This window comes from Cryobacterium sp. TMT2-15-1 (assembly GCF_004402345.1).
In the GTDB taxonomy this organism is placed as follows: Bacteria; Actinomycetota; Actinomycetes; order Actinomycetales; family Microbacteriaceae; genus Cryobacterium; species Cryobacterium sandaracinum.
Map to the genome: position 1 here is coordinate 112,035 of NZ_SOGD01000029.1, position 55,805 is coordinate 167,839.

Sequence of the window (55,805 nt, forward strand, 5' to 3'; positions counted from 1 at the left end):
CCGTTCCGCACGCGAAATGCCGTGCCCGATGCCAAACCAATTCGACGGAGATTTTGGGTCAAACACCCGTTTTCGTGCCCGAAAGCGGTGTTTTGGGCAGAATCTCCGTCGAATTCGTTCGGGGTGAGTCGACCCCGGGCTCCGGACTCGTACGAGACGGCGGTTGCAGCGCGCATCCGCCCCGCGCTGCGGTCAACTTCTCGCCTGTCCGAGAAATGGACCAATCGCCACTCACCCGCCACCCGCGATCGCCCCTCACCCGCGGCAATCGGAACCCGCTCCCGTAGCCGCACCCGGCCCGAACCAGCCGCACTCGGGGGAGGGGATCTGGTCTCTTCGGGACTCCGGAGGCGGGAGGATGGTGGAGAGGACAAACCGTCCGTCTCGGCTCAGGGAAAGAGCGATTCCATGAAGATTCTCATCGTCTGCGGTGCTGGCGCCTCCAGTGCCTTTGTCGCACATCGGGTTCGGCACACGGCCGCGGCCCGCGGTCTGGATGTCCACGTCTTCGCGGGGAGCGAATCCGATCTGCCGGCCTCCCTCGGCCCGATCGACGTGCTTCTGGTGGGTCCCCACCTGGCACCTCGGTTTGAGAAAATCCGACTTCAGGCCGTGCACGCCGGGGTCGGCATCGCCCTGCTGGAGGAGACCGTCTTCGCCTCGCAGAACGGCGACGAAGCGCTCGATGCCGCGATCTATGCCTACAAGACGCGTGACTGGGCCGAAACGAAAAAGTAGCTGACCGGTGGCCTACTGGTCCATCAGGTGCACGAGCTCGTCGATGAAGGATGCGAAGTCCACCGACCGCTTGACCAGCCGTTGCACGTCGGCCCGGTCCGAGAAGACCTCCACGAACTGGTCGAAGACGGTCTGGAAGCTCTTGCGCCCGGCGGCGCTGAAGGCGACCATCGCCACCACGTTGACCCGGTTCTCGCCCCACGCCATGGGCGTGTCGTTGATCACGACGGCGATCGAGGTACGGATTGCCGTCATCGACATCGAGTGCGGCACCGCCACGTTGTCCGTGAACGCCGTCGACGACATGAGCTCGCGCTCGATCGCGCCGTCGATGTAGCTCTGGTCGATATCGCCGTGTGCGATCATCCGTTCGCCGAGAGCGCGGATCATCGCGGTCTCGTCAGCGGCGTGGAAGTTGTGCGCGAACAGAGACTCGTCGAAGAACTGCAGCAGCTCGTCCTTGAGGTCGGCGCGACGGCGAAGTCGACGGATGCGGCTCGCGGCCTTCCGCACGCGGTCGATGTCGGCCTCGGTCAGGAACGGCTGGATCACGATGACGGACTCGGCCGGCGACTGCGGTTCGATGGTGGTGAGCACGAGTTTCGCATCCAGGGCCTTCCAGTCGACGTCGCTGCGGGTGACCACCGACACAACTTCGAGCTCGTCACCGAGGACCCGCTCGATCCGTTCGCGCAGCAGCACGTGCATGTCGTAATAGTTCGGGCAGATCAGGGCGCACGTGACCAGGTCCTCGCGCCGGGACTGTTGCTGAAGGTGGGCACCGACGTGCATCGCGATGTACGCGATCTCATCGTCGTTGATCACGATCTGCTCTTGCCGCTGCAACTGGCTGGCGATGTAGACGGCGACCTCATAGATCATCGGGTACGACGTCTTGATCGACCGGGTGAGCGGGTTGTGCGAGTACGAGCGGTCGGTCGCCCGGTTGATCAGGTTGCGCACGTGCAGCGTGAGCCGCACGATGAAGTTCTCCTCCGCGAGGTCCAGCAGGAACTCGTCCCCGGCCTGGCCGACGATCCGGCGCACGGCGTCGAGATCTTCGGGGCGGACGAAGCTCTCGATCAGAACCTGCGCCGGCTGGTCCTGCCCGGGGGTGATCACCCGGGTCTTGAGCAGGAGTGCGATGTAGTCGAGGTCACCGGCACCCAGTTCGACGTGGAAGTGGCGCACGATCAGCCCGGAGAGGGCGAGGGTCATCGCATCGGGGGAGCCGACGGATGCCGCGGTCTCGGCCACCACGGGGGAGGTGCGCCTCGTGACCCGGTCGATGGCGATGGCGACATGGAGTAGAACGTCGTTGGTGCCGTACTCGTTGACGAAATACCCCTGCGAGTCGAGCATCGCGATCAGATCCGTCTTGAACTCTCCGAGGCTCTCGGAGGCGAACTCGCGCTGAATCGCCTCGAGTTCGAGCAGACCGCGCGAACTCTCCTCGCGGAACAGCCGGCTGAGCAGCCGCCGCCGGTCGGTCTCGGAGCCGGCGAGCGTGACCACGCTGCCGTGGCGGGTGAGCGTGAGCCCGGTGTCGGGCAGTAGCTGCCGCACCTTGGTCAGGTCGGAGTCGATCGTGGAGTCACTGACGAACAGCTCGGCGGACAGAGCGTAGACGTCGAGCCCCTCGTGGGACTCCGTGAGGCGGCGCACCAAAGCGTAAAGGCGATCCGTCGGGGTCTCGGCTTCGTCCGAGTGTATGCGCCCCCTGGCGCGGTACACGGCGAACGCCTCGAGGTCCAGCCGGTACCCGGCCGGACCCGACTCGATGATCTCGAGCGGCCCGGCAGCCAGTTTCAGGTTCGTGACGTAGCTGCGCACGGTCCGGGGCGTGACGCCCAGGAGGTCGGCAAGCTCGCCGGCGGTGACCCAGGCCGGTGTCTGCGACAGAAAATCCAGCATCCGTGTCTGTTTGTCGCTCATCGCATGAAACTCCCAAGTAAAAAGTAAGTCTCCCACGCCGCTCCCGGCCGGATAACTGCCACGAGATTTCCGGGGGTGCGGAAAAGTCTCTGGTGGCCCCGCAAGACCATCTTGATCAGACTTGAATCAGTCGCAACGTGACGGGGCAACTCCTCATCGCATCCCTACGAAAGGCAGAGAAATGACGACGACGTCAGCTACCAAGACCAAGAGCGGAGGAACCCGTGTGCACGTTCAGCGCTTTGGCACCTTCCTCAGCGGAATGGTCATGCCCAACATCCCTGCATTCATTGCGTGGGGATTGATCACCGCATTCTTCATTCCGACCGGTTGGACCCCGAACGCGACCTTGGAAACGCTCGTCGGACCGATGATCGTGTACTTACTGCCGCTTCTGATCGCCAACACCGGTGGCCGGATGGTCTACGGAACGCGTGGTGCGGTCATCGCCTCGATCGCGACCATGGGTGTCATCGTGGGCAGCGAGATCCCGATGTTCATCGGCGCCATGATCGTCGGCCCGGGATCCGCGTACCTGCTGAAGAAGCTTGACAGCCTCTGGGCCGGCAAGATCAAGCCCGGGTTCGAGATGCTGGTCGACAACTTCGCGTCCGGCATCCTCGGCATGATCCTCGCGCTGGGTGCGTTCTTCGGAATCGCCCCGCTCGTGACCGGGATCAGCAATTTCCTCGAGATGATCGTCGACTGGCTCGTCTCCAACAGCCTGCTGCCCATCGCCAGCATCTTCATCGAGCCCGGCAAGATCCTGTTCCTCAACAACGCCATCAACCATGGCGTGCTCACGCCGATCGGTGTGCAGCAGGTTGCGGAAAACGGCCAGTCGGTGCTGTTCCTGCTCGAGGCGAACCCCGGCCCCGGCTTGGGCATCCTGCTCGCGTTCTCCTTCTTCGGAGTCGGCATCGCACGGGCCAGCGCACCGGGCGCCATCATCATCCACTTCTTCGGCGGCATCCACGAGATCTACTTCCCGTACGTGCTGATGAAGCCGGCACTGCTCCTCGCCGCAGTCGGCGGCGGCATGACCGGTGTCGCCATCAACGTGGCCTTCGCAACCGGCCTGCGCGCCCCTGCCTCACCCGGCAGCATCATCGCCATCCTGATCCAGACCGCCCCGGGCAGCTACGTCGGCGTCATCCTCTCCGTCATCGGCGCCGCCACGGTGTCATTCCTGATCGCAGCCGTCATCCTCCGTGCCAGCCGCAAGCGCGACCTGACCGCCGGCGACACCGGTGACATGGCCGAGGCCATCGCCAAGACCGAAGCAAACAAGGGCAAGGCCAGTACCATCCTCGGCGGCCTCGGAGCCTCCGGCACTTCGGCCACCACCGCTCGCCGTGTGAAGACCATCATCTTCGCGTGCGACGCCGGAATGGGCTCCAGCGCCATGGGCGCTTCGGTGCTGCGCAACAAGATCAAGAAGGCCGGTCTCGACGGAATCACCGTGACCAACCAGGCGATCGCGAACCTCGACGGCACGGCCGATCTGGTCATCACGCATCAGGACCTGACCGCCCGGGCCCAGTCGAAGTCTCCTGACTCGACGCATGTCTCGGTCGAGAATTTCATGAACAGCCCGAAATACGATGATGTCGTCGCCCTGATTCAGGGCCAGGCGGCCGAGGAGGTAGCGCGATGACCGACCGCATTCTGGAACTGGGCAACGTCGTGGCCGCGGGGGCGGCCACCACGAAGCAGGGCGCCATCCGTGAGGCCGGCGCCCTGCTCGTCACCGCAGGCGCCGTGCGCGAAGACTACGTCGACTCGATGTTCGACCGCGAAGCCAGCGTGTCGACCTACATGGGAAATTTCCTGGCGATCCCGCACGGGACCAACGACGCCAAGGAGTCGATCGTCCGGTCGGCTCTGTCGCTCGTGCGTTACGCCGAACCGATCGATTGGAACGGCCAGCAGGTGCGTTTCGCCGTCGGGATCGCGGGGCTCAACAATGAGCACCTCGAAATCCTGCAGAAGATCGCGATCGTCTTCTCGGACGAGGACGAAGTGCAGAAATTGATTGACGCCGTCACAGCAGAGGACATCTTCATGCTCCTCGAGGAGGTAAACGCAGAATGAAGGCCATTCACTTCGGTGCAGGGAACATCGGCCGCGGATTTGTCGGCCTCCTGCTTCACGATGCCGGATACGAGGTTGTCTTCGCCGATGTGAATGTCTCCCTGATAGACGCTTTGCAGGCTGCCGGCAGCTACGCCGTGCACGAGGCAGGGGACGTGTCGACCACCCGCGTGGTCGACACTTTCCGGGCCATCAACAGCGTCACGGATGAGGCCGAACTGATCGACGAGATCGCGACGGCCGATATCGTCACCACCGCGGTCGGCCCCACCGTCCTCCGCTTCGTGGCTCCGGTCATCGCGGCCGGACTGGGGCGGCGGTCGGCCGATTTGCCACCCCTGGCCGTGATGGCGTGCGAGAACGCCATCAACGCTACGGATGTCCTCGCCGAACAGGTCTGGGCCAACGTGCCGGAGCCGGAACGAGCGGCTGTGGCCGAGCGCGTCGTCTTCGCCAACACGGCAGTCGACCGCATCGTGCCCGGCCAGGCCGAGGGTGCCGGCATCGACGTAACCGTCGAGGCCTTCTACGAGTGGGTTATCGAGCAGGGCGCCTTCAACGGCGCCGTGCCGGTCATCCCGGGTGCCACTTTCGTCGACAATCTCGCGCCCTACATCGAGCGCAAGCTGTTCACGGTGAATACCGGACACGCGACCGTCGCCTATCTCGGCGGTGTTGCCGGGGCTTCCAAGATCTCCGACGCGCTCCTGGTGCCGGCGGTGCTGGACGGCGTCCGAGCGGTGCTCGAGGAAACCTCGGCCCTGCTCGTGGCCAAGCACGGCCTCGACGTGGACGCCCAGCGCGCCTACCGGGAGAAGATCCTGGTGCGCTTCGCCAACCCGTCCCTGCCCGACACGGTAGAGCGCGTCGGCCGCCAGCCGCTGCGTAAGCTCAGCCGCCACGAACGGTTCATCGGCCCTGCCGCCGAGATCGCCGAACACGGCACCCGCCCGGTCGCGCTGCTCGCAGCCGTCGAAGCCGCACTCCGGTTCGACGTCGCCGACGATGAGCAGAGCGCCCTGCTGCAACGGATGCTGCGCGCCGAGACGGCCGAATCGTTCACCGCGTCGGTGTGTGGCCTGGACGCCGCGCATCCGCTGTTCGCCGACGTGGTCCTGGTCGTGGCCGCGGTGCAGAAGGCCCTCTGAGCGGAGAATCCCGCGAGGGATTATAGGGAAGAATTGCCAAAAGGCAACTCCGTACCATAGAGTAAATCCTTGGTGTCTTGCGCGCACGTATGCGGCGTACCAGTGCACCACAATCCACGCACGACCAGCAATCAATACCCTAGCGATAGTGAGTTATGGCCAAAAAAGACGGTGTCATCGAAATCGAGGGCGCGGTAGTCGAAGCTCTTCCCAACGCGATGTTTCGCGTCGAGTTGAGCAACGGCCACAAAGTTCTTGCCCACATTTCAGGCAAGATGCGTCAGCACTACATCCGTATCCTCCCGGAGGATCGCGTGATCGTGGAGCTGAGCCCGTACGACCTGACTCGCGGCCGGATCGTTTACCGCTACAAGTAGAGAGTGCTGTAAGTAACGGCCCGAGGCGTTCCTGGGGTACGAAGACAGCGAATACAAGGACACACCATGAAGGTCAAGCCCAGCGTCAAGAAGATCTGCGACAAGTGCAAGGTCATCCGCCGTAATGGCAACGTGATGGTCATCTGCGAGAACCCTCGTCACAAGCAGCGTCAGGGCTGATCTCGACAGGCTCGATCACGGTCGAGTCGGACGAGATGCAACTGAATACAGAAAATAGCAGTGCCGGGAACCCTTCGAGGGGACACCATCGGTTGGAGGCCGATGAACAGGCACTGTCACAGACCTCCACTCATATACAGGAGAAGCCACAATGGCACGTCTAGCCGGCGTTGATATTCCCCGCGATAAGCGCGTGGAAGTTGCACTGACTTACATCTTTGGTGTTGGCCGCACGAGGGCACTCAAGACCCTCGCCGACACTGAAATCGATGGAAACATCCGAGTCAAGGACCTGAGTGACGAGCAGCTCGTCGCCCTCCGTGACTACATCGAAGGAACCTTCAAGGTTGAGGGTGACCTCCGCCGTGAGGTTGCCGCTGACATCCGTCGCAAGGTCGAGATCGGCAGCTACGAGGGCATCCGCCACCGCAAGGGCCTGCCCGTTCGCGGCCAGCGCACCAAGACCAACGCTCGCACCCGCAAGGGCCCGAAGCGCACCGTAGCCGGCAAGAAGAAGGCGCGCTAGGCCTCGGCCTGGCCCGTCTCGCCTTTAGGACTCAGGAGAAATTCATGGCAGCACCAAAGTCGGCCGTTCGGAAGCCGCGCAAGAAAGAAAAGAAGAACGTCGCTGTGGGCCAGGCCCACATCAAGAGCACCTTCAACAACACCATCGTCTCGATCACTGACACCACCGGTGCGGTCATCAGCTGGGCGTCCTCGGGTGGAGTCGGCTTCAAGGGTTCGCGCAAGTCGACCCCGTTCGCCGCACAGCTGGCTGCCGAGTCGGCTGCCCGCCAGGCGCAGGAGCACGGCATGAAGAAGGTTGACGTCTTCGTCAAGGGACCGGGATCGGGCCGCGAGACCGCGATCCGTTCGCTCCAGGCCGCCGGCCTCGAGGTCGGTTCGATCAACGACGTCACCCCCCAGGCGCACAACGGATGCCGTCCGCCCAAGCGTCGTCGCGTCTAACCAACCGGCATCTCGCCATCGGCCGGGCCCGTCACAAGACGGGCCCGGCTGTGGCGGGTCGTGGGGCATCACCCCTCCCTCGTTCGACGATGTGCTCGATTGTCGGGCTTGTCGAGAGACACACAACTCAAAACCTCGCCACGCAAGTGTCATATAGCGGACACTTAGCCGAAAGGAATCAACAGTGCTTATTGCACAGCGCCCCACGCTCACCGAAGAGAACATCTCGGAGTTCCGATCCAGGTTCGTCATCGAACCTCTTGAGCCTGGTTTCGGTTACACCCTCGGCAACTCGATGCGCCGCACCCTCCTGTCATCGATCCCCGGAGCCGCTGTCACCAGCATCCGGATCGACGGTGTGCTGCACGAGTTCAGCACCGTTCCCGGTGTCAAGGAAGACGTCACCGAGATCATCCTCAACATCAAGGGCCTCGTCATCTCTAGCGAGCACGACGAGCCCATCACCGCGTACCTACGCAAGCAGGGTGCCGGCCAGGTCACGGCCGCCGACATCTCGGCTCCGGCCGGTGTCGAGGTGCACAACCCCGAGCTGGTCATCGCCACGCTGAACGACAAGGCCAAGTTCGAACTCGAACTGACCATCGAACGCGGCCGCGGCTACGTGTCGGCCACCCAGAACCGCAACGAGTACTCCGAGGCCGGCCAGATTCCGGTCGACTCGATCTACTCGCCCGTGCTCAAGGTGACCTACCGCGTCGAGGCAACTCGTGCCGGTGAGCGCACCGACTTCGACCGCCTCGTCGTCGACGTGGAGACCAAGTCGGCGATTTCGCCTCGCGACGCCATCGCATCCGCCGGTCGCACGCTGACCGAGCTGTTCGGTCTGGCCCGTGAGCTGAACACCGCCGCCGAGGGCATCGAAATCGGCCCGGCGCCGGTCGATGCCGTGCTGTCGACCGAGCTGTCGATTCCGATCGAAGACCTCGATCTGTCGGTGCGCTCGTACAACTGCCTCAAGCGCGAGGGCATCAACAACGTCAGCGAACTGGTCGCCCTCTCGGAGACCCAGCTGATGAACATCCGCAACTTCGGACAGAAGTCGGTGGATGAGGTCAAGGACAAGCTCGTTGAGCTCGGCCTGTCCCTGAAGGACTCGGTGCCCGGATTCGACGGCGCCCACTTCTACAGCGGCTACGACGAAGAAACCATCTAAAGCAGTCGTTCAGACTGACTTTCGACTTTGATACTGGAGATAACCAATGCCTACGCCCACTAAGGGAGCCCGCCTCGGAGGCGGACCGGCCCACGAGCGCCTCATGCTCGCCAACCTGGCCGCATCCCTATTCACCCACAAGTCCATCAAGACGACCGAGACGCGCGCCAAGCGCCTGCGTCCGGTCGCCGAGCGACTGATCACCTTCGCAAAGAAGGGTGACCTGCACGCCCGTCGTCGCGTGCTTGCCACCATCGGCGACAAGACCGTCGTGCATGAGCTCTTCACCGAGATCGCACCTCAGGTTGCCCTTCGTGAGGGTGGTTACACCCGCATAACGAAGCTCGGCTTCCGCAAGGGCGACAACGCTTCGATGGTGCAGATGGAGCTCGTTCTCGAGCCCGTCACCCCGAAGGTCAAGCGCTCCTCCGCCAAGGCTGCTTCCAAGCCCGCCGCGGCAGCGCCCGTTGCCGACGCTCCGGCCGAGGTCGTCGTCGAGGATGCTGCTGACGAAGCTGACGTCGTCGAGGATGATGTCGCTGCCGCTGAGGAATCCAAGTAGGCACTCTGCGCTGTATCGGCTCAGCTGAATCGCTGTGTTGAATTGAGAGGGGCCCGACTTCGGTCGGGCCCCTCTTTTTGTGCCCCGGCGACGGGCTAGCGCCCTCGCGGGGCCCCGGCTACGATACTCGCCATGGAACGCCTGACCGGAACCCAAAATCAGGGTCCGCGGCGCCGTGCGGCCCTGCCGCCCGACGCGCCGGGGCCCGCCCACCCTGAGATCGCCCGGTGGCGTCCGGCAACGGTGTCGGACGCCGACGACCTGTGGCAACTCACCCGAGCGGTCGGCAAGGCGGACCATCCGTACCACCTGACGACGCGGGAGGGCATCGAGCGAGACTTCGGCCTGTCGTACTTCCATCCGGAGCAGGATTCCCTGATCGGGTTCACCGCCGACGGCACCCTCGTGGCGATGGGGATGGTGATGGCGCCGCCGCGGCGCGAGACGCTGGCCCGCGCGATCCTGGTCGGCGGGGTTCACCCCGACTACCGCGGACGCGGAATCGGCCGCGAGCTGCTCGCGTGGCAGCTGGACCGGGCCGAGCAGCAGCTCGCCACCGACGATCCCTCGATTCCACGCTGGATCCTCGCGTACACCGAGGAGACCGCGTACCGCAGCATCCGTCTGTTCCGGCGCCTCGGCATGGAGTGCGCCCGGTACTTCCAGTCCCTCGAGCGGCGCCTCGACGAGCCGGTCCCCGAGATCGACCTTCCGGTTGACATTCGCGTCATCCGATTCACCACGGAGTTCTCTGCGGCCGTTCACGAAGCGCGCGACTCGTCGTTCCGGGATCACTGGGCCAGCCAACCGATGAGCGACGATGCCTGGGACTCCTTCGTGACGAGTCGCAAATTCCGCCCCGACCTCTCATACCTGGCCCTCGCGACCGGCCCCGACGGCACCCCGAAGGTCGTGGGCTTCACCCTGGCCACGGTCAACGAGGACGACTGGCTGAACCAGGGCTACACCGGCAGCCACGTCGACCTCGTCGGCGTCATCGACGGTTGGCGGGGCAAACACATCGCGCGGACCCTGCTGGGCCTGCATCTGCGTGCCGCACGCGCCGAGGGTCTGGCCCGGGCGACCCTGGTCGTCGACTCCGAAAGTCCCACCGGCGCGCTGAACCTGTACCTCGGCATGGGTTTCACGCCCACCACCCGCAGTCTCGCCTTCACCATTGAGCTTTAGTCCCACCCGGGTCCCGCACCCGCCGACCCGGCCGACCCGGCCGACCCGGACTTTGTCACGGCAGCAGCGGCGGCCGGAGAGAGGGTGACCCGGCAGGGTCGGGCAGGCGATACGCCTCGAGGCCCGGCTGCGGCGGCGGCTGGGCCAGCCGTTCCAGAGCGGCCCGAATGACGTCGGCATAGATCCGACCGCCGGCCGGACCGGGATGGATATTGTCGTTTGCGAGCACATCCGTGTGCGAGGCGATCGCCGTGCTCCAATCGGCCAGCTCGACCGCGCGGTGCCGGGCCGCGTACTCGGCCAGGCTGGCGTTCACCCCGGCCGTCCAGTCACGTTCGGCGAAGGCAGTGACCAGGATCAGCTCCCGGTCCGGACCGATCACCGCGCGGATGGCCGCCAGCTGACTCGAACGGATCGGCCCGTTGGTGCCGAGGCCCACGACGACCACCGGCCGGAGCGCGCCGGCCTCGGCTTGGGTGGCCAGGATGTCGGGGGCAGCCCCCATGCCCCGAGAGACGGTGGCATCGATCGCGATCCCCGGGAAGCCGGCCTGCAGCTCGGGGGCCGAGGCGAGCATCACCGAATCGCCCACGGCCGTGATCAGGTCCCCGGGTGCCGCGCGTTCGATGGCGCTGGCGGCCGGCCGGGACGCGCGCCGTGCGTTCTGCACGGCCTGCCGCTGCGCAGCATCCAGTGCCTTCTGGCCGCGTTCGATCTCGCTCTGCGCGCTCGTCTGGGCGGGAGCGGTGAGCAGGGCCGCGATCGTGCCGGTCGCCAGGAACAGCGCGGCGGCGCCGAACAGGCCGAACCAGACGAGCCTGCCGGGCGTGCGGATCGTGCGCGCGCCGCTCGTGCTCTGCCGCAGGCGACGGATGCTGCCGCGCACGCCCTTCGTGCGCACGGGAAGTTCCAGCCAGCGGTACGACGCACCGGCCGCCAGCAGCGTTAGCGCGCCCGCCAGCACCCCGACTCCGATGCTCGTCAGCACGGTCGGTGATGCGGCGGCCACCGGCCACGCCCCCTGAGCGAGCACGAGCACCGGCCAGTGCCACAGATAGATGCCGTAGGAGCGTTCACCCAGGTAGCGCAGCGGCGCGGTGTCCAGCGCCGGGCCGAAGCCGGGCCCGCGCACGGCCGCCCAGATTACGACCGCGGTCAGCAGGCTCACCAGCATCAGTCCGCCTCGATAGGTCGCCAGGCCGGTGTCGGGCAGGGCGAACGCCGCCGCCAGCACCCCGGCCAGGGCGAGCCGACCCAGCCACGGCCGCCAGCGGTCGCGCAGGGCGGCGAGGCGGGGTGCCGTGTCGCCCGGGAGGCCCGAACGGCGCAGCAGCAGCGCGAGCGCGGCACCCGTGAAGAGCCCGAAGCTGTGCGTGTCCGAGCCGTAGTACACCCGGGTGGGGTCGGCGGGGTCGTACAGTAGCCCCATCCAGACGGCAGAGGCCAGGGCCAGACCGGCGACGAGTGCCAGGCGGAGCCGGCCGCTCCTCACCAGCAGCAGGCCGAGGAGAGCGAACGGCCAGATCAGGTAGAATTGCTCCTCCACCGCCAGCGACCACAGATTGCGGAACAGTTCCGGCGCCGTGGCGCTGAAATAGCTCGCCGACCCGGCGATCGACACCCAGTTGTAGCCGAAGGTGATCGCGCCGAGCAGCTGCCAGCCGAGGCCCACCAGCACGTCGCCGCCGATCAGCCAGGCGGCAGTGCACAGGATCAGCACCAGCGGGACCAGTGGCGGCACCAGGCGCAGCGCCCGCCGTTTCCAGAAACGACCGAGCGCGATCCGCGCGGTTTCGTCTCGTTCGGTGATGAGGAGGCCCGTGATCAGGAACCCGCTGATCACGAAGAAGACGTCGACCCCGATGAATCCGCCGGGAAGGACCGCGGGGAAGAAGTGGAACACCACGACCAGAACCACGGCGATACCACGCAGGCCGTCGAGACCGGCCAGGCGTTTGGTGGGCACGTTCACGGAGTACGGATGAGCGTCAGAGGGCGGGGGCGGCAAATTTTCATGACAGGTGGGGACCGAAGCCCGGGTTCTACGATAACCCGGACCGGACCGTACACTTACCTCCGTGATTCTTCCCCCGGCGCCCGACGAGACCCAAGCAGCGGGCACCACCCGGATCAGGCTCGACATCGCCTATGACGGCACCGGCATGAGCGGCTGGGCGACGCAGCCGGGCCTCCGCACCGTGCAGGGTCAGATCGAGGCCGGACTGGCCGGCATCCTGCACAGCCACCCGCCGACCCCGATCCTGACCGTGGCCGGGAGAACGGATGCCGGTGTGCACGCGACCGGGCAGGTCGCCCACTTCGATCTGAACCCCGACCAGGCCGACGGCCTCGTGCGCATCTCCCGCGGCAAGGGGCGGCCCCCGACACCCCTGGCGGTCATGGTGCAGCGGCGGCTCAGCGGCATCCTCGTCACCCAGCCCGAGATCGTGATCACATCCTCCGTGCTCGCCCCGCCCGGGTTCGACGCCCGGTTCTCCGCGCTGTACCGGCGCTACGAGTACCGGATCGCCGACTCCGTCGTCGGGCACGACCCGCTGCAGCGGTTCCGTACCACCTGGCACGGCTTCGCCCTCGACGTGGACGCCATGGACGCGGCTGCCGCGACGCTGATCGGCCTGCACGATTTCGCCACCTACTGCAAGCCGCGGCCCGGGGCCACCACGATCCGCACCCTGCAGGAGTTCCGCTGGTACCGCGATCCGGATGGTGTGCTCGTCGCATCCGTTCAGGCTGACGCCTTCTGCCACAGTATGGTGCGCGCGCTGGTCGGGGCTTGCGTCGCGGTGGGGGAGGGGCGGCTGTCCGGGGACCGTCTGGTCGACCTCCGAATCGAGCGGGCCCGCACCAGCGAGTTCAAGGTGATGCCCGCCCAGGGTCTCACGCTGCTTCAGGTCGGCTATCCGGCCGACGAACTGCTCGCCCTGCGGGCCCGCGAAACCCGCGCTCGCCGGGAGCTCATCGACGACACCGAGTGATGGTTGAATTGCGCTGCCGGGCCGACGGCGTTAGAGTTATTCATTGGTGTCTGTGCGTTGCAGCCAGACACACGAACGTGAGCCCTCCATCGATCGTGTTCCCTCTCTGGGAACACACCCGGAGCGGGATTCACGAACACCTCCGTTCGAACAAGAAAGCAGCTCAATAGTGACGCGCACTTACACTCCCAAGGCAAGCGAAGTCCAGCACGACTGGGTCGTCATCGACGCCACAGACATCGTGCTCGGTCGTCTTGCCAGCCACGCCGCAATTCTCCTCCGCGGGAAGCACAAGGCAACGTTCTCTCCCCACATGGATATGGGCGACTTCGTCATCATCGTCAACGCCGAGAAGATTGCCCTCACCGGCAAGAAGCTCGATTTGAAGATGGCGTACCGCCACTCCGGTTACCCGGGCGGCCTCACGGCCACCAACTACTCGGAGATGCTCGAAAAGCACCCGACCCGTGCGGTTGAGAAAGCCATCCGTGGCATGCTGCCGAAGAACACGCTCGGCCGCGCCCAGCTGGCCAAGCTCAAGGTCTACGCTGGCCCGGAGCACCCGCACGCTGCGCAGCAGCCGAAGCCGTACACCCTCGCCCAAGTCGCTCAGTAGCGCCGGCCTCCAGACTTTTCGACTCTAAGAAAAAAGGATTCACACCATCGTGGCGAAAATCGCAGATCAGATTGACCAGGCTCCGGAGAGCTACTCGACCGAGACTCCGACCGAGACTGTAACCAAGGCGCCCCGCGCCATCCTCAACGTACCCGGCGCAGCCGTCGGACGCCGCAAGCAGGCCATCGCCCGCGTGCGCATCGTCCCCGGCTCCGGCACGATCACCGTCAACGGCCGCGAATTCGGGGACTACTTCCCGAACAAGCTGCACCAGCAGCTCATCAACGACCCGTTCAAGGTGCTCGACCTCATCGGCAGCTACGACGTCATCGCCCGCATCACCGGTGGTGGCCCCTCCGGCCAGGCCGGTGCCCTGCGCCTCGGTATCGCTCGTTCACTGAACCAGATCGACGAAGAGAACAACCGCGCCATCCTCAAGAAGGCCGGCTTCCTCAACCGTGACGCTCGCGTCAAGGAGCGCAAGAAAGCCGGACTCAAGAAGGCCCGTAAGGCTCCTCAGTTCTCCAAGCGTTAAGTCGATTGGCACCGTAGAAAAATGCCTCGACTGTTTGGCACGGACGGCGTCCGGGGTCTGGCCAACCGTGATGTCACGGCTGGCCTGGCTCTGGCCCTCGCCCAGGCCAGTGCGGCGGTCCTCACGCAGGGCCGCCGCGCGGAGTTGCGTCGCGCAGAGGGCCGTCGGCCCGTCGCGGTGCTCGCCCGGGATCCTCGGATCTCCGGTGAATTCATTTCGGCCGCGGTCGCGGCCGGCCTGGCGAGCTCCGGTGTGGACGTGCTCGACGCGGGCGTCATTCCGACTCCAGCCGCGGCTTTCTTGATCGCCGATATCGGCGCAGATTTCGGCGTGATGATTTCCGCCTCGCACAACCCCGCTCCCGACAACGGCATCAAGTTCTTTGCCTTCGGGGGAACCAAGCTTCCCGACGACGTCGAGGACCGCATCGAAGAGCATCTGTCGCTCGACATGCTCACGCCGATCGGCGGAGACGTCGGTCGCATCAGCCGCTTCGCGGACGCCGAGGACCGCTATGTCGTGCACCTGCTCGGAACGCTGCCGCACCGCCTGGACGGCATCCACGTCGTGCTCGACTGCGCGCACGGTGCCGCCGCCGGCGTATCGCCGCAGGTCTTCACGGATGCCGGTGCCACGCTCACGGTCATCGGCGCCGACCCCGACGGCAACAACATCAACGACGGGGTGGGCTCCACCCACCTCGACAACCTCTCCCGTGCCGTCCTCGAGGCCGGTGCGGACGTCGGAATCGCCCACGACGGCGACGCGGACCGGTGCCTGGCCGTCGACCGCGACGGCAACGTCGTCGACGGTGACCAGATCATGGCGATCCTCGCTGTCTCCATGGCCGAGCGCGGGGTTCTGAAAGACCGCACGCTCGTGGCCACGGTGATGAGCAACCTCGGTTTGCGTAAGGCCATGGCGGCCAACGACATCCGCATGATCGAGGCCAAGGTCGGCGACCGATACGTGCTCGAAGAACTCAACGTCGACGGGCTGTCCCTCGGCGGCGAACAATCCGGTCATGTGATCATGACCAAGTTCGCCACGACCGGTGACGGCATCCTGACCGGGTTGCACCTGGTCGCCGAAATGGCACGCACCGGCAAGACCCTCGCAGAGCTCGCCTCGGTGATGACGGTCTACCCGCAGATCCTGGTCAACGTGCGCGGCATCGACCATCACGGGCTGAAATCGAACGAGGTCATCGCGGAGGCTATCCGCGCCGCTGAGGCCGAGCTCGGGGACACCGGACGGGTGCTGCTGCGCCCGTCGGGCACCGAGCCCATGGTGCGCGTCATGGTCGAAGCGGCCGATCAGGGCACCGCCGACCGGCTCGCAAACGAGCTGGCCGACATCGTGCGCCTGCAGCTCGCCCTCTAGAGAGTTCTCGCCGCGGCCGCACCCGGGGCCGCGGCCGCACCCGGGGCCGCACCCTCGTTCTCGGCCGCGGGCCCCGCGCTCTCGTTTTCGGCCGCGCCCCGCGCGCCCGCTCTGCCCCGCACCCCTGACGAATTCGACGGAGATTTTGCCCGAATCGTTCCGAAACAGCCAGAGAAACCGGCTTTTCGCCAAAATCTCCGTCGAATTGGTTCACAGCCGGAGTGCCCGGACGTCGAGGATGCCCGTGCGGTGACACACGGCGGAGCACACTGTGCGGTGGCACACGGCGGGTCACACCTTACGCAGCAGCACCTTGGAGACGGAGTGGTTCGGATCCTTGCGCAGCACGAGGGTCGCCCGAGAGCGGGTCGGACGGATGTTTCGCAGCAGGTTCGGTTCGTTGATCTCGGTCCAGATTTCCCGGGCCCGGCTCCGCGCCTCGGCCTCGGTCATACTCGCGTACCGGTGGAAGTACGACTTCGGATTGCTGAATGCGCCGCGCTGCAGCTTGAGAAAACGCTCCTCGTACCAGCGGGCGATGTCCTGCGTGCGGGCGTCCACGTATACGGTGAAGTCGAAGAGGTCGCTGACGGCGAGGCCATGGCCGGGTCCGGGCGGCTGCAGCACGTTGAGGCCCTCGACGATCAGAATGTCCGGCTGCCGCACCACGATCTGGGCGTCGGGCACGATGTCATAGCTGAGGTGTGAGTAGAACGGCGACCGCACCTCGGCGGCACCGCTCTTGACCGCGGCCACGAAGCGCAGCAGGGCCCGCCGGTCGTAGGACTCCGGGAACCCTTTTCGGTCCATCAGGCCCCGGCGGGTGAGTTCGGCGTTAGGCAGCAGGAAACCGTCGGTGGTCACCAGTTCGACCCGCGGGGTGTCCTCCCAGCGGGCCAGCAGCTCCCTCAGCAAGCGGGCGATGGTCGACTTGCCCACCGCGACCGATCCGGCGACCCCGATCACGAACGGCGTGCGCTGGGCGCGCTCCCCGAGGAAGTCGCTCGTGGCGCGGTGCAGCTGCCGTGCACCGGCGGCGTAGAGGTTGAGCAGGCGGCTGAGCGGCAGGTAGACATCCGTCACCTCATTGAGGTCGAGCGGCTCACCCAGCCCCCGCAACTGCACGATCTCCGTCTCCCGCAGCGGAAGCCGGGTGGTTGGCGCGAGGGCGGCCCAGTCAGCCCGGTCCAGTTCGACGAAAGGAGTGCTGTGGCCGTTGTTCCAGGGACTCGCAACCGGATCGGACATTTCACCGAGCTTACTCGGACTAATATCGCAGTCATGTGTGGAATCGTTGGATACGTCGGAGATAACAAGAGCGTTCAGGTCCTGATGGGAGGTCTGCGGCGACTCGAGTACCGGGGGTACGACTCCGCGGGGATCGCTGTCATCGACAGCGAAGGTACTCTCAATACCGCTAAGCGGGCGGGCAAACTGGCCGTTCTTGCCGCCGAGCTCGAGGCAAACCCGATTAATAATGGGAACACCGGTATCGGACACACTCGGTGGGCCACCCACGGGGCGCCGAATGACGTGAATGCGCACCCGCACCTGGGTGACAACGGCAAGCTGGCCCTTATCCACAACGGAATTATTGAAAACTTCTCCGTGCTCAAGGACGAACTCCTCGCGGAGGGATTCACCTTCGAGAGTGAGACCGACACCGAGGTCGCCGCGATCCTGCTCGGCCGGGAATACCAGCGCGTCGGCGACCTGGGCGAAGCGTTCCGGGCTGTCGTCTCCCGCCTCGACGGGGCCTTCACCCTGCTCGCCGTCCACCAAGACCAGCCCGGCATCGTCGTCGGCGCCCGCCGCAACTCACCGCTCGTGATCGGCCTGGGCGACGGAGAGAACTTCCTCGGCTCCGACGTCGCCGCTTTCGTCGAGTACACCCGCCGCGCGGTCGCCATCGGCCAGGACCAGATCGTCACAATCACGCCGGACCTCGTCACCGTCACCGACTTCGACGGCAACGCCGTCGAAGTCGAAGAGTTCGACATCGCCTGGGATGCCTCCGCGTCCGAGAAGGGCGGCTGGTCCAGCTTCATGGCCAAGGAGGTCTCCGAGCAGCCGGATGCCGTGCGCAACACCCTGCGCGGGCGCATCCACGAGGGCCAGGCCGTCGTTCCCGAGCTGACCGAATTCGGAGACGACGTGCTCGCCGGCATCCGTCGCATCGTGGTCGTCGCCTGCGGCACCGCAGCGAACGCCGGCTACGTCGCCAAGTACGCCATCGAGAAGTGGACCCGGGTTCCGGTCGACATCGAACTCAGCCACGAGTTCCGTTACCGCGACCCGGTGCTGAACCCTGAGACCCTGGTCATCTCGATCAGCCAGTCCGGCGAAACCATGGACACGCTGATGGCGGTCAAGTTCGCCCGGGAAGCGGGCGCGAAGGCCATCTCGATCTGCAACACGCAGGGTGCCACCATCCCCCGCGAGTCGGACGCCGTCATCTACACCCACGCCGGCCCGGAGGTCGCCGTGGCCTCGACGAAGGGCTTCACCGCCCAGATCGCCGCCCTCTACCTCTTCGGCCTGCACCTGGCCCGGGTGCGCGGCAGCCTCAGCGAAGCAGAGTGCGCCGTGCAGATCGCCGAGCTCCAGGCCATCCCGGACAAGCTGGCGACCACGCTGCTGCAGGAGTCGACCGTGCACGAGCTGGCCACCTGGATGGCCGACACGCGCGCCGTGCTGTTCCTGGGCCGCCACGTGGGTTTCCCGATCGCGCTCGAGGGTGCGCTCAAGCTCAAGGAGCTCGCGTACATCCACGCGGAGGGCTTCGCCGCCGGTGAGCTCAAGCACGGCCCCATCGCGCTGATCGAGCCCGGCCAGCCTGTCTTCGTCATCGTGCCGAGCCCACGCGGCTCCGCCCACCTGCACCCCAAGGTGGTCTCGAACATCCAGGAGATCCGGGCCCGCGGCGCGCGCATCATCGCGATCGCCGAAGAAGGGGATGTCGCGGTGCTGCCGTTCGCGGACACCGTCATCCGCATCCCGCTGGCCTCGCCGCTGTTCGAACCGCTCCTCGCGGTCGTACCGCTGCAGATTTTCGCCATGGAGCTCGCCACGGTGAAGGGCCTCGACGTCGACCAGCCGCGCAACCTGGCGAAGTCCGTCACGGTCGAGTAGCGCCAGTCCTCGAGTCGGAGTAGCCGGAGGGTGCAGCACAGGGTGCAAGGGTTTGCCGGATGATCCGGGGCATTGGGGTCGACATCGTCGACCTCGCTCGCTTCGAACGGCAGGTCTTGCGCACGCCTGGGCTCATTCCCCGGCTCTTCACGGAAGCCGAGCGCGGGTTGCCGATGCACTCCTTGGCCGCGCGCTTCGCGGCCAAGGAGGCGCTGATCAAAGCGCTCGGCGACAGTGCCGGCGCCAGCTGGCAGGAGATGGACGTCGTGACCGACGCGCACGGCAACCCGGGATTCGTGCTTCACGGGGCTGCCGCGGCGGCACTGACGGCCCGCGGCATCGACACGGTGCACTTGACCATGACCCACGACGCCGGGGTGGCCTGTGCGTTCGTGGTCGCGGAGGGCGGGGCATGACCGGATACCGCGAGGCCGTCGTCGACCTGGGCGCGGTCTACGCCAACGTCGCGCACCTCAGGCAGGTGGCCGGCACCCCGCACCTGATGGCCGTCGTCAAGGCGAACGCCTACGGCCATGGGGCAGTGCCGGTCGCCCGTACCGCGCTCGCCGCGGGCGCAGACTGGCTCGGGGTGGCCGACGTCGACGAGGCGCTCGAGCTGCGGGCCGCCGGCATCGACGCGCCCGTCCTGGCCTGGCTGCACGATCCGGATGCCGACTTCACCGTCGCCATCACCCGGAACATCACCCTCGGGTTGTCCTCGGCGCGGCAGCTGCACCAGGTCGCCGAGGCCGCTGCCGCTCTCGGTCGCGTGGCCGAGGTCCACCTCAAGCTCGAGACCGGGCTCAACCGCAACGGCGTGAACGAACCGGACTGGGCCGAGACGTTCGCTCTGGCGGCCCAGCTCGAGCGGGCCGGCCGCCTGACCGTGACCGGTATTTTCAGCCACCTGTCGAATGCGTCCCCGGTCGACGACGCCGAGGCGATCGAGCGCTTCGAACGCGGTGTCGCTCTCGCCGCCGGCACCGGGCTGGCCCCGGCTCTGATCCACCTGGCGTCCACCGCGGCGGCGCTGCGCGTGCCGGCCGCCCGCTTCTCGATGGTGCGGGTGGGTATCGGCATCTACGGTCTGTCGCCGTTCGCGGACCAGACGTCGCAGGATTTGGGCCTCATCCCGGCGATGACGCTGCGGGGGCGCGTCGCCGCCGTGCGCCGCGTGGCTGCGGGGGCCGGGGTGTCCTACGACTACCTGTGGCGGGCACCGGTCGACGGCTACCTCGCCCTCGTGCCACTCGGCTACGCGGACGGCGTGCCCCGCCAGGCCTCCGGAACCGCGTGGGTCGACATCTCTGGACGCTCGCATCCGCTGGTCGGGCGCATCGCGATGGATCAGTTCGTCGTCAGCGTCGGCCAGGAACGCGTGACGGTCGGCGACGAGATCGTACTGTTCGGCAACCCGGAGACCGGTGTGCCGAGCGCGACCGACTGGGCCGACGCCGCCGGGACCATCAACTACGAGATCGTTACCCGGATCGGTCGCCGGGTTACCCGCAGCTACCGGAACGCGGTCGACGGCGCGGCGGGCGGCACGCGGCCCGGTGGCTGCGTTCGTCCCGGCGGCGGTTCGCGCTGATGCGCGCCGTCATCCCCGACGCCGACAGCATGCACGAGTTCGGCCGCACGGTCGCGGGGCTGCTGCAGGCCGGCGACCTGATCGTGCTGACCGGGCCCCTCGGCGCCGGAAAGACGACCTTCACCCGCGGCCTGGGGGAGGGTCTGCAGGTGCGCGGCTCGGTCACCAGCCCCACCTTCGTACTGGCCCGCACCCACCCCAGCACGATCGGAGGACCCCCGCTCGTGCACGTCGACGCCTACCGGCTCGGAAGCGCCCTCGAGCTGGATGACCTCGACATCGATTTCGCCCGGTCGATCGTCGTGGTCGAGTGGGGTCGCGGGATGCTCAACGGTATCGCCGAATCCTGGCTCGATATCGAGATCGAACGGCCCGTCGGGGCCTCGCAGGCGGCCACATCCGTCGTCGCCGACGAGGCCGAGGTGCTCGACCTCGACGAGCCGCGCACGGTCACGGTCACCCCGCACGGCCCCCGCTGGCCGAACGAATTCGACGGAGATTGCTTTCCGACAGGCCCATGACGGGCACGATTCGGCTCCAGAGCCCAAAATCTCCGTCGAATTCGTTCACGGCGGCCGACGAGCAGGCATCGGCGGCACAGCACATCGGCGGCGCAGCGCATTGGACACAGCGAATAGGCTGGTGAGGTGCTTCTCGCCATCGATACTTCCGCCGGAACGAGCGTCGCGGTCGTGGATCTCGCCCGAGGCGTCATCGCCGAACACGCCACCGACGACACTATGCGCCACGCCGAGGTGGTCGGCCGCCTGATCGCCGACTGCCTCAGCGACGCGGCCGTGCCGATCAGCGGCCTCTCCGCGGTGGTCGGCGGCATGGGTCCCGGCCCCTTCACCGGCCTCCGGGTGGGCATCGCCGCCGCGCGGGTCTTCGCGTTGGGCGCCGGGGTTCCCTTCGTGCCCGTCGTCAGCCACGATGCGCTCGCCTTCGGCCGCTATCAGGCCGGCCACACCGGTCCGCTCGTCGTCGTCACCGATGCCCGTCGCCGCGAGGTGAACTGGTCTGTGTACAGTGGGGCGGATGCCGTGGGTCTTCCGATCCGGGTCGACGGTCCTGGCGTGGCCCGGCCGGCCGTGCTGCGGGAGCCCGACTGGGCGCATGCTGGGGTGCCCCGCTTCGACGCGGTCGCCGTGTCCGCCGGGGAGCTGGGGCAGGTCGCCGAGCTGATGTGGGCCCACCAGCGCCCGTTCGCCGCCGACACGGCGCTCTACCTGCGCTCGCCGGATGTCACCGTGTCCAACGGCCCGAAACGGGTGAGTTGATCATGTGGCAGCTGCGGCGCGCCCGGGCCGCCGATGTGGACGCCATCATGGCGCTCGAGACCCGTATCTTCGTCAACGACGCGTGGTCCGCCGAGGCGATGGCCCAGGACGTGGTCAATCCGAACTGTTACTACCTGGTGGCCTTCCCCCCCGATGAGCCCGACCGAATCGAGGGCTACGCCGGGCTGCAGGCCCTGCAGGGAGCGCGCGAGGGCGACATTCAGACCATCGCGGTCACCGAAGAGGCCCGCGGTCACGGCCTCGGCCGAACCCTGATGCTCAGCCTGATCGCCGAGGCCCGGAAGCGGGGCATGCGCGAGGTGTTCCTCGAGGTGCGGGCCGACAACCCGCCGGCCCAGGAGCTCTACCGCCGGCTCGGCTTCGAGGAGTTGGGCATCCGCCCTGGCTACTACCAGCCCGACAACGTCGACGCGATCGTGATGCGACTGCACGTGCCTGACGCCGAGATGCAGATGACACCGGCAGAGGCCGCACCGGAGGCCACCGAATGACCACCCTGAACGCGATGACCGCGCAGAACCCCGCCAACCCGCTCGTGCTCGGCATCGAGACCTCCTGCGACGAGACCGGAATCGGAATCGTCCGCGGAACCACCCTGCTTTCCAACACGATCGCGTCGTCGATGGACGAACACGCCCGCTACGGCGGAGTCGTGCCGGAGGTGGCCGCGCGCGCGCACCTGGAGGAGCTCGTTCCGGCGATCCGGGCGGCCGCGCTGGAGGCCGGCATCCGTTTGCAGGACATCGATGCGGTGGCCGTGACCTGCGGCCCCGGTCTGGCCGGCGCGCTCATGGTCGGGGTCGGCGCGGCCAAGGCACTCGCCATCTCTCTCGGCAAACCGATTTACGCGGTCAACCACCTGGTCGGTCACGTCGGGGCCGATGTGCTTCGACTCGGCGCAGACGACTCCACGGAGCCGTTGGAATACCCCACCGTTGCACTCCTCGTCAGCGGCGGTCACACCTCACTGCTGCTGGTGCGCGATCTGGTCTCCGATGTCGAACTGCTCGGCGAGACCATCGACGACGCGGCTGGCGAGGCCTTCGACAAGGTGGCCCGCCTGCTCGGCCTGCCCTACCCGGGCGGACCCCAGATCGACCGGGCCGCGCGGGAAGGCAATCCCGCCGCCATCCGTTTCCCCCGCGGTCTCAGCCAGACCAAGGACATGGCGAAACACCGGTACGACTTCTCGTTCTCCGGGCTCAAGACCTCGGTCGCGCGCTGGGTCGAGCAGAGACGCGACGCGGATGAGCCGGTGCCGCTGGCCGACGTGGCCGCCAGTTTCCGAGAGGCGGTCGTCGACATCCTCCTGACCAAAGCCGTCGCTGCCTGCGTCGACCTCGGTGTGCCGAGGCTCCTGCTCGGGGGCGGCGTGATCGCCAACGCCCGGCTGCGTCAGGTGGCCCAGGAGCGCACGAACGCCGCCGGCATCGCCCTGCGCATCCCGCCTCTGTCGCTCTGCACCGACAACGGCGCCATGATCGCGGCCCTCGGGGCGCAGCTGATCATGGCCGGGCATGCGCCGTCGTCACTGGAGTTCGGGGCGGACTCCACTCTTCCGGTCTCCGAGATCCAAGTCTGAAACCCCCTCCCACCGGTATTTCGCCACCGGACGGGTATTCTGGCTTCGGCAGGCGACATTTGTTCGTGCGATCAACACCTTGTCCGACTGGGAGCCAGATCGGCAGCCCAGATGCACCATTCCCGAAGGAGCAATCGACATGACCGACCCCAACGAGCCGCCGGTTAGCCCGCCCATGTTCCAGCCGCCGGCGGCGCAGGCCGCTCCGGCCTACGCCCAGCCGGGCTACCCCCAGCCCTACGCGCCGCAGGGCCCGTCCGAGAAGTACAACGTGCTGTCCATCGTGTCGCTCGTGACCTCGGTGCTCGGGATCTCCCTGGTCGGCATCATCACCGGCCACATCGGTCTGAGTCAGATCGGGAAGACCGGAGAAAAGGGACGGGGACTCGCGATCGCCGGCCTCATTGTCGGCTACGCCGGCCTGGCGGCTCAGCTCCTGGCCGTCGTCCTGCTGATCCCGTTGATGATCGCGATCGCGAACGACCCGACCCTGCTCAATACCTACTGACCCGGTGGCCACGGGCAGAAACCCTGCGCGTCGATGGCCCGTGACCCGATATGCAACCAGCGACGCCACCCCGTCGTCCGGAAAGGAATGAATTCGCATGAGCGATTCCAATAACCCCAGCAACCCTGACGTGCCCCGCGTGCCTGACGTGCCGCAGGTGCCCGGCGTACCGCATGTGCCCGACGTGCCACAGGTCCCCGATATCCCGCGCGACGAGCGGGGGGCGTCTGCCGCCCCGCCGGCGTACAACGGCCCGACCCCGCCGGCCTCCGTCCCGCCCTCCTACGGCGGCCCGACCCAGCCGCCCGGCTACGGCGCCCCGACGATGACCCAGGCACCTGCCTATGGCGACGCGTATTCGTCGCCCTACGGTGCGGTCGCCGCGAAGCAGCCGATTCTCAGCATCCTGGCGCTGGTCGCCGGCGTTATCGGCGTGCTCGGCTCGCCGATCGTGTTCCTCCCGATTGTGGGTGGCATCCTCGGACTATTCATCCCCGCCGCCGCGGTCGTCCTGGGCTTCCTCGGCAAGTCGAAGGAGCCGCAGGCGAGGGGCTTCTGGCTGACCGGGCTGATCACGGGGTTCATCGGCGTCGGGCTGGCACTGGTCAGTATCGTGATCTGGTCTGTCTTCTTCGCCACCATCCCCACCTCGTCGTACTGAGCGGAAGATAGCAGCGGGGATGGTTGGGGAGGAACGGGACTGGTCCCGCAACGATGACTTCCGGGTCGACCTCACCCGGCCTCCGGCGCCCGCTCCGGGGGAGCTGGACTACGCGTCGACCATCACAGCCCCCACCGAATGGGTGCCGTACGTCTACACCGACAGCGAGCTGAGCGCGCAGGCAGACCGGAGCGGGCTGTCCATCGCATCGCTCGTCTTCGGGCTGCTCGGGCTGCTGATCGCGGTCTTCGGCGTCTGGGGCGCGGCGCTCTCCCTGGCCGCGGTCGTGCTGGCCGTGATGGCCCGCCTGACCGAGCGCCGTGCCGGCACCGTGTGGGCCTACGGGCTGTGGACCGGGCTGGCGGGGCTGGTCCTCGCGGTCGGGTGGGTGTTGATCGTCACGCAGGTGCTGACGGTCGTGCCCGGCTGAGCCGCGCTGTCCTTCGCCGCTGGCCCTAGTCGAGTGGCGGAATCCGCTCCACCAGCAGAGCCACCCGGTGGCCGGCGGCCCGGGTGAGCACGAGCGTCGCCGACTCGGGGCCCTTGAGCTTCAGTCGGGTGCGCAGGGTGGCCGGGTCGACGTCCACGCCGCGTTTCTTGATCTCGAGAGTGCCGATGCGGCGTTCCTGTAGGGCCAGCCGCAGCTTCTTCTCGTCGACGGGCAGCACCTCGAGCACCCGGAATGCGGTGGCGAAGGGCGTGCGGTGCAGGGTCTCGGAGGTGAGGTACGCGATCCCCTCGCTCAGCATCGACGCGTCGAGCGACCGGGCCAGGTCCCCGATCAGACGTGCACGGATGATCGCGCCGTCCGGCTCGTACAGGTAGTCGCCCAGCACTCCCACCGGGGCATCCGTACTGTCGTGCGGCGCGGTCAGTTCGTGAATCCCGGTCCGGCCGAGCAACAGGGCGGAGCGACGGATGCCGGCGCGTGCCAGTGCTCCGAACCACAGCCCCATCTCCACGAGCTTGCCGTCCACGGAGACCCACTGCGCCTCGGCCTCCGCGGGGATCAGCTCGCGGTCGTGGCCCGGCCCGAGCTTGACGCCGACGGGCATCCGCTCACTGAGACCGAAGACGAAATCGAGGTGGGGGGAGTAGTCCTCCGGCCGGGTCAGGCGCGAGGTGTTGGAGTGCCCGGCGGTGCGCCGGGCCGGGTCGAGCCAGGCGGCGTCGAAGCCGGCCAGGTCGATGTCTTCCGCGGACGAGTGCAGCACGCTCGCGTTCTCGAACGGAGCCAGGTTGTAGCTGGCGACGGTCGCGGTCACCTCGTCGGCGTCCACCCCCGTGACCGTGAGGTCCATGGCGGCCAGGGCCATGGCGTCGCCTCCGATGCCGCAGCCGAGGTCGACGACCCGGTCCAGGGACGCGCCCGCGAAGCGGCCGGCGTGCAGCGCCGCCACCCTCAACCGGGTGGCCTGCTCGAGGCCGGCCTCCGTAAACAGCATGCGGCCGGCGAACTCGCCGAACTTGGGCACGGCCCTGGCGCGGAGCCGGGACTGGCTGAGCACCGCGGTGACCAGGTCGGGGCTGTGTCCGGCCTTGCGGAGTTCGCTCACCACCCGCACGACGTCGGCGGCCGGGTCGTACGGCGGCAACGAGTCCAGCAGGCGCAAACCGCCCGGCGATAACAGCTCGACGAGCTCTGAGCGTTCCATCGTGCAAACCTATCAACACGGCGCATCTGGCACTCACGTTGCGTGAGTGCCAGATGCGCCCTAAACTCTTCTTAGCACCCTCGCTGTGAGTCTGCTAACTATGTCTTAGCTAAGAAAGAGGTCAACCGTGTCGGTCTCCATCAAGCCGCTCGAGGATCGCATCGTCATCAAGCAGGTCGACGCAGAGCAGACCACCGCATCAGGTCTGGTCATTCCTGACACCGCCAAGGAAAAGCCCCAGGAGGGCGAAGTTGTCGCAGTCGGCCCCGGCCGCATCGACGACAACGGCAACCGCATTCCACTCGACGTCGCCGTCGGCGACAAGGTGATCTACTCCAAGTACGGTGGAACCGAAGTCAAGTTCGGTGGCGAGGACCTCCTCGTCCTGTCGGCCCGCGACGTGCTCGCAGTCGTCGTTCGCTAGCCACACCCACGCAACGGTAGAATCCCGGATGGCCCTGGCCATCCGGGATTCGTCGTTAAGAAAGGTCCGCTGTGGCGCAAGACCCTCTTTCACCCGGGAAAATCCGCGCGGCCCGCCCGGCGCGGTCGGAGCAAAGCAAGGGACTGATCTACGCGGTCCTCGCCTACGCCCTCTGGGGCGCGCTGCCGCTCTACTTTCTGCTCCTCGCGCCCAGTGGTGCCTTCGAGATCGTGGCCTGGCGGGTTCTCTTCTCTCTGGTGTTCTGCGCACTGCTGATCACGGTCACGCGCAAGTGGAAGTCCTTCCTCGCGCTGCTGCGGAGGCCCCGCATCGTGTTCACGATGGGTCTGGCCGGCCTCCTGATCTTCGTCAACTGGCAGACCTACGTCTTCGCCGCCCTCAGCGGCCACGTGGTCGAGGCAGCCCTCGGCTACTTCATCAACCCGATCGTGACCGTGTTCCTCGGCGTCATTCTGCTGCGCGAGCGTCTGCGCCTGCTGCAGTGGGTAGCCGTGGGAATCAGCCTCGGGGCCGTCGTCGTGCTCACCGTCGGCTACGGCTCGCTGCCGTGGGTGTCACTCATCCTCGCGTTCTCGTTCGGCTTCTACGGTTTGATCAAGAAAAGGGTCGGCCGTGACGTCGATGCCGTCGCCGGACTCACCCTCGAAACGGTCTGGCTCGCACCCATCGCCGTGGTGCAGCTGATCGTGGTGGCCTCCGTCTCCGGTCTCACCTTCGGAAGCGTGTCCACCTGGCATACCGTGGGGCTGCTGGCAGCAGGTGTTGTGACCGCCGTGCCGCTGTTGTTCTTCGCCGCCGCGGCCCGGCGCCTGCCTCTGACCTACATGGGTCTGATCCAGTACTTCGCTCCGATCCTGCAGTTCCTGGTCGGCGTCTTCGTGCTGCTCGAGCCCATGCCTCCCGAGCGCTGGGTCGGTTTCGCACTGGTCTGGGTGGCGCTGGTCCTTCTCACGACCGACATGGTCCTCACCGGACGCGCGCCCCGGCGTGCGTCCCTTGAACCGGTCTGAGCCCCGCTACGCTCGGGGACGCACCTCGTACGTGAAAGGACACCGGATGCGCACTGCGTCGACTTCCCTGCCCGTCCACCTCGTCGGGGCGCTCGCCTGCGTGCTCCTGCTGTCCGGATGCAGGGCCGAGGTCGCGCCGCCCGTAGTCGAGCCCGCTGCCGCCGCGTCCGTCGTGGTGGCTCCGTCCGGTGACGGTACCGTGCGCCTCGGAACCCTGTTCCCCATGACGGGCCCGTCGGCGGCCAGTGGTGCGGCACAGGTGGCCGGCTCCGAACTGGCCGCCCGCGAGATCACCGAGCAGGGCCGCATTCTCGGCACTCCGATCGAGATCATCCACCGCGACTCCGCCGTCGACCCGGCGACGTCGCTGACCGACTTGTTGGCCCGTGGCGTCGACGTCGTGCTGTGGGACGCCACCGTTCCGATGCCGGGCGATCTGGCCGCCGCCGTCGCGGCGGCGCCGGTGGTACTGCTGTGGCTCGGCGACTTCGCAAACGGGGGCACGCCGCTGGCCGCCAGTGACGGCTTCGCTGCGCGCCTGCGCACCCTCGATCCAGGGCTGGTCGACACTGCCGGCGGCGGTGAAGCCTATGACGGAGTTGTCCTGAGCGCCCTGGCAGCAGCACGGGCCGGAGACGACGGTGCGGCGTCGATCAGGCCCGCTCTCGACCAGGTGAGTACCGGGGCGTTCGCCTGCGCATCCTGGGGAGAATGTGCGGCCGCGCTGGCCGATGCGCAACAGATCGCCTATCAGGGCGTCACCGGCCGCCGATCGTAACGATTTGGTCTGCGTTACACGGATGTAACCCGGTTGCCTTGTTTCGCGCGATTCCTGTCAATAATGTGACAGAACGGCAGTCAATCGACCGCTGTCATTTCTCATTCCTAGTCCCAAGGAGCAACATGAGCGTATTTGCGAAGGCCTCGGCCTCCCGCTCAGTTCGGGCAGTCGTCACTGGAGTCGCCCTCGTCGGCGTCAGTGCACTTCTGCTCACCGGCTGCAGCAGCAACACCGCTGAGCCGGCTGCATCGGAAGCCCCCGCCGCGAGCGGAGACGCCCAGGCCATCACGGCCGGCGACCGCGACCTGACCCTGAAGATCGGCACCATCCTTCCCCAGAGTGGTGCCCTGGCTTTCCTCGGCCCGCCCGAAGAAGCCGGCGTCGCCCTGGCCGTCAAGGACATCAACGACGCGAACCTCGGCTTGACCGTTGAGGCCATCTTCCGTGACTCCGGCGACACCACGACGGACACCGCGACCGGTTCGGTGACCGACCTTCTCTCGCAGAAGGTTTCCGCCATCATCGGCGCGGCATCCTCCGGCGTCTCCAAGACCGTGATCGACCAGATCACCGGCGCGGGCGTCGTGCAGTTCTCCCCGGCCAACACCTCGGCGGACTTCACGAAGTATGCCGACAAGGACCTCTACTGGCGCACCGCCCCGTCCGACCTGCTGCAGGGTGAAGTCCTGGGCACCCAGATCGCCGACGACGGCAACAGCACCCTCGGCCTGATCGTGCTCAACGACTCGTACGGCACCGGCCTGGCCGAGTCCACCACGACCGCCTTCGAGGCTGCGGGCGGCGAGGTCGTCGCCACGTCCCTGTTCAACGAGGGTGACTCCAACTTCGCCGCTCAGATCTCCGAAGTGACCGCCGCCAACCCCGACGCGATCGCCCTGATCACGTTCGACCAGGCCAAGGTCATCACCCCCGCACTGGTCGGCTCCGGCTTCCCCGGTGGCAACCTGTACTTCGTGGACGGCAACCTGTCCGACTACAGCAAGGACTTCGACGCCGGCATCATCACCGGTGCCAAGGGCACGCTGCCCGGCCTCGACGTGGGAACGCTCGGCGACTTCACCGATCGTCTCAAGGAGATCGACCCCACCCTGACCGACTTCAGCTACGCGGCAGAATCTTACGACGCCGTCATGCTCGTCGCGCTGGCGGCCTACGCGGCCAACGACGTCTCGGGTGAGGCCATCTCCAAGCACCTCCGCCAGGTCTCTGGGGGAACCGGCGACGGCACCACGGTCTCCGACTTCACCGCGGCGGCTAAGGCCCTCGCGGACGGCGACCAGGTCGACTACGACGGCTTCTCCGGCCCGGTCACGTTCGATGAGAACGGCGACCCGACCGAGGCGACCATCGGCGTCTACGAGTACCTCGAAGACAACACGTACAAGCGCATCAACTAGTCACGATTCGTCGCTGACCAGCATTCGATCTGGAAGGGCCCCGACTTCGGTCGGGGCCCTTCTTCGTTCGCCCGGTGACGGCCGTCACCCGGTGACGCCCCTCCCGGACACCAGCGGCGTCACCGGATCCGGAGCACCGGACACACGGAAGCGGCGCCCGAAGATCTCGGGCGCCGCTTCGTCGTGCGGGGCAGTCGGTGCGGGCGGCTCCGGCTAGTCGTCCTGGCCGAGGGTGCCGAGGTAGAGGCCGATCACCTTGGGATCGTTCAGCAGCTCGCGGCCGGTGCCCGTGTAGGCGTCACGGCCCTGATCGAGCACGTAACCGCGGTCGCAGATCTGCAGGCATCGGCGCGCATTCTGCTCCACCATGATCGTGGTCACGCCGGCCTTGTTGATCTCCTTGACACGCAGGAAAGCCTCGTCCTGGCGCACGGGGGAGAGGCCTGCGCTCGGCTCGTCGAGCAGCAGCACGTGCGGGCCCATCATCAGCGCCCTCGACATGGCCACCATCTGGCGTTCCCCGCCGGACAGCGATCCGGCGCGCTGCTGCAGACGCTTCCCGAGCTCCGGGAAGATCTCCGTGACGAACTCGAGGCGTTCGGTCAGGCCTTTCGGCTTCAGGAACATGCCCATCTCCAGGTTCTCCTGGATCGTGAGCGTGGGGAAGACGTTGTTCGTCTGGGGCACGAAACCGACGCCCTTGGCCACGAGCTTGTTCGCCTTGAGGTTGGTGATGTTCTCGCCGCGAAGCAGGATCTCACCCTCCCGAACCTTGACCTGGCCGAAGATCGACTTGAGCAGCGTGGACTTGCCGGCGCCGTTCGGGCCGATGATCCCGATCAGCTCGCCGTCGTAGGCGGTCAGGGAGCAGGCGTTGAGGATGTTGACGCCCGGCAGGTAGCCGGCCGTCACCGTCTTGACCTCGACGACGGGCTGCCCGGTGGGGGTGTAGGCCGGCGCGGCGGCAGGGCTGGTGTTCGTCAATCGAGCAACTCCTTAATGGCTTCCACACGTTCTGTTTCGGCGGCCGGATCCTCGCCGAGGTCCTCGTCGTGGTGCTGACCCAGGTAGGCGTCGATCACGGCGGGGTTACGCATCACCTCGTGCGGGTCGCCCTCGGCGACCACGCGGCCCTCGGCCATCACGATGACCCAGTCGGCGATGTGGCGCACCATGTGCATGTCGTGTTCGACGAAGAGAACCGTCATGCCCTCCGCCTTCAGGTTGAGGATGTGGTCCAGTAGCGACTGCGTCAGTGCCGGGTTCACACCGGCCATCGGCTCGTCGAGCATCACCAGGCTCGGCTCGCTCATCAACGCCCGTGCCATCTCGAGCAGTTTGCGCTGCCCGCCGGAGAGGCTGGCGGCGTAGTCGTCCTTCTTGGTGTCGAGCTTGAACCGTTCGAGGATATCGAGGGCCCGCACCCTATTCGCCTCCTCCTGCTTGGCCCAGAAGAAGGGGAAGATCGCCCGGAACAGGTTCTCGCCGGCCTGGCCCTTGGCGCCGAGCAGCATGTTGTCCATGACGGTCAGCAGGCCGAGCGCCTTGGTGAGCTGGAAAGTGCGCACCTGGCCCATCCGGGCCACCTTGAACGCGGGCATCCCCGACAGTGGGCGACCCTCGAAGGTCCACGACCCGGTGTCGGGCTTGTCGAAGCCCGTCAGCAGGTTGAACAGGGTGGTCTTGCCGGCTCCGTTGGGCCCGATCAGCGCCGTGATGGCGCCGCGCGGGATCTCGACGTGGCCGACGTCGACGGCCTTGAGACCGCCGAAGGTTCGACTCACGCCGTCGGCAACCAGGATCGGGTCGCGCTTCTTGCAGCCCGGTTCGGCCTCGCCGATGTGCAGGTCGGTCGACTTGACCGGCTTGTTGCTGGGAACGGTGTTATTTGACAAAGGCCAACTCCTTCTTGTTTCCGAAGATGCCTTGCGGTCTGAAGATGACTATAAGCATGATCGCCACTCCAACCAGGATGAAGCGCAGCTGGCCGGCCTGGATGCTGGTGATGAACGGGATCCAGCCTGCCTCCACCGCTCGGGCGATGAACCCGGAGAAGAAGGAGAGCAGAACCCAGAAGACCATCGAGCCGATGACCGGCCCGAGAATCGTCGACGCGCCGCCGAGCAGGAGGATCGCGTAGATGAAGAACGTCAGGGACGTCTGATAATTCGAGGGCACCACGGCACGGGGAAGCACGAAGATCATTCCGGCGATCGTGCCGAACACGCCACCGAGAATCAGAGACTGCATCTTGTAGGAGTAGACGTTCTTGCCGAGCGCGCGCACAGCATCCTCGTCTTCACGGATTCCCTTGATCACGCGACCCCACGGGCTGCGCATGATCTGCCAGGTGAACAGGCAGGCGAGGGCCACGATCGACCAGGCCACGATGCGCAGCCACCAGTCGTACTCGTTGTACTCGAAGGGGCCGAAGCCGTAGCGCCCCTCCGGGATCGGGTTGAGGCCGGCGAAACCGCCCTTGTAGCCGCTCAGGCCGTTCGCGGAACCCGTGATGGACTGGAACGTGTTCGTCGTGAACAGGAGGCGCACGATCTCGGCCGCCGCGATCGTCACGATCGCGAGGTAGTCCGCGCGCAGGCGGAGCGTCGGGATGCCCAGGACCAGGGCGAAAACGATGGATGCGCCGACCCCCACCAGCACGGCACCCCAGACGGGGAAACCGAAGCTGAGGGTGGAGATGGCGAACCCGTAGGCTCCGAGGGCCATGAAGCCGGCCTGGCCGAAGTTCAGGAGGCCGGTGTATCCGAAGTGGATCGCCAGCCCGAGTGCCGCGAGGGCGTAGGCGGCGGTGGTCGGGCTGATCAGCTCGACGGCTGCGTTGCTAAAGATTGCTCCCCAGTCGATCATCGGATGCCCTTCTAGCCAATTCTCTCTTTGCGACCCAGGATGCCTTGCGGCCGAAGCAGCAACACCAGGATCAACACGACAAGTGCACCGACGTATTTAAGGTCGGAGGGAAGCCACAGCGTCGACAGTTCGACGAACAGGCCGACGATGATCGAACCGATCAGGGCGCCGAAAGCGGTGCCGAGACCGCCGAGGGTCACGGCCGCGAAGACGAGCAGCAGGATCTGGAAACCCATGTCCCAGCTGACGCCCGGGCGGAAGTAGGCCCACAGAATTCCGCTGAGGCCGGCGAGGGCCCCACCGAGCACCCAGACGATCCGGATGACGCCGTCGACGTCGATCCCGCTGGCCGAGGCCAGGCTGGGATTGTCGGAGACCGCGCGGGTGGCCTTGCCGATGCGGGTGCGCAGCAGGAAGTAGGAAACGGCCAACAGCACCACGATGCTGATGCCCATGCTGGCCACGTCGATCATCGAGAGCCGGATCGGACCCAGCTGCATGTCGGCGAGGCCGGATCCCGGAAGCTGGCTCGTTCCGCCGCCGACGAAGATCTGGAACAGGTAGCGCAGGGCGAGCGAGAGACCGATGCTCACGATCATCAGTGGGATCAGACCGACGCCCTTGCGGCGCAGCGGCTTCCAGATCACCGCGTCCAGGCTCCAGCCGAAGCCCGCGCTCAGCACGACGGCGATGATGATCGCCAGCCAGATCGGCAGGCCGAGCGTGACCGAGAAGAGGAGGGACATCAGCGCGCCGAAGGTGATCATCTCCGCATGCGCGAAGTTGCTCAGCCCGGTGGTGCCGAAGATCAGGGACAGCCCGATCGCGGCCAGGGCCAGGAGCAGACCGAAGTTCAGCCCGTTGACGAACCGATTGATGAATTGGTCGAAGAAGCTCACCGTCGTGCGCGTGCCCTCACCGAGGAAGAAGTTGACCGACTTCACCTTCGTGAGCGCGAACTCCGCCTCGATCACGCTGCCGCCCTTGGCGACGACGACGCCCTCGGGGAGGGTCTCCTCATCGAGGGTGACGGTGTAGGTGGCCTTCTCGGGCACGCCGACCTTCCACTTGCCGTCGGCACCCGTTTCCACGGATGCTTCATAGCCGGCCCCCTCGACGGTGATCAGCACATTGTCGAGTGGTTTCTGGTCGAACTGCACATTGCCGGTGAGGACGAACTCGTACTCGTCGGTTCCGACCTCGTCGGCATGAGCCGGACTGGCCGAGACGGTGGCGAATGTGGACATCGTCAGGGCTGCAAAGAGCAGGCCGAGAAAGATCACCAGCATTCTGGGTGAGAATCTGCGAACAGCTTCAGGGGAATTCACTGCACCTCCATGGCGGCACCGTTGGGTCTGTGACCGAGCGTGCCCCGGGTCTCACCTACCAACATCTTTGTTGACAGTAAGTGAAGATTATGTCGCATATGTAACGACGACGGCCGACACTCCCTAGATTCTCTGCTGAGGAATGCGCGGAGCGCAACGTCGCTTAACATTGAGAAGCCGGTAATCGAGTTGGATGGCCGCGTTTTCTCCACTTTCCTGCATTGTTAAAAGGGGTTTTATGGATCAGCCAGATCCGTTCGGTTTCACCGGGCTCACGTACGACGACGTCCTTCTTCTTCCGGGGCACACCGACGTCATTCCCAGTGAAGCCGAGACAACGTCTCGGTTGACGCGCCGGATCAACGTGGCCACGCCGCTGCTGTCCAGCGCGATGGACACCGTCACCGAGACCCGGATGGCCATCGCGATGGCCCGTGAGGGTGGCCTCGGCGTGCTGCACCGCAACCTCTCGATCGCGGACCAGGCCGAGCAGGTCGACCTCGTCAAACGCAGCGAATCCGGCATGATTACCAATCCGGTAACAACTTCGCCCGACGCCACCGTTGCGGAGGTCGACGCCCTCTGCGGGCAGTATCGGATCAGCGGTCTCCCCGTCGTCGACGGCGACGGCGTGCTCGTGGGCATTATCACAAACCGGGACATGCGGTTCGTCTCCACCACCAAAAAGCACACGACCCGGGTGCGCGAGGTGATGACGACGGCACCGCTGATCACGGGCAAGGTCGGCATGGCCCCGATGGACGCCGTCGCCATCTTCGCCACCCACAAGATCGAGAAGCTTCCCCTCGTCGACGACCACGGCCGCCTGACGGGCCTGATCACGGTCAAGGACTTCGACAAGAGCGAGGAATACCCCTTCGCCACCAAGGACGACGCCGGACGACTGCGCGTCGGCGCGGCCATCGGCTTCTTCGGCGACGCCTGGCAGCGCGCCACCTCACTTCTCGAGGCGGGCGTCGACGTGCTCGTGGTCGACACCGCCAACGGCGACAGCGCCGGGGTGCTCGAGATCATCCGTCGCCTGAAGTCCGACCCTGCCTTCGGGGGGGTCGACGTGATCGGCGGCAACGTGGCCACCCGCTCCGGCGCCCAGGCCCTCATCGACGCCGGCGCCGACGCGATCAAGGTCGGGGTCGGCCCCGGCTCGATCTGCACCACCCGCATCGTCGCCGGCGTCGGCGTGCCGCAGATCACCGCCGTCTACCAGGCGTCGCTCGCGGCTCGGGAGACCGGTATCCCGGTCATCGCCGACGGCGGGCTGCAGTACTCCGGCGACATCGCCAAGGCACTGGTCGCCGGCGCGGACACCGTCATGCTGGGCTCTCTGCTCGCCGGCTGTGACGAGAGCCCCGGCGAACTCGTCTTCGTCAACGGCAAGCAGTTCAAGACCTACCGCGGCATGGGGTCGCTCGGCGCGTTGCAGAGCCGCGGCACGAAGACCTCCTACTCCAAGGACCGTTACTTCCAGTCGGATGTCCCCTCCGACGACAAGCTCATCCCGGAAGGCATCGAGGGCCAGGTCCCGTATCGCGGACCGGTGTCCGCCGTGGCCTACCAGCTGATCGGCGGCCTGCGCCAGTCCATGTTCTACGTGGGCGCGCGTACGATCGACGAGCTCAAACAGAAGGGTAAGTTCGTTCGGATCACGTCCGCCGGGCTCAAGGAGTCGCACCCGCACGACGTGCAGATCGTGGTCGAGGCGCCCAACTACCGCCGCTGACAGTACTCGAGGGTGACTAGGTGGCCGCGGCCAGCCGGGAGACCGCTTCCGCGAGCACCTCAGGTGAACACCCGAAGTTGAGACGCGCGAAGCCCCGTCCCGGTTCGCCGAACATCGGGCCGGGGCTGAGCGCGACCCGGGCCTGCTCGAGTGCGACCAGCGCCGGGTCGTCACCCCAGCCGAGGCTCCGCAGGTCAAGCCAGGCCAGGTAGCCGGCCCCTGGCTGCCGGTAGCCGACCCCGGGCAGTTGCGCGTCGAGCAGGGCGGCGAGCTCGCGGCGATTGTCGTCGAGGGCCGCGATCACCCCGTCCAGCCACGGCTCCCCGTCGCGGAACGCCGCGATGCCGGCGATCAGCCCGAACTGGCTTGTGCGCCAGGACACCTCCTGGGGCAGGGCGGCGAGCTCGGCGCGCATCCGTTCGCCGGCGGTCACGAGAAGCGCGCATTTGAGGCCGGCCAGGTTCCAGGCCTTGCTCGCGCTCGTCACGCAGACGCCGTGGTCGGCGGCCTCGGTGGAGACGGTGAGGTAGGGCGTGAAAGCGGCGTCGGTGTAGGTCAGCGGGGCGTGGACCTCGTCGCTGACGACCGTGACGCCGTAGTGGGCGGCGAGCCCGGACAGCGCCGTGAGGTCCTGGACGGTGTGCGGATGCCCGATCGGGTTGTGCGGGTTGCAGAGCAGGACGCAGCGCACGCCCGATTGGAAGGCGCGCTCGAGGCCGTCCAGGTCGAGGGTCCAGCCGGTCTGACCGGCGAGGAGCGGCACGGCGTGCGGCACCCCGCCGGCCTCGGGCACGAGGTCGAAGAAGGGCGGGTAGACCGGGGGAGTGATCACAACCCGGTCGCCGGGCCTGATCAGCATGCGCAGGGTCTCCACGATGGCCACGCTGACATCCGTCGTGGTGGTCACCTGCTCCGGGTCGACCTGCCAGCCCCAGCGGCGACCGGCGAATCCCGCGAAGGCCGCGCCAAGCCCGTTGACCGGTGCGACATACCCGGTGTCGCTGCGCCGCACCGCCGCTGTCAACGCGTCCCGGATGGGTTCGGCGAGCGGAAAGTCGGACTCGGCGACGAATAGCGGCAGCACATCGGCGGGAAAACTGCGCCATTTCATGCTGGTGCGCTCGCGCAGGAGGGACAGAGGGTCGGCGGTGACGTCCATCACCTCAGGATGCACCCCGCGGCATCCGTCGTCGAGGAGCGCCGCGGCACCTAAACTGAAATCATGGAAATCGAGATCGGCCGCTCCAAGCGCGCCCGCCGCGTGTACGCCTTCGACGACATCGCGATTGTGCCCAGCCGGCGCACCCGCGACCCGGAGGATGTGTCGGTCAACTGGACCATCGACGCCTATCAGTTCTCGATCCCGTTCCTCGCGGCGCCGATGGACTCCGTGGTGTCCCCGCAGACGGCCATCATGATGGGTCAGCTCGGCGGTGTCGGCGTGCTCGACCTCGAGGGCCTCTGGACCCGCTACGACAACCCCGAGCCGCTCCTCGCCGAGATCCGCGAGCTGCCCGCCGACCGGGCCACCGCGCGCATGCAGGAGATGTACTCCGAGCCGATCAAGCCCGAGCTCGTCACCGCCCGCCTCGCGGAGATCCGCGCGGCCGGCGTGACCGTGGCCGGCGCCCTGTCGCCGCAGCGCACGCAGGAATTGTACGAGACCGTCGTCGCCGCCGGCGTCGACCTGTTCGTCATCCGCGGAACCACCGTTTCTGCCGAGCACGTCTCGCAGAACCAGGAGCCCCTCAATCTCAAGAAGTTCATCTACGAACTCGACGTGCCCGTGATCGTGGGCGGGGCGGCGACCTACACCGCGGCCCTGCACCTCATGCGCACGGGTGCGGCCGGCGTGCTCGTCGGCTTCGGCGGCGGCGCTGCCTCGACTACGCGCGCCTCCCTCGGCATCCACGCGCCCATGGCCACGGCCGTCGCCGATGTCGCCGGTGCCCGCCGGGACTACATGGACGAGTCCGGTGGACGCTATGTGCACGTCATCGCTGACGGCGGACTCAACACCTCCGGCGACATCGTCAAGGCCATCGCCTGCGGCGCCGACGCCGTCATGCTCGGCACCGCGCTGGCCCGGGCGACGGATGCCCCCGGCGGCGGCTTCCACTGGGGCGCCGAGGTGCACCACTCGAAGCTGCCCCGCGGCAAGCGGGTCGAGGTGGGCGCCCTGGCACCGCTCGAGACCATCCTGTACGGCCCGACGCCGATCGCCGACGGCACCGCGAACCTCGTCGGCGCGCTGCGCCGGTCGATGGCGACCACCGGTTACTCCGACCTGAAGGAATTCCAGCGCGTCGAGGTGGTCGTCGCCCCGTACCGGGGGAATTAGACGGTTGTCGCGCCGCGACGAGTGAACTAGCGTCGGTATGAATTAGCGTCAGGTAAGCACCACACCATCCGGAATGGGAGTGAGCACATGGCATCAGGTAATTCGGCGTCGCGATCCACGAAACTGGGTCCGGAGGAACGAGCTGCGGCCCTCGAACGACTGAAGGGCAAGGAGCTCGATATCCTCGTGGTCGGCGGCGGCATCGTCGGCACCGGAGCCGCCCTGGACGCGGTCACCCGCGGCCTGAGCGTGGGCATCCTCGAGGCCAGGGACTGGGCGTCGGGAACGTCGAGCCGGTCGTCCAAGCTGGTGCACGGCGGTATCCGCTACCTGGAACAGGCCGACTTCCGGCTGGTGCGCGAGGCTCTGACGGAGCGTGGCCTGCTCCTGCAGCGCATCGCCCCGCACCTGGTAAAGCCGGTGCGGTTCCTGTACCCGCTCAGGAAGCGCGTCACCGAGCGCTTCTACGTGGGTGCCGGCATGCTCCTCTACGACCTGTTCTCGTATACCGGCGGGCGCGCCCCCGGTGTGCCGCACCACCGCCACCTGTCCAAGCGGCAGGTGAAGGGGCTGCTGCCCAGCCTGAACACCGACACGATCGTCGGCGGCATCACCTACTACGACGGGCAGGTCGACGACGCGCTCTACGTGGCCTCGCTCGTGCGCACCGCGTCGTTCTACGGGGCGCACGCGGCCAGCCGGGTGCGGGTCGAGGGATTCATCAAGGTGGGTGAGCGGGTGGTCGGCGTGCACGCCCACGACCTGCAGACCGATGAACGGTTCGAGGTGCGGGCCCGGCAGGTCGTGAACGCCACCGGGGTCTGGACCGACGACACGCAGCGCATGGTCGGCGAACGCGGTACGTTCAAGGTGCGCGCGTCGAAGGGCATCCACCTGGTCGTGCCCCGGGACCGGTTCCAGTCGGCCATGGGGCTGCTGCTGCGCACCGAGAAGAGCGTCCTGTTCGTGATCCCCTGGGGACGGCACTGGCTGATCGGCACGACCGACACGGACTGGCACCTGGACAAGGCGCACCCGGCCGCCACCGCCGCCGACATCGACTACCTGCTCGAACATGTGAACGCCGTGCTCCGGGTGCCGCTGACCCGGGAGGACGTCGAGGGGGTCTACGCGGGCCTGCGGCCGCTCCTGGCCGGGGAGTCGGAGAGCACCTCGAAGCTGTCCCGCGAACACCTCGTCGGACACTCCGTGCCCGGCCTGGTGGTGATCGCGGGCGGAAAGTGGACCACGTACCGGGTGATGGCGAAGGATGCGATCGATGCGGCCGTCGACGCCTTCGACGAACGGGTCCCGGCCTCCACCACGGCGGACATCCCACTGCTCGGCGCCGAGGGTTACCAGGCGGCCTGGAATAAGCGCGGCCGGATCGCGCGGGCGTTCGGCCTGCACACCGTCCGCGTCGAGCACCTGCTGAACCGCTACGGCACCCTGACCGACGAGCTTCTCGACCTGATCCGCAAGACCCCGTCACTCGCGGACCCGTTGCCGGGGGCCGACGACTACATCGAGGCGGAGGTCGTGTACGCGGCCACGCATATGGGCGCCCTGCACCTCGAGGACGTGCTGGCTCGCCGCACTCGCATCTCGATCGAGGCCTGGGACCGCGGCGTCTCGGCGGCGCCCGTTGTCGCGCGGCTGATGGCCGGGGTGCTCGGCTGGGACGAGGCCCGGGAGACGCGCGAAGTGGGCACCTACCTCAAGCGGGTGGCGGCGGAACGCGCGTCACAGCAGCAGCCCGACGACGAGTCCGCCGACCGCGTGCGGCTCGAGGCTCCGGACATCGCCGCTACGAAATAGGAGCGAGCCTCTCCTGCCGCCACCCTCGCCCGGCGTCCACTCCCTGCCTCCGCTTGTCCGCCCGCACCCCGCCGGTGCGTGAACGAATTCGATGGCGATTCTGCCCTGTGGGGCCTGAAAAATGCTGGGGTGACCCGACAGCGCCGTTCAGAGCCAAATCTCTGTCGAATTGGTTAGGCCGGCCGAGCGCACGCGTGTGGCCAACTCAGGACATCCGTCACCTGGGCTGCCCGCCCGACACGGACCAGAGCGGAACTCGTGCGGGTGCCCGGGTCCGGCCGGACGGATCTCCTGCGTTAGCCGCAACACCGAGCGGATGTGCCGCAGCGCCTGTGCGGTTCGGGCATCCGCCAGACACTCAGCCCCAGCCCGGAGCAATTCGACGGAGATTGTGGCCCGTGCGGAGCAGAAAGCGTCCGACAGCACCTTCGGGAGCAGAATCTCCGTCGAATTGGTGAGAGCAGTCGGCGGCGCGGCGGCGCGGCGGGGGTCGCGGGGCGCGGGGCCGCGGGGTTGGCGGCGCGACTGCGGGCGGGAGGCACGCAAACTCGCTCCGGTAGACTGGGCTGACTGCCCATAAACCTCAGGAGTTGCACCATGGTTGACGTTCGGCGGGTCAAACTTCCCGGGGTGGGAGTGCTGCACACCTTCATCACGGATGACGGCGGCAAAGTGGGCGTCATCGCCCACCGCTCGGGGCACAGCGACCTCATCACCTTCGCGGACGATGAGGGCGGCCCCGACGCCGCCAAGGTGTCCCTGCGGCTGAACGAAGACGAAGCGCACACACTCGCCGAGCTCCTCGGCGGCACCCAGATCACCGAGTCGCTCACCGCGCTCGACCAGATTCCCGGCCTCAGCATCGACTGGTTCACCGTCGACTACGAAGACCACATCGCCGGCCAGGCGCTCGGCAACCCCGCCGACCGCGGCATAGCCGGTCTGACGGTCGTGGCCGTCGTCCGCGGGGAGTCCGCGAACCCGGCGCCCGCCCACGACTTCCGTGTCTTCCCCGGCGACACGCTCGTCGTCGCCGGCTCGCCCGAGAAGGTCGCGAAGGCCTTCGCCTTCTTCCGCACCGGCGAGGTTAAGGCCAAGTCCGTCGACGCGCCGCCCGGGGGCTAGTTCATGCACCTCGGCGAAGACCTCATCACTCTTGGCATCCTGCTCGTCGTTGCCTATCTCCTCGGTCGTGCCGGAAAGCTGATCGGGCTGCCGTCCATCCCCATCTACATGATCGTCGGGCTCCTGGCCAGCCCGAACACCGGCTGGTTCCCGCTGGACTTCCAGTCGGCGGACATCGAACTGATCGCCATTTTCGGGCTGATCCTGCTCCTGTTCAGCCTTGGCCTCGAATTCGACCAGGAGGCATTCTTCGGCGACGCCGGAAAACTCCTGATTTCCGGCGGCTCCTACGTTCTGATCAACATGGGAGTCGGCTTCGCGTTCGGCCTGATGGTCGGCTGGGGCAGCCGGGAGGCCCTCGTGATCGCCGGAATGACCGGCACCTCCTCGAGCGCCATCATCACCAAGCTCCTGATCGAACTGCGCCGGCTTGCCAACAAGGAAACTCCGATGATCCTCGGCGTGACCGTCGTCGGCGACATCTTCATCGCGGTCTACCTGGCGATCGTCTCCGTCGTGCTCAGCGGCAAGACCGAGGTCTGGCCGATCGTGCTGCAACTGAGCATCGCCTTCCTCTTTCTCGTCGTGATGTTCTCGGTGGCCCGCTGGGGCGCCAAAGTCGTCTCCCGGCTGATGCGCACCAAGGACGACGAACTGTTCACCATCCTCTTCTTCGGGCTCGCCGTGCTCTTCGCCGGGATCGGTGAGATCATCGGCGTGACGGATGCGATCGGGGCCTTCCTGATTGGGGTGGTGCTCGGCGCGAGCACGTACCGCGGCCGGATCGAGCGCGTCGCCGTGCCCCTGCGCGACGTGTTCGGGGCCTTCTTCTTCCTCAACTTCGGCCTCGCGCTGAACGTGGCCGAATTCGGGTCGGTGATCACCATCGTGTTCGCGGCCGTCGGCATGACCTTCGTGCTCAGCCTGATCTCCGGAATGCTGATGGCGAAACTGCACGGCATGGGCCCGCGGGAGGGACTCAACACCGCGGCCATCTTCGTCAACCGCGGCGAGTTCACGCTGATCCTGGCAACCCTGTCGGTGACCGCGGGTCTCGACCAGCGGCTGCAGCCCTTCGCTGGCCTCTACGTGCTCACGATGGCGATCCTGGGGCCGCTCTTCGCGGCGAACTCCGAGAAGATCGGCGCGGCCCTGCGGCGACGCCGGAAGGCCGTCCCGGCCGGGAAACGCGCCCACGACGTGATGCTGGCGGAGGAAATCGCCCTGGTCGAGGCGGCCACCGCCGCAGATACCGGCACGGATGCCCAACGCGCCGCCGACCGTCTCCTCGCCGAACACCGCCAGCGCCCGGCCGCCGCGGCACCCGGCGCAGTGCCGGCCATGGCGCCTGCCGACGCGACCGCCGACGCGGAGGCAGACGCCGCCGCGGCCGACGGACCGGCGTCCGAGGCTCGGGACTCCATGCTCGACTTCATCTCCGGCCGGCGCCCGGCCGAAACCGGCCCGGTCGACAAGCCGGTGCGTGACACCGCGTCAGGGGACTACTCATGATCACAACCATGCTCCGGCCGCGCTGGCTGATCGCGCTGCTGCTGGCGCTCGCGATCGCCGCGGCCTTCGCCCTGCTCGGCCGGTGGCAGCTCGAACGCGCCATCGCGTCCGGCGAAGTCGTGGAGCGCAGCACCGAGACCGTGCAGCCGCTCCACGAGGCGGTGTCGCCGGACGGGCCGCCGCGCGAGTCTGCGACCGGCCAGCTGGTCACCGTGGACGGCTCATTCGTGCCGGGGGACGACGCGCTGATCAGCGAACGCCTCAACGGGGGCGACAGCGGTTTCTGGGTGGTGAGCCGCTTGTCGACGGTGGAAACGGCATCCGTGCCCGTCTCCACCATCGCCGTGGCTCGCGGCTGGGCCGCCACCGAGGAGGAGGCCAGGTCGGCGATCGAGGCGCTCTCGGCGCAGGCCGCGCAGCAGCAGACCGTGACCGGCCGCTTCGTTCCCTCCGAGGCTCCCGTCGTGCCGGACGAGGACAGCGACCCGCGCACCCAGACCACGGTCTCCACTGCCGCGCTGATCAACCGGTGGGCGGACTTCACCGACCAGTCCGTCTACGCCGGCTACATCGTCGACACGGATGCTGCCGCGAACCTCACCGTGATCGACTCGCCCGTGCCCGGCAACGACGCATCGGTCAACTGGCTGAACATCTTCTACGCCCTCGAATGGGCAGTCTTCGCCGGGTTCGCGGTGTTCCTCTGGTACCGCCTGGTTCGGGACGACTGGGAGCGTCAGCAGGAGCAGGCCGCTATCGGCGCGGCGGAGGCCGTCTAGAATTGGCCTATGCCACTTGACCCCAAGCCTGCCGACATCCCCAAAATCCCCGCTGCGCTCCGGCTCTACAAGGTCTCCTCGGTCATCACCGGTGTCTTCCTGCTGCTGCTCTGCGTCGAGGTCTTCCTGAAGTTCGTGCTGCAGCTTGAAATCGAAGTCGGCGGCCCGAACGGGATCATTGCCCTCGTCGCCCGGGACTCGGTGACCGCATTCAACCTGAGCACCGGCATCCTGATCGTGCACGGCTGGCTGTACGTGCTCTACCTGTTCAGTGACTTCCAGCTCTGGAGCCTGATGCGTTGGTCATTCCCCAAGTTTCTGCTGATCGCACTCGGAGGCATCATTCCTACCCTGTCCTTCTTCCTCGAGGTTCGCGTCGCGCGCGAGGTCAACGCCTTCCTGGCGACGCACGCCGACTCGTCTGCCGCTGCCGCTGCCGCTGCCGCTGCCGCTGGGGCCGAGGCCCGCTCGTGAGCGCCGCTGTGAGCGCCTCGACCGGCGCCCGCCCCGTTCTAGTGGTCGACTTCGGGGCCCAGTACGCGCAGCTGATCGCGCGCCGGGTGCGCGAGGCATCCGTCTACTCCGAGATCGTGGCCCACTCGATCACCGCGGCCGAGGTCGCGGAGAAGAACCCGCTCGGCATCGTGCTCAGCGGCGGGCCGTCCAGCGTCTACGCCGAGGGCGCCCCCACCTTCGACCCGGCCATCTTCGACCTGGGTATCCCGATCCTGGGCATCTGCTACGGCTTTCAGGTGATGGCCACGACCCTTGGCGGCGAGGTGGCCCGCACTGGCCTGAGCGAGTACGGCGCGACCCCGGTCAGAGTCACCGACAGCGGCAACGCACTGCTGGCCGGGCAGCCGGCCGAGCAGACGGCGTGGATGAGCCACGGTGACTCCGTGTCGAAGGCCCCCGCCGGCTTCTCGGTGCTCGCGTCCACGAGCTCCACCCCGGTCGCCGCCTTCGCGAACGATACGCGCCGGCTCTACGGCGTGCAGTGGCACCCCGAGGTCAAGCACTCCGAATTCGGCCAGAAGGTGCTCGAGAACTTCCTGCACCGCGCCGCCGGCATCCCCGCCGACTGGAACAGCGGCAACGTCATCGCCGAACAGGTGGCCCGCATCCAGGCCCAGGTCGGCACCGGCAAGGTCATCTGCGGGCTCTCCGGCGGAGTCGATTCCGCCGTGGCCGCTGCGCTCGTGCACAAGGCCATCGGCGACCAGCTCGTCTGCGTGTTCGTCGACCACGGCCTGCTCCGCCAGGACGAGCGCCGTCAGGTCGAGGAAGACTTCGTCAAGGCCACCGGCGTGCGTCTGGTCACCGTCGATGTGCGTGAGCAGTTCCTGACCGCGTTGGAGGGCGTCAGCGACCCGGAGACCAAGCGCAAGATCATCGGTCGTGAGTTCATCCGAACCTTCGAGCAGGCTCAGGCCGAATTGATCAGGGAAGCGGCGGCAACGAATGAAGACCCGATCCGCTTCCTCGTGCAGGGCACCCTGTACCCGGACGTCGTCGAGTCCGGCGGCGGCAGCGGCACCGCCAACATCAAGAGCCACCACAACGTCGGGGGCCTGCCGGAAGACCTGCAGTTCGAATTGATCGAACCGTTGCGCACCCTGTTCAAAGATGAAGTGCGCGCGATCGGCGCCGAGCTGGGACTGCCGGCCGAGATCGTGCAGCGCCAGCCGTTCCCCGGGCCCGGCCTCGGCATCCGCATCGTGGGCTCGATCACCCAGGACCGGCTCGACCTGCTTCGCCACGCGGATGCGATCGTGCGCGCCGAGCTGAGCGCCGCGGGCCTCGACCGTGAGATCTGGCAGTGCCCGGTGGTGCTGCTCGCCGACGTGCGGTCCGTGGGCGTGCAGGGAGACGGCCGCACCTACGGTCACCCGATCGTGTTGCGCCCGGTGTCGTCGGAAGACGCCATGACGGCCGACTGGACCCGCCTGCCGTACGACCTGCTGGCGCGGATCTCGAACCGGATCACGAACGAGGTCGACGGGGTGAACCGCGTCGTGCTCGACGTCACGTCCAAGCCGCCGGGGACCATCGAATGGGAGTAGGGGAATGCTCCCGGTTGTGACGCGGGGAGTGGGCGTGTCGCTCCGCCGCCCATAACCCGGCACCCCGCGACACGCCCGCTCCCCGCTTCGCGGTCGCTGAGGGAGAAGCAACTGTGGGGGGAGGACGACGAAAGGGCCGCCCCGATGGGGCGGCCCTTCTGCGTGCGGGGTGGTGTGCTACTCGCGGGCGATGGCGAAGATGCGGAGCATCTCGACGTAGAGCCAGACGACGGTGAGCATGATGCCGAAGGCGCCGGTCCAGCCGTACTTGCGGGGGATGCGGTTGTTGACGCCGCGCTGGATGAAGTCGAAGTCGAGCACCAGCGAGTACGCGGCCATGATCACGGCGAGAACGCCGATCAGGAGGCCGATCGGGATGCCGAAGATCTCGGCGCTGCGGAGACCGAACGCGTTGTCGGTGGCGCCGAAGACCATCATGCCGAAGTTGATCAGCGAGAACACGCCGTAGCCGATCATGGCGATCATGAAGACCTTGGTGGCCTTCTTGGAGGCGCGGATCTTGCCGCTGGCGAAGAGGGCCAGCGTGACACCGACGACGACGAGCGTGGCGAGCACGGCCTGGGTGACGACACCCGGGTAGATCTGCTCGAAGACGATCGAGATGCCACCGACGAAGAGGCCCTGGGCCGCGGCGTACGCGAGGATCAGGGGCGGCGACGGCTCCTTTTTGAACGCGTTGACCAGTCCGAGGACCAGACCCGCGATCGCACCGACGATCAGCGGCAGCATCGTCACCGGGGTGACGAGCCAACCGATGGCGGCGGTCACCAGCAGCAGGGCGAAGCTGAGCACCGTCTTGCGGATGGTGTCGTCGTAGCTCATCCGGTCGGTTTCCTGCGAGCCGGCCGAGGGAGCGTTGAACATGCTCTGCAGGTCGCTGTCGGAGAGCACCTTGCCGCCGGCAGTGGCGCCTGGAGCGCCGAATGCGGCGTTTCGGGAGAACGCGGGGTTGGAAGATGCCATGGTTGCCGTAGCTCACAATCAAGTGGGTAGGTAGCGGAGCCAACACCGGTAGGTGCTGACCAGTTCCTAGATTCTATGCAGATCTGCTGGGGATCCGCCCAATTTGACGCCCGTGGTTCGCGGTGACCGGGGGCGGCGCCCCGCCGACCAGCCGGCCAGCCACCAGGCGAGCCAGGAGGCGGCCGCCGTGGTGATGAAACCGACCAGATAGCCCACCCAGTTCTGGTCGTAATTGTTCAGCGCGTCCTTGAGCAGGAAACTCATCGTGATCGACGGGATCAGAGCGAGATAGCTCAGCCACGGGCGGTGCCGCACGAGCAACCAGCAGGCCAGAAACACGGCGAAGACACCATTGAAGTGGGCGCCGCCCAGCAGCAGGATGCTGCACAGCAGGGCCGGAACCAGAACCGTGAGCCGCCGCCACAGGGCCCCAGGCAGAATCAGCCAGCCCAGCACGTGCAGGGGCGGGCCGATGGCCAGGAAGAACAGGCTGTAGGTGCTGGTGAAGTTCGTGGCGAGCACCCCGAGCACGACCAGCGTCAGTCCGGTCAGGTATCGGGCGCGGTAGCTGCCCCACCGGTGCAGGCGGGTCGGTGGAACGGTCCAGGGTGTCATCGCCTCGATTCTGGCAGTTGCACGCGTAGGGTTGGCAAATGCAGCCGATTGTGATCGGTCACCGCGGGGCGAGCGGTTACCGGCCAGAGCACACCCGTTCCGCCTACGAACTGGCCGTCGCTCTCGGCGCGGACGCGGTCGAGCCTGACATCGTCGCCACCCGCGACGGCGTCCTGGTGGTGCGCCACGAGAACGAGATCGGGGCGACGACAGATGTCGCAGCGCACCCCGAGTTCGCCGGCCGCCGGGCGACCAAGGTGATCGACGGCATCCGGCTCACCGGCTGGTTCACCGAGGACTTCACCTGGGCCGAGCTGCGCACCCTGCGCGCGCGGGAGCGCCTGCCCGAGGTGCGGAAGGCAAGCGCCACCTTCGACGGCCGGTTCCCCCTGCTGCGCCTGCGGGACGTGTTCAAGCTGATGGACCGGGTCTCCGGACGGGCGCGCCGGCCCATCGGCGTCGTCGCCGAGCTCAAGCACGCCACCTACTTCGAGTCGATCGGGCTTCCGCTCGACGAGCTGTTCGCCGCCGAGGTCAACGACGCCGGTTGGAACGCCGGCGACGGCCGCCTCACCATCGAGAGCTTCGAGCGCAGCCTCCTCGACAAGGTCTACGCGCGCGGCATCTACGGCAAGCGTGTCTTCCTGCTCGAGGCGCGCGGCAAACCCTTCGACGAGGTCGCGCTGCTCGGGCCGAAAGCGCCCCACTACGCCGACTACCTCTCCGACACCGGGCTCTACGGAATGAGCGGCACGGTCGACGGGATCAGCGTGCCCAAATCGCTCATCCTCGCCACGGATGCCGACGGTCACGTCTCCGGCGCCTCCGACCTGGTCGACGCCGCGCACGCCGCGGACCTGGAGATCTACTGCTGGACGCTGCGCCCGGAGAACCGGTACCTTGCGAAGACGTTCCGCCGTGGGCGGCTTCGGGCCGACTTCGGAAACTGGCAGGCCGAGTTCCGCACCATCCTCGGCACCGGGATCGACGGGGTCTTCGCCGATCACCCCGACCTGGCGGTGCTCATTCGGGACGAGCTGGCCGCGGAGGACTGACCGAGGCGCTGCGCCGCACCGGGGCGGTGTCAGACGCAGCACGTAGAATTGGGAGCGATATGACGACCCACTTCGACCCGGATCACCCGCCCGCCCGCCAGGTTCCCTCCGCGGTGCCCATCATCCTGGACGGAGCGGCTCCGCGCGACCGAGAGAGTCCGCTGCTCGAAGGGCTCAACCCCCAGCAACGCGAGGCCGTGCTGTACCGCGGACCGGCGCTGCTGATCATCGCGGGCGCCGGCTCCGGGAAGACCAGCGTGCTCACCCGCCGCATCGCCAGCCTGCTGGAGAGCCGCGAGGCCTGGCCGAGCCAGATCCTCGCCATCACCTTCACCAACAAGGCCGCGGCGGAGATGCGCGAGCGGGTGCGGGCGATCCTCGGCCAGGGGGCCGACGGCATGTGGATCAGCACCTTCCATTCCTCCTGCGTGCGCATCCTGCGCCGCGAAGCGGAAAGCGCGGGCCTCTCCGCCACGTTCAGCATCTATGACTCGGCCGACACCAAGGTGACGCTCAAGCGCATCATCAAGGCACTCGACGCCGACACGCTCGGCTTCACGCCCGGCAATGCGTCTGCGAAGATCTCCAAGCTCAAGAACGAGCTCGCGGACGCCGACTCCTACGCCCGCAACGCGAACATGAGCGACCCGCAGGAGGTCATGTTCGTCGAGATCTTCCGGCAGTACACCCATCGGCTGCGCGCGGCCAACGCCCTCGACTTCGACGACCTGATCGGCGAGACGGTCTACCTGTTCCGCGCGTTCCCGAAGGTCGCGGCCCTTTATCGGCGACGGTTCCGCCACATCCTGGTCGACGAATACCAGGACACCAACCACGCGCAGTACTCGCTCGTGCGCGAGCTGACCCGTCCCGTCGAGCCCGATCTGGCCGAGGAGATGGAGGCGACCGGTGTGCACGTGCGCAACCTGCGCGACGCCTCCGGCGGCATCCCGGGAGCCTCGCTCACCGTGGTCGGCGACTCTGACCAGTCGATCTACGCCTTCCGCGGCGCGGACACCCGCAACATCAGCGAGTTCGAGCGCGACTTCCCGGGCACCAGGGTGATCCTGCTCGAGCAGAACTACCGCTCGACCCAGAACATCCTCTCGGCCGCCAACGCGGTGATCGGCCACAACTTCGACCGCACAGACAAGAAACTGTGGAGTGCGGGCGGCGACGGCGAGAAGATCGTCGGCTACACGGCCTATTCCGGTCACGACGAGGCCCAGTTCGTCTCCGACGAGATCGAGGTGCTGCACCGCGCCGGCATGGCCTACCGCGACATGGCCGTGTTCTACCGCACCAACGCGCAGACCCGTGCGCTTGAAGAAATCCTGGTGCGCTCCGCGGTGCCCTACCGGGTCGTCGGCGGCACCAAGTTCTACGAGCGGGCTGAGATCAAGGATGCGCTGGCGTACCTGATCGCCGTCGCGAACCCGAACGACGAACTGGCGCTGCGTCGCATCCTGAACACCCCCAAGCGCGGGATCGGCCCGGCCACCGAGACGGCGCTGGCGAGCTTCGCGGAGGCGAACCAGATCAGCTTCCGGCAGTCGATGCGCGACTGCGCATCGCTGGGCCTCGGCCCCAAGGTGACCGGGGCCATCCTGAAGCTGGCAACCCTGCTCGACGAGGCGGCACTGAAGCTCGACCCGGAGAACCCGGCCGGCACGGCGAACGTGTCCGAGCTGCTCACCTTCCTGCTCGACGGCAGCGGACTGCTCAGCCTGCTGCGAGGCAGCCGCGACCCGCAAGACGAGGCGCGCGCCGAGAACATCGAGGAACTCGTCGCCCAAACCAAGGACTTCAACAAGGAGAACCCCGACTCGGGGCTGGTCGACTTCCTCACCCAGGTGTCCCTGGTCGCCGCCGCCGACGACCTCGACGACGCCTCCGGAACGGTGTCCCTGATGACCCTCCACACGGCGAAGGGACTCGAATACGAGGCCGTGTTCCTGACCGGCGTGGAGGAGGGCCTGCTGCCCCACCAGATGTCGGCCAACGAGCCCGGCGGGCCCGCCGAGGAGCGGCGCCTGTTCTACGTGGGCATCACCCGCGCCCGCCAGAGGCTCTACCTCTCCCTGGCGATGACCCGGGCCCAGTTCGGTGACATCAACGTGGCCATGCCCAGCCGCTACCTGCAGGAGATCCCCGTCGACCTGATCGACTGGAAGCAGTCCCCGGGCATGGCGAACTCCCGCGGCGGCACCCAGCCTCGGGCGCTGAACGCGAGACGCGACGGCTTCGGCGGCGGGTTCGCGGGGCGCGGTGACCCGCAGGCGCTGCCGCCCGCGCCGAAGAAGAAGACCGAATGGGCCAGCCGGGTGCCGAGCCAGGTGCGCGACAACGGTGACCTCACCCTGATGCAGGGCGACCGCATCCGTCACGTCGATTTCGGCGACGGCCGCGTCAACCAGGTCACCGGTGACGGCACCAAGCGCATCGCGCACGTCCAGTTCGACACGGCGGGCGCAAAGAAGCTTCTGATCAAGATCGCGCCGATCGAGAAGCTCTAGTGGCGGAGCCGCGTGCCGCGGGCCCCGGCGCGCCGGAACCGGGCAGACCGGAGACCCTGCTCGAACGCGTGAAATCGGTGCGCGCCCTCGACCTCGAGGTGGCATCCCGGGCCAGCATCGCCGTGGTCGTGCCACTCGTCGTGCTCGTTCTGCTGGGCCGGATCGACTGGGCCGCCTACGCGTCGTTCGGGGCGATGACGTCGCTCTACGGCCGGAGCGAGCCGTACCGGATTCGCGCGCGCACGGTCAGCGTCGCCGCGGTCTTTCTGCTGGTCAGCGTCGCTGCCGGGCTCGTGATGAGCGTGGCCGAGGCAACCCTGCCGGCCCTGGTGCTCGGGCTTCTGCTCGTGATCACGGCGGGGATGCTGCTGGCATCGACGTATGGCTTGTTCCCCGGCACGCCGATCTTCTTCGTCTTCGCCTACCTGGTCTGTGCGCAGGTGCCCGCGCCGGTCGACGAGATGCTGCCGCGCCTGCTGGTGGCAGTGGCGAGCGCCGCACTGGCCTGGCTGCTCACCATGTCCGGCTGGGCGTTTCGGCGCCTGGCCGGCGACCGCTCCGGCGACCTGTTCAAGGAACTGCCGCGCACGCCGCTGCTGCGACCGGCCGCGTTCCGCGACGTCCAGGTGTGGCTCACCATCCTGCAGAACCTGGTCGGCGTACTGCTGGCCGGAGGGCTCGCCCTCTTCGTGGGCATCGGGCACCCCTACTGGGCAGTGGTGAGCGTGGTCGCCGTGCTCCCGCCGCCCCGCGCCGCGCACTCCATCTCCCGGGCGGTGCACCGCATCATCGGTACCGCGCTCGGGGTGGCGGTGACCGCCCTCGTGCTGCCCGGGCCATCCGTCTGGGCGTTGATCGCGGTGATCGCGATCGGCCAGTTCGGCGCGGAAATCCTGATCGGCAGGCACTACGGCGCCGCCCTGCTGTTCGTCACCCCGCTGGCCCTGACCGTGGCTCACCTGGCCGACCCGGTCGCCGTGCCGACGCTGCTGGTCGACCGGGTGGTGGAAACCGCGCTCGGCGGCGTGGTCGCGGTGCTGATCGTGCTCGTGGCGCGCGGCCTCGCCCGGCAGCGTTCGCGTCGGCTCGGTGGGCAGCGTCCACCCCTGAACGCATAGGAATTGCACAGGTCGCTCCCATCATTTCGATACCCCGTCGATGGGTACGCTCGCGAGGCTCTTCGCATGAGCATCGCCACCCGCACCACCCCGCCGCCGCGGCGGCGCACTGCTCCCGCGCCGCGCGTGCGCCCCGAATACCGGCACCGGATGCGGCTGGCCGACACCCTGCAGGTTCTCTGTACCGTCTCCGTCTCCGTCTCCGTCGCCCTCGTCATCGCCCTGTTCCTGGCCGATGGCGGCGCTTCCCACTTCGCCACCCCGCAGACGTGCTCACCTCCTTCGGCGTGCTGGCCGGACTGGTCGGCACAGACCTGCTCCTGATCATGATGCTGCTGGCCGCACGGTTGCCCGCCATCGACCGGGCCTTCGGCCACGACAGTGCCATGGCCCTGCACCAGTCGTTCGGCAAGCCGGCGCTCTCCCTGATCCTCGCGCACGCCGGGCTTGTGATCGTGGGCTACGCGCTGGCCTATCGCCAGGTCACCGTCTTCGCCCGGGACATCGTGACCGCGGATGTGCTGGCGGTGCTGCGCGACGGTTCGCTGCTGGCCACGCCGGGCCTGCGGGCGGCGTCGGCCTGACCGGGCTCGCGGGCGCGGGGCCTGTCGCCCTGCCATGACGCCCTTCCTTGTCGCTTGCGGCTCGGGAGCGTAGCGTTGCCGCCGCGGGGATGCCCAAACGGGGCGGCTCCCATCGAGCTGGAGGTGTCATCATGGCGAGCAACCCGGACGGACTCTCGCCGCGGCGAGCGGACGCGGCGAGCGACGGACTCGACGAAGACCGCGAGATCGATGACATCGAACTGACCCTCGACGAGGATGCGCCGCTCGCCGAGGACGGCGATGCGGAGTGGATGATCGACGCCGACCAGCGCCCGGTTGGACTTGACGATGAGGACGACGACCGGGAAACCGAGGAGCCCGGCGAGCCCGGACCCCGGGAGTAGCCGGCCACGACGAACGGATTGGTTCTGTCGCTCTCGGAAGATCAGAGCCGACCGCACCGCGTGGGCGCCGATCACCCCCAGAGGGGCGCCGTGCCCGCGGCGAATCAATTCGACGGAGATTCTCACCCTGTGGGCCGTGGGGAGAGGAGCTCTGCTCACCGTTCGGCGAGCGTACGTGCGTCGGCGCGGCTACGCGACGGCGCGGGTGCGAGCCTGCCGGTGGCGGAGGAACACCGCGAGCCCGCGCCAGCCGAGCAGGAACACCCCGAGCACGACGGTCGCCACGACGACGAAGCTGAACTCCGTACCCTGCCCGCTCACGGTGCGCAGCAGCATCCCGACGCCGACGGCGAAGAGCCAAATTCCGGTACCCGTCCAGACGATCTTCTGCGGGCTGCGCCAGGCGCGCATGATGAGCCAGCCCACGAGGAGACCGCCAAGGAAGGGCAGCCCGGTGATCAGGGTGCCGAGGATCTCCTCTTGGTGGCTGGCCCGGCCGATCAGCACGAAGACCAGCACCAGGGCGGCGTCGAGCCCCGCCGCAAGGAGGAGACCGGACCGACTGTTCTGCTGGATTGCCATGTCTGCAGCCTACGGGGGCCCGGAGGGTCAGACCGCGGTGCCGATCAGACCGCGGTGCCGAGCAGGGAGCCGATCGCCCAGGTGACTCCGAGCGCGAGCAGGCCGCCGACGAGCACACGGGAGATCGCGCGGGCTTTCGGACTGCCGCCGAGGTAGGAGCTCAGCCAGCCGGTGATGACCAGGGCGATCGCGACGGCGAAAAAGGTGGCCGGCAGGCGCCACTCGGGCGGCGGCAGCAGCACCGCCAGCAGCGGCAGGATCGCGCCGACCGTGAACGCGATGGCGGAGGCGTAGGCGGCGTGCCACGGGTTCGACAGCTCGTCGGCGCCGATGTGGAGTTCCACTTCGAGGTGCGCGGCGAGGGCGTCGTGTGCGGTCAGCTCGAGTGCCACCTGCTTCGCCGTACGTGGGGTGAGCCCCTTGGCCTGGTAAAGGTCGGCCAGTTCGGCGAGCTCCTGCTCGGGCATGTTCTCGAGTTCCCAGGTCTCCTTGGCGATCAAAGCGCGCTCGGTGTCGCGCTGGCTGCTCACCGAGACGTACTCGCCCAGGGCCATCGAGATCGCGCCGGCGAGCAGGGCGGCGACGCCCGCGATCAGGATCGCCGAGGCATCCGTGGTCGCCGCCGCGACGCCGACCACCAGGGCCGCCACCGACACGATGCCGTCGTTGGCTCCGAGCACGCCGGCCCGCAGCCAGTTCAGGCGCGAGGCATGGTCGGCGGAGTGGGGATCGACGCCGTGTTCGGGTTCAGTCATGACTGAATCCAAGCAGGCGGATGCGTGCCGCGCCAGCAAGGACTGGCTTGCCTCACGGCGGCAACTTCACGGCGACCGACGTGCGGCGCACGGCGTGTTCGCGATGTCCGCGGGGACCGATAGAGTTTCAAATGGTACGTATGTCTTGATGTCGAGCTATCTGCGGCGCGGTCATCCGTGCCCTTGCCCCTCAAGACCTTGCAGGAACGCTACGACGCGGATTGGAAGAGCAGCGTGGATCTTTACGAATATCAGGCACGAGACCTGTTTGAACAGTATGGAGTCCCGGTTCTGCCGGGCATCATCGCGGACACTCCGGAGGAGGTGCGTGCCGCGGCCGAGAAGTTGGGCGGCGTTGTTGTCGTCAAGGCCCAGGTCAAGGTCGGCGGCCGCGGCAAAGCCGGCGGCGTGAAGGTGGCGAAGACCCCCGACGACGCTGAAGCCGCCGGGCGGGCCATCCTCGGACTCGACATCAAGGGCCACACCGTCAACCGGGTCATGGTGGCCGGCGGAGCCCGCATTGCGCAGGAGTTCTACTTCTCCGTGCTGCTGGACCGCACCAACCGCTCCTACCTCTCGCTCGCGAGCTACGAGGGTGGCGTGGAGATCGAGGTTCTCGCTGTCGAGAAGCCCGAAGCGCTCGCCTACACGGCCATCGACCCGATTGCCGGGATCGACCTGGACACGGCCCGTCAGATCGCGGTCGACGCGAAGTTCCCGGCCGACCTCGTCGACAAGGTCGCACCCGTCTTCGTGCAGCTCTACAACGTATTCACGGGTGAGGACGCGACCCTGGTCGAGGTCAACCCGCTTGTGCTGACCGAAGAGGGCGACGTCATCGCCCTCGACGGCAAGGTCACGATCGACGAAAACGCCGGCTTCCGCCACCCGAGACACGCCCTCCTCGAAGACACGGCCGCTGCCGACCCACTCGAGGCGAAGGCCAAGGAGAACGACCTCAACTACGTCAAGCTCGACGGCGAAGTGGGCATCATCGGCAACGGCGCCGGACTCGTGATGAGCACCCTGGACGTCGTCGCCTACGCCGGCGAAAACCACGGCGGCGTCAAGCCTGCCAACTTCCTCGATATCGGGGGCGGAGCATCCGCCGAGGTCATGGCCGCCGGCCTCGACGTCATCCTCGGTGACCCGCAGGTCAAGGCCGTGTTCGTCAACGTCTTCGGCGGCATCACCGCCTGTGACGCGGTGGCCAAGGGCATCGTGGGCGCGCTCGCCGAACTGGGCAGTGCCGCCAACAAGCCGCTCGTTGTGCGCCTCGACGGCAACAACGTCGAGGAAGGCCGTCGCATCCTCACCGAGGCCAACCACCCGCTCGTCACACTGGCCGCCACCATGGACGAGGGTGCCGCCAAGGCCGCCGAACTCGCCCACGCCGCGAAGTAAGGGATTTTCGAACATGTCAATCTTCCTCAACAAGGACTCCAAGGTCATCGTGCAGGGCATCACCGGCGGTGAGGGCACCAAGCACACCGCCCTCATGCTGCGGGCCGGCACCCAGGTCGTCGGCGGCGTGAATGCTCGCAAGGCCGGCACCACCGTCGTGCACGGCAGCGTCGAGCTGCCCGTGTTCGGCACGGTTGCCGAGGCCATCGAAAAGACGGGCGCGGATGTCTCCATCGCGTTCGTGCCGCCGTCCTTCACCAAGGACGCCGTCAT

General features: G+C 67.3%; 58 protein-coding genes (1 of these 58 only partly in view). 45 read left to right on the forward strand and 13 right to left on the reverse strand.

The annotated features are described in order from the left end of the window. Positions 1 to 408: 408 nt before the first annotated feature. A complete protein-coding gene (locus E3O62_RS06940; RefSeq protein WP_134397978.1) occupies positions 409 to 738 on the forward strand; it encodes a PTS sugar transporter subunit IIB in 330 nt (109 codons plus the stop codon). A gap of 12 nt (positions 739 to 750) precedes the next feature. Here the strand turns inward: E3O62_RS06940 and E3O62_RS06945 are convergent, their stop codons facing one another. Next, positions 751 to 2,673: a BglG family transcription antiterminator gene (locus E3O62_RS06945; protein ID WP_134395126.1), complete on the reverse strand. Its 1,923-nt coding sequence runs from the start codon at positions 2,671 to 2,673 to the stop codon at positions 751 to 753. A 181-nt stretch (positions 2,674 to 2,854) separates the two neighbouring features. Between E3O62_RS06945 and E3O62_RS06950 the strand changes: the two genes are divergently transcribed. From E3O62_RS06950 to E3O62_RS06995, 10 genes are all read left to right on the forward strand, one after another. After that, on the forward strand, positions 2,855 to 4,330 hold the full coding sequence (locus E3O62_RS06950) for a PTS mannitol transporter subunit IICB (protein ID WP_134397979.1): 1,476 nt from the start codon (positions 2,855 to 2,857) through the stop codon (positions 4,328 to 4,330). Continuing rightward, positions 4,327 to 4,767 (forward strand): PTS sugar transporter subunit IIA, encoded by a 441-nt coding sequence (locus E3O62_RS06955; RefSeq protein WP_134395124.1) that lies wholly within the window; start codon positions 4,327 to 4,329, stop codon positions 4,765 to 4,767. Before E3O62_RS06950 ends, E3O62_RS06955 begins: the two co-directional genes overlap by 4 nt. Beyond that, positions 4,764 to 5,915, forward strand: coding sequence for a mannitol-1-phosphate 5-dehydrogenase (locus E3O62_RS06960; protein WP_134397980.1), 1,152 nt, complete (start codon positions 4,764 to 4,766; stop codon positions 5,913 to 5,915). Before E3O62_RS06955 ends, E3O62_RS06960 begins: the two co-directional genes overlap by 4 nt. A gap of 155 nt (positions 5,916 to 6,070) precedes the next feature. Continuing rightward, positions 6,071 to 6,292 (forward strand): translation initiation factor IF-1, encoded by a 222-nt coding sequence (gene infA, locus E3O62_RS06965; RefSeq protein ID WP_055965022.1) that lies wholly within the window; start codon positions 6,071 to 6,073, stop codon positions 6,290 to 6,292. 66 nt (positions 6,293 to 6,358) lie between these two features. Continuing rightward, positions 6,359 to 6,472 (forward strand): 50S ribosomal protein L36, encoded by a 114-nt coding sequence (gene rpmJ, locus E3O62_RS06970; RefSeq protein ID WP_035834639.1) that lies wholly within the window; start codon positions 6,359 to 6,361, stop codon positions 6,470 to 6,472. Positions 6,473 to 6,623: 151 nt separating this feature from the next. Further along, positions 6,624 to 6,998, forward strand: coding sequence for a 30S ribosomal protein S13 (gene rpsM, locus E3O62_RS06975; RefSeq protein WP_104100946.1), 375 nt, complete (start codon positions 6,624 to 6,626; stop codon positions 6,996 to 6,998). Between the two features lie 44 nt (positions 6,999 to 7,042). After that, positions 7,043 to 7,441 carry a 30S ribosomal protein S11 gene (gene rpsK, locus E3O62_RS06980; protein ID WP_022883249.1) on the forward strand — a complete coding sequence of 133 codons (399 nt, stop codon included), beginning with the start codon at positions 7,043 to 7,045 and terminating at the stop codon, positions 7,439 to 7,441. Positions 7,442 to 7,625: 184 nt separating this feature from the next. Beyond that, positions 7,626 to 8,615 carry a DNA-directed RNA polymerase subunit alpha gene (locus E3O62_RS06985; RefSeq protein WP_134365630.1) on the forward strand — a complete coding sequence of 330 codons (990 nt, stop codon included), beginning with the start codon at positions 7,626 to 7,628 and terminating at the stop codon, positions 8,613 to 8,615. Positions 8,616 to 8,661: 46 nt separating this feature from the next. Beyond that, on the forward strand, positions 8,662 to 9,177 hold the full coding sequence (rplQ, locus tag E3O62_RS06990; protein ID WP_134397981.1) for a 50S ribosomal protein L17: 516 nt from the start codon (positions 8,662 to 8,664) through the stop codon (positions 9,175 to 9,177). Between the two features lie 132 nt (positions 9,178 to 9,309). After that, a complete protein-coding gene (locus E3O62_RS06995; protein WP_134397982.1) occupies positions 9,310 to 10,365 on the forward strand; it encodes a GNAT family N-acetyltransferase in 1,056 nt (351 codons plus the stop codon). Between the two features lie 55 nt (positions 10,366 to 10,420). On the opposite strand, the gene E3O62_RS07000 is transcribed toward E3O62_RS06995, so the two are convergent. Continuing rightward, positions 10,421 to 12,331, reverse strand: coding sequence for an acyltransferase family protein (locus E3O62_RS07000; RefSeq protein ID WP_241973356.1), 1,911 nt, complete (start codon positions 12,329 to 12,331; stop codon positions 10,421 to 10,423). A gap of 196 nt (positions 12,332 to 12,527) precedes the next feature. On the opposite strand from E3O62_RS07000, the gene E3O62_RS07005 reads away from it, so the two are divergent. The 4 genes from E3O62_RS07005 (at position 12,528) to glmM (ending at position 15,895) form a co-directional block, all read left to right on the forward strand. Next, positions 12,528 to 13,361, forward strand: a complete 834-nt coding sequence (locus E3O62_RS07005) for a tRNA pseudouridine(38-40) synthase TruA (RefSeq protein WP_104171773.1) — start codon at positions 12,528 to 12,530, stop codon at positions 13,359 to 13,361. A 169-nt stretch (positions 13,362 to 13,530) separates the two neighbouring features. After that, positions 13,531 to 13,977, forward strand: coding sequence for a 50S ribosomal protein L13 (rplM, locus tag E3O62_RS07010; protein ID WP_134363342.1), 447 nt, complete (start codon positions 13,531 to 13,533; stop codon positions 13,975 to 13,977). Positions 13,978 to 14,026: 49 nt separating this feature from the next. Continuing rightward, positions 14,027 to 14,512, forward strand: a complete 486-nt coding sequence (gene rpsI / locus E3O62_RS07015) for a 30S ribosomal protein S9 (RefSeq protein ID WP_104100939.1) — start codon at positions 14,027 to 14,029, stop codon at positions 14,510 to 14,512. A 21-nt stretch (positions 14,513 to 14,533) separates the two neighbouring features. Beyond that, the gene (gene glmM / locus E3O62_RS07020) at positions 14,534 to 15,895 is read left to right on the forward strand and encodes a phosphoglucosamine mutase (protein WP_134397984.1); all 1,362 of its coding nucleotides are present in this window, start codon (positions 14,534 to 14,536) and stop codon (positions 15,893 to 15,895) included. A 291-nt stretch (positions 15,896 to 16,186) separates the two neighbouring features. Here the strand turns inward: glmM and coaA are convergent, their stop codons facing one another. Beyond that, positions 16,187 to 17,143, reverse strand: coding sequence for a type I pantothenate kinase (coaA, locus tag E3O62_RS07030; RefSeq protein ID WP_134395117.1), 957 nt, complete (start codon positions 17,141 to 17,143; stop codon positions 16,187 to 16,189). 33 nt (positions 17,144 to 17,176) lie between these two features. Between coaA and glmS the strand changes: the two genes are divergently transcribed. From glmS to E3O62_RS07080, 10 genes are all read left to right on the forward strand, one after another. Continuing rightward, positions 17,177 to 19,027 (forward strand): glutamine--fructose-6-phosphate transaminase (isomerizing), encoded by a 1,851-nt coding sequence (gene glmS / locus E3O62_RS07035; RefSeq protein ID WP_134395116.1) that lies wholly within the window; start codon positions 17,177 to 17,179, stop codon positions 19,025 to 19,027. A gap of 59 nt (positions 19,028 to 19,086) precedes the next feature. After that, positions 19,087 to 19,443, forward strand: a complete 357-nt coding sequence (locus tag E3O62_RS07040) for a holo-ACP synthase (protein ID WP_134395115.1) — start codon at positions 19,087 to 19,089, stop codon at positions 19,441 to 19,443. Continuing rightward, complete coding sequence (gene alr / locus E3O62_RS07045; RefSeq protein WP_134397986.1) at positions 19,440 to 20,618, forward strand: alanine racemase; 1,179 nt, start codon at positions 19,440 to 19,442, stop codon at positions 20,616 to 20,618. Before E3O62_RS07040 ends, alr begins: the two co-directional genes overlap by 4 nt. Beyond that, entirely contained in the window at positions 20,618 to 21,139 is a 522-nt protein-coding gene (tsaE, locus tag E3O62_RS07050) for a tRNA (adenosine(37)-N6)-threonylcarbamoyltransferase complex ATPase subunit type 1 TsaE (protein ID WP_134397987.1), read from the forward strand. The genes alr and tsaE overlap by 1 nt, the downstream gene beginning before the upstream one ends. A 126-nt stretch (positions 21,140 to 21,265) precedes the next feature. After that, complete coding sequence (tsaB, locus tag E3O62_RS07055; protein WP_134397988.1) at positions 21,266 to 21,898, forward strand: tRNA (adenosine(37)-N6)-threonylcarbamoyltransferase complex dimerization subunit type 1 TsaB; 633 nt, start codon at positions 21,266 to 21,268, stop codon at positions 21,896 to 21,898. A 2-nt stretch (positions 21,899 to 21,900) separates the two neighbouring features. Further along, entirely contained in the window at positions 21,901 to 22,410 is a 510-nt protein-coding gene (gene rimI, locus E3O62_RS07060) for a ribosomal protein S18-alanine N-acetyltransferase (protein ID WP_134395111.1), read from the forward strand. Beyond that, positions 22,407 to 23,501 (forward strand): tRNA (adenosine(37)-N6)-threonylcarbamoyltransferase complex transferase subunit TsaD, encoded by a 1,095-nt coding sequence (tsaD, locus tag E3O62_RS07065; RefSeq protein ID WP_241973357.1) that lies wholly within the window; start codon positions 22,407 to 22,409, stop codon positions 23,499 to 23,501. The genes rimI and tsaD overlap by 4 nt, the downstream gene beginning before the upstream one ends. Before the next feature lie 139 nt (positions 23,502 to 23,640). Then, complete coding sequence (locus E3O62_RS16550) at positions 23,641 to 24,009, forward strand: DUF4190 domain-containing protein (RefSeq protein WP_166784637.1); 369 nt, start codon at positions 23,641 to 23,643, stop codon at positions 24,007 to 24,009. A gap of 97 nt (positions 24,010 to 24,106) precedes the next feature. Continuing rightward, entirely contained in the window at positions 24,107 to 24,670 is a 564-nt protein-coding gene (locus E3O62_RS07075) for a DUF4190 domain-containing protein (RefSeq protein ID WP_134397989.1), read from the forward strand. Positions 24,671 to 24,689: 19 nt separating this feature from the next. Next, positions 24,690 to 25,100: a DUF4190 domain-containing protein gene (locus E3O62_RS07080; RefSeq protein WP_134395108.1), complete on the forward strand. Its 411-nt coding sequence runs from the start codon at positions 24,690 to 24,692 to the stop codon at positions 25,098 to 25,100. Positions 25,101 to 25,125: 25 nt separating this feature from the next. On the opposite strand, the gene E3O62_RS07085 is transcribed toward E3O62_RS07080, so the two are convergent. Further along, entirely contained in the window at positions 25,126 to 26,325 is a 1,200-nt protein-coding gene (locus tag E3O62_RS07085) for a methyltransferase domain-containing protein (protein ID WP_134397990.1), read from the reverse strand. 127 nt (positions 26,326 to 26,452) lie between these two features. Between E3O62_RS07085 and groES the strand changes: the two genes are divergently transcribed. The 4 genes from groES to E3O62_RS07105 all read left to right on the forward strand — a co-directional run bounded on the left by groES (position 26,453) and on the right by E3O62_RS07105 (position 29,979). Continuing rightward, positions 26,453 to 26,749: a co-chaperone GroES gene (groES, locus tag E3O62_RS07090; RefSeq protein WP_066597535.1), complete on the forward strand. Its 297-nt coding sequence runs from the start codon at positions 26,453 to 26,455 to the stop codon at positions 26,747 to 26,749. A 101-nt stretch (positions 26,750 to 26,850) separates the two neighbouring features. After that, positions 26,851 to 27,780, forward strand: coding sequence for an EamA family transporter RarD (rarD, locus tag E3O62_RS07095; protein ID WP_134395192.1), 930 nt, complete (start codon positions 26,851 to 26,853; stop codon positions 27,778 to 27,780). A 46-nt stretch (positions 27,781 to 27,826) separates the two neighbouring features. Next, positions 27,827 to 28,558 (forward strand): ABC transporter substrate-binding protein, encoded by a 732-nt coding sequence (locus tag E3O62_RS07100; RefSeq protein ID WP_134395106.1) that lies wholly within the window; start codon positions 27,827 to 27,829, stop codon positions 28,556 to 28,558. Positions 28,559 to 28,683: 125 nt separating this feature from the next. Next, complete coding sequence (locus E3O62_RS07105) at positions 28,684 to 29,979, forward strand: ABC transporter substrate-binding protein (RefSeq protein ID WP_134395105.1); 1,296 nt, start codon at positions 28,684 to 28,686, stop codon at positions 29,977 to 29,979. A 213-nt stretch (positions 29,980 to 30,192) separates the two neighbouring features. Here E3O62_RS07105 and E3O62_RS07110 read toward each other — a convergent pair whose 3' ends face one another. From E3O62_RS07110 to E3O62_RS07125, 4 genes are read right to left on the reverse strand one after another with little or no spacing between them, the layout of a single operon-like run. Then, on the reverse strand, positions 30,193 to 30,963 hold the full coding sequence (locus tag E3O62_RS07110; RefSeq protein WP_104171787.1) for an ABC transporter ATP-binding protein: 771 nt from the start codon (positions 30,961 to 30,963) through the stop codon (positions 30,193 to 30,195). Then, on the reverse strand, positions 30,960 to 31,874 hold the full coding sequence (locus E3O62_RS07115) for an ABC transporter ATP-binding protein (RefSeq protein ID WP_134397991.1): 915 nt from the start codon (positions 31,872 to 31,874) through the stop codon (positions 30,960 to 30,962). Before E3O62_RS07115 ends, E3O62_RS07110 begins: the two co-directional genes overlap by 4 nt. Beyond that, positions 31,864 to 32,844, reverse strand: coding sequence for a branched-chain amino acid ABC transporter permease (locus E3O62_RS07120; RefSeq protein ID WP_134395191.1), 981 nt, complete (start codon positions 32,842 to 32,844; stop codon positions 31,864 to 31,866). The genes E3O62_RS07115 and E3O62_RS07120 overlap by 11 nt, the downstream gene beginning before the upstream one ends. A gap of 14 nt (positions 32,845 to 32,858) precedes the next feature. Beyond that, entirely contained in the window at positions 32,859 to 34,136 is a 1,278-nt protein-coding gene (locus tag E3O62_RS07125; RefSeq protein ID WP_134395104.1) for a branched-chain amino acid ABC transporter permease, read from the reverse strand. 277 nt (positions 34,137 to 34,413) lie between these two features. Between E3O62_RS07125 and guaB the strand changes: the two genes are divergently transcribed. Beyond that, a complete protein-coding gene (gene guaB, locus E3O62_RS07130; protein ID WP_134397992.1) occupies positions 34,414 to 35,916 on the forward strand; it encodes an IMP dehydrogenase in 1,503 nt (500 codons plus the stop codon). 16 nt (positions 35,917 to 35,932) lie between these two features. On the opposite strand, the gene E3O62_RS07135 is transcribed toward guaB, so the two are convergent. Further along, complete coding sequence (locus tag E3O62_RS07135) at positions 35,933 to 37,075, reverse strand: MalY/PatB family protein (protein ID WP_134397993.1); 1,143 nt, start codon at positions 37,073 to 37,075, stop codon at positions 35,933 to 35,935. A 63-nt stretch (positions 37,076 to 37,138) separates the two neighbouring features. Here E3O62_RS07135 and E3O62_RS07140 point away from each other — a divergent pair, with 63 nt between their 5' ends. From E3O62_RS07140 to guaA, 7 genes are all read left to right on the forward strand, one after another. Next, entirely contained in the window at positions 37,139 to 38,257 is a 1,119-nt protein-coding gene (locus E3O62_RS07140) for a GuaB3 family IMP dehydrogenase-related protein (RefSeq protein WP_134395101.1), read from the forward strand. A gap of 87 nt (positions 38,258 to 38,344) precedes the next feature. Beyond that, positions 38,345 to 40,075, forward strand: coding sequence for a glycerol-3-phosphate dehydrogenase/oxidase (locus tag E3O62_RS07145; protein ID WP_134397994.1), 1,731 nt, complete (start codon positions 38,345 to 38,347; stop codon positions 40,073 to 40,075). 597 nt (positions 40,076 to 40,672) lie between these two features. Continuing rightward, complete coding sequence (locus E3O62_RS07150) at positions 40,673 to 41,200, forward strand: cation:proton antiporter regulatory subunit (protein ID WP_104100916.1); 528 nt, start codon at positions 40,673 to 40,675, stop codon at positions 41,198 to 41,200. Between the two features lie 3 nt (positions 41,201 to 41,203). Further along, positions 41,204 to 42,712 (forward strand): cation:proton antiporter, encoded by a 1,509-nt coding sequence (locus E3O62_RS07155; RefSeq protein WP_134395099.1) that lies wholly within the window; start codon positions 41,204 to 41,206, stop codon positions 42,710 to 42,712. Beyond that, positions 42,709 to 43,491 carry an SURF1 family protein gene (locus E3O62_RS07160; RefSeq protein WP_134397995.1) on the forward strand — a complete coding sequence of 261 codons (783 nt, stop codon included), beginning with the start codon at positions 42,709 to 42,711 and terminating at the stop codon, positions 43,489 to 43,491. The genes E3O62_RS07155 and E3O62_RS07160 overlap by 4 nt, the downstream gene beginning before the upstream one ends. A 9-nt stretch (positions 43,492 to 43,500) precedes the next feature. After that, positions 43,501 to 43,965: a DUF3817 domain-containing protein gene (locus tag E3O62_RS07165; protein ID WP_134397996.1), complete on the forward strand. Its 465-nt coding sequence runs from the start codon at positions 43,501 to 43,503 to the stop codon at positions 43,963 to 43,965. Further along, positions 43,962 to 45,554, forward strand: a complete 1,593-nt coding sequence (gene guaA, locus E3O62_RS07170) for a glutamine-hydrolyzing GMP synthase (protein WP_241973358.1) — start codon at positions 43,962 to 43,964, stop codon at positions 45,552 to 45,554. Before E3O62_RS07165 ends, guaA begins: the two co-directional genes overlap by 4 nt. Before the next feature lie 177 nt (positions 45,555 to 45,731). Here the strand turns inward: guaA and E3O62_RS07175 are convergent, their stop codons facing one another. Further along, positions 45,732 to 46,538 carry a Bax inhibitor-1/YccA family protein gene (locus E3O62_RS07175; protein ID WP_134395096.1) on the reverse strand — a complete coding sequence of 269 codons (807 nt, stop codon included), beginning with the start codon at positions 46,536 to 46,538 and terminating at the stop codon, positions 45,732 to 45,734. A gap of 66 nt (positions 46,539 to 46,604) precedes the next feature. Then, positions 46,605 to 47,153, reverse strand: a complete 549-nt coding sequence (locus E3O62_RS07180; RefSeq protein WP_134397997.1) for a hypothetical protein — start codon at positions 47,151 to 47,153, stop codon at positions 46,605 to 46,607. A 38-nt stretch (positions 47,154 to 47,191) separates the two neighbouring features. On the opposite strand from E3O62_RS07180, the gene E3O62_RS07185 reads away from it, so the two are divergent. From E3O62_RS07185 to E3O62_RS07210, 6 genes are all read left to right on the forward strand, one after another. Beyond that, positions 47,192 to 48,208: a glycerophosphodiester phosphodiesterase family protein gene (locus E3O62_RS07185; RefSeq protein WP_134397998.1), complete on the forward strand. Its 1,017-nt coding sequence runs from the start codon at positions 47,192 to 47,194 to the stop codon at positions 48,206 to 48,208. Positions 48,209 to 48,267: 59 nt separating this feature from the next. Next, positions 48,268 to 50,724 (forward strand): ATP-dependent helicase, encoded by a 2,457-nt coding sequence (locus tag E3O62_RS07190; protein WP_134397999.1) that lies wholly within the window; start codon positions 48,268 to 48,270, stop codon positions 50,722 to 50,724. Then, positions 50,724 to 51,842 (forward strand): FUSC family protein, encoded by a 1,119-nt coding sequence (locus E3O62_RS07195; protein WP_241973359.1) that lies wholly within the window; start codon positions 50,724 to 50,726, stop codon positions 51,840 to 51,842. The genes E3O62_RS07190 and E3O62_RS07195 overlap by 1 nt, the downstream gene beginning before the upstream one ends. A gap of 66 nt (positions 51,843 to 51,908) precedes the next feature. Next, on the forward strand, positions 51,909 to 52,166 hold the full coding sequence (locus tag E3O62_RS07200) for a hypothetical protein (protein WP_134398000.1): 258 nt from the start codon (positions 51,909 to 51,911) through the stop codon (positions 52,164 to 52,166). Next, entirely contained in the window at positions 52,112 to 52,426 is a 315-nt protein-coding gene (locus E3O62_RS07205; protein ID WP_134398001.1) for a hypothetical protein, read from the forward strand. The genes E3O62_RS07200 and E3O62_RS07205 overlap by 55 nt, the downstream gene beginning before the upstream one ends. A gap of 131 nt (positions 52,427 to 52,557) precedes the next feature. Continuing rightward, positions 52,558 to 52,791: a hypothetical protein gene (locus E3O62_RS07210; protein ID WP_134395091.1), complete on the forward strand. Its 234-nt coding sequence runs from the start codon at positions 52,558 to 52,560 to the stop codon at positions 52,789 to 52,791. A 189-nt stretch (positions 52,792 to 52,980) separates the two neighbouring features. Here E3O62_RS07210 and E3O62_RS07215 read toward each other — a convergent pair whose 3' ends face one another. Together E3O62_RS07215 and E3O62_RS07220 are read right to left on the reverse strand one after the other, a co-directional pair. Continuing rightward, the gene (locus E3O62_RS07215; protein ID WP_134395090.1) at positions 52,981 to 53,373 is read right to left on the reverse strand and encodes a DUF3054 domain-containing protein; all 393 of its coding nucleotides are present in this window, start codon (positions 53,371 to 53,373) and stop codon (positions 52,981 to 52,983) included. Between the two features lie 44 nt (positions 53,374 to 53,417). Continuing rightward, a complete protein-coding gene (locus E3O62_RS07220; protein ID WP_134395089.1) occupies positions 53,418 to 54,128 on the reverse strand; it encodes a VIT family protein in 711 nt (236 codons plus the stop codon). Positions 54,129 to 54,362: 234 nt separating this feature from the next. Between E3O62_RS07220 and sucC the strand changes: the two genes are divergently transcribed. Both sucC and sucD read left to right on the forward strand, forming a co-directional pair. After that, positions 54,363 to 55,532, forward strand: coding sequence for an ADP-forming succinate--CoA ligase subunit beta (sucC, locus tag E3O62_RS07225; RefSeq protein ID WP_134398002.1), 1,170 nt, complete (start codon positions 54,363 to 54,365; stop codon positions 55,530 to 55,532). 13 nt (positions 55,533 to 55,545) lie between these two features. Beyond that, on the forward strand, positions 55,546 to 55,805 hold the 5' portion of the coding sequence (sucD, locus tag E3O62_RS07230; protein ID WP_134398003.1) for a succinate--CoA ligase subunit alpha. 628 nt of this gene lie beyond the right edge of the window; only the first 260 of its 888 coding nucleotides appear in the window; its start codon is at positions 55,546 to 55,548; its stop codon lies off the right edge, out of view.

Bases quoted from the DNA above. Each gene is read 5' to 3' on its own strand.
- E3O62_RS06940 (WP_134397978.1), top strand. From the start codon at position 409: ATGAAGATTCTCATCGTCTGCGGTGCTGGCGCCTCCAGTGCCTTTGTC.
- E3O62_RS06945 (WP_134395126.1), bottom strand. From the start codon at position 2,673: ATGAGCGACAAACAGACACGGATGCTGGATTTTCTGTCGCAGACACCG.
- E3O62_RS06950 (WP_134397979.1), top strand. From the start codon at position 2,855: ATGACGACGACGTCAGCTACCAAGACCAAGAGCGGAGGAACCCGTGTG.
- E3O62_RS06955 (WP_134395124.1), top strand. From the start codon at position 4,327: ATGACCGACCGCATTCTGGAACTGGGCAACGTCGTGGCCGCGGGGGCG.
- E3O62_RS06960 (WP_134397980.1), top strand. From the start codon at position 4,764: ATGAAGGCCATTCACTTCGGTGCAGGGAACATCGGCCGCGGATTTGTC.
- infA (WP_055965022.1), top strand. From the start codon at position 6,071: ATGGCCAAAAAAGACGGTGTCATCGAAATCGAGGGCGCGGTAGTCGAA.
- rpmJ (WP_035834639.1), top strand. From the start codon at position 6,359: ATGAAGGTCAAGCCCAGCGTCAAGAAGATCTGCGACAAGTGCAAGGTC.
- rpsM (WP_104100946.1), top strand. From the start codon at position 6,624: ATGGCACGTCTAGCCGGCGTTGATATTCCCCGCGATAAGCGCGTGGAA.
- rpsK (WP_022883249.1), top strand. From the start codon at position 7,043: ATGGCAGCACCAAAGTCGGCCGTTCGGAAGCCGCGCAAGAAAGAAAAG.
- rplQ (WP_134397981.1), top strand. From the start codon at position 8,662: ATGCCTACGCCCACTAAGGGAGCCCGCCTCGGAGGCGGACCGGCCCAC.
- E3O62_RS06995 (WP_134397982.1), top strand. From the start codon at position 9,310: ATGGAACGCCTGACCGGAACCCAAAATCAGGGTCCGCGGCGCCGTGCG.
- E3O62_RS07005 (WP_104171773.1), top strand. From the start codon at position 12,528: ATGAGCGGCTGGGCGACGCAGCCGGGCCTCCGCACCGTGCAGGGTCAG.
- glmM (WP_134397984.1), top strand. From the start codon at position 14,534: ATGCCTCGACTGTTTGGCACGGACGGCGTCCGGGGTCTGGCCAACCGT.
- coaA (WP_134395117.1), bottom strand. From the start codon at position 17,143: ATGTCCGATCCGGTTGCGAGTCCCTGGAACAACGGCCACAGCACTCCT.
- glmS (WP_134395116.1), top strand. From the start codon at position 17,177: ATGTGTGGAATCGTTGGATACGTCGGAGATAACAAGAGCGTTCAGGTC.
- E3O62_RS07040 (WP_134395115.1), top strand. From the start codon at position 19,087: ATGATCCGGGGCATTGGGGTCGACATCGTCGACCTCGCTCGCTTCGAA.
- alr (WP_134397986.1), top strand. From the start codon at position 19,440: ATGACCGGATACCGCGAGGCCGTCGTCGACCTGGGCGCGGTCTACGCC.
- tsaE (WP_134397987.1), top strand. From the start codon at position 20,618: ATGCGCGCCGTCATCCCCGACGCCGACAGCATGCACGAGTTCGGCCGC.
- rimI (WP_134395111.1), top strand. From the start codon at position 21,901: ATGTGGCAGCTGCGGCGCGCCCGGGCCGCCGATGTGGACGCCATCATG.
- tsaD (WP_241973357.1), top strand. From the start codon at position 22,407: ATGACCACCCTGAACGCGATGACCGCGCAGAACCCCGCCAACCCGCTC.
- E3O62_RS16550 (WP_166784637.1), top strand. From the start codon at position 23,641: ATGACCGACCCCAACGAGCCGCCGGTTAGCCCGCCCATGTTCCAGCCG.
- E3O62_RS07075 (WP_134397989.1), top strand. From the start codon at position 24,107: ATGAGCGATTCCAATAACCCCAGCAACCCTGACGTGCCCCGCGTGCCT.
- E3O62_RS07080 (WP_134395108.1), top strand. From the start codon at position 24,690: ATGGTTGGGGAGGAACGGGACTGGTCCCGCAACGATGACTTCCGGGTC.
- E3O62_RS07085 (WP_134397990.1), bottom strand. From the start codon at position 26,325: ATGGAACGCTCAGAGCTCGTCGAGCTGTTATCGCCGGGCGGTTTGCGC.
- E3O62_RS07100 (WP_134395106.1), top strand. From the start codon at position 27,827: ATGCGCACTGCGTCGACTTCCCTGCCCGTCCACCTCGTCGGGGCGCTC.
- E3O62_RS07105 (WP_134395105.1), top strand. From the start codon at position 28,684: ATGAGCGTATTTGCGAAGGCCTCGGCCTCCCGCTCAGTTCGGGCAGTC.
- E3O62_RS07125 (WP_134395104.1), bottom strand. From the start codon at position 34,136: ATGCTGGTGATCTTTCTCGGCCTGCTCTTTGCAGCCCTGACGATGTCC.
- guaB (WP_134397992.1), top strand. From the start codon at position 34,414: ATGGATCAGCCAGATCCGTTCGGTTTCACCGGGCTCACGTACGACGAC.
- E3O62_RS07135 (WP_134397993.1), bottom strand. From the start codon at position 37,075: ATGGACGTCACCGCCGACCCTCTGTCCCTCCTGCGCGAGCGCACCAGC.
- E3O62_RS07140 (WP_134395101.1), top strand. From the start codon at position 37,139: ATGGAAATCGAGATCGGCCGCTCCAAGCGCGCCCGCCGCGTGTACGCC.
- E3O62_RS07145 (WP_134397994.1), top strand. From the start codon at position 38,345: ATGGCATCAGGTAATTCGGCGTCGCGATCCACGAAACTGGGTCCGGAG.
- E3O62_RS07150 (WP_104100916.1), top strand. From the start codon at position 40,673: ATGGTTGACGTTCGGCGGGTCAAACTTCCCGGGGTGGGAGTGCTGCAC.
- E3O62_RS07155 (WP_134395099.1), top strand. From the start codon at position 41,204: ATGCACCTCGGCGAAGACCTCATCACTCTTGGCATCCTGCTCGTCGTT.
- E3O62_RS07160 (WP_134397995.1), top strand. From the start codon at position 42,709: ATGATCACAACCATGCTCCGGCCGCGCTGGCTGATCGCGCTGCTGCTG.
- E3O62_RS07165 (WP_134397996.1), top strand. From the start codon at position 43,501: ATGCCACTTGACCCCAAGCCTGCCGACATCCCCAAAATCCCCGCTGCG.
- E3O62_RS07175 (WP_134395096.1), bottom strand. From the start codon at position 46,538: ATGGCATCTTCCAACCCCGCGTTCTCCCGAAACGCCGCATTCGGCGCT.
- E3O62_RS07180 (WP_134397997.1), bottom strand. From the start codon at position 47,153: ATGACACCCTGGACCGTTCCACCGACCCGCCTGCACCGGTGGGGCAGC.
- E3O62_RS07185 (WP_134397998.1), top strand. From the start codon at position 47,192: ATGCAGCCGATTGTGATCGGTCACCGCGGGGCGAGCGGTTACCGGCCA.
- E3O62_RS07190 (WP_134397999.1), top strand. From the start codon at position 48,268: ATGACGACCCACTTCGACCCGGATCACCCGCCCGCCCGCCAGGTTCCC.
- E3O62_RS07200 (WP_134398000.1), top strand. From the start codon at position 51,909: ATGAGCATCGCCACCCGCACCACCCCGCCGCCGCGGCGGCGCACTGCT.
- E3O62_RS07210 (WP_134395091.1), top strand. From the start codon at position 52,558: ATGGCGAGCAACCCGGACGGACTCTCGCCGCGGCGAGCGGACGCGGCG.
- E3O62_RS07215 (WP_134395090.1), bottom strand. From the start codon at position 53,373: ATGGCAATCCAGCAGAACAGTCGGTCCGGTCTCCTCCTTGCGGCGGGG.
- E3O62_RS07220 (WP_134395089.1), bottom strand. From the start codon at position 54,128: ATGACTGAACCCGAACACGGCGTCGATCCCCACTCCGCCGACCATGCC.